The 42349-nt window shown below is 38.2% G+C and carries 44 protein-coding genes and 1 other annotated feature; of the genes, 14 read left to right on the top strand and 30 right to left on the bottom strand.

Going from position 1 to position 42349, the window contains the following annotated elements; translation table 11 throughout:
• Nucleotides 1-105: 105 nt before the first annotated feature.
• From C9J34_RS13820 to zapA, 9 genes are all read right to left on the bottom strand, one after another.
• Nucleotides 106-879 carry an enoyl-CoA hydratase gene (locus C9J34_RS13820; RefSeq protein ID WP_107840752.1) on the bottom strand — a complete coding sequence of 258 codons (774 nt, stop codon included), beginning with the start codon at nucleotides 877-879 and terminating at the stop codon, nucleotides 106-108.
• 16 nt (nucleotides 880-895) lie between these two features.
• Nucleotides 896-1477, bottom strand: a complete 582-nt coding sequence (locus tag C9J34_RS13815; RefSeq protein ID WP_107840751.1) for a TetR/AcrR family transcriptional regulator — start codon at nucleotides 1475-1477, stop codon at nucleotides 896-898.
• A 269-nt stretch (nucleotides 1478-1746) separates the two neighbouring features.
• Nucleotides 1747-3435, bottom strand: a complete 1689-nt coding sequence (locus tag C9J34_RS13810) for a long-chain-fatty-acid--CoA ligase (RefSeq protein WP_107840749.1) — start codon at nucleotides 3433-3435, stop codon at nucleotides 1747-1749.
• Nucleotides 3436-3743: 308 nt separating this feature from the next.
• Complete coding sequence (locus C9J34_RS13805; RefSeq protein WP_107840747.1) at nucleotides 3744-4604, bottom strand: alpha/beta fold hydrolase; 861 nt, start codon at nucleotides 4602-4604, stop codon at nucleotides 3744-3746.
• 164 nt (nucleotides 4605-4768) lie between these two features.
• On the bottom strand, nucleotides 4769-5182 hold the full coding sequence (locus tag C9J34_RS13800; RefSeq protein ID WP_107840745.1) for a DUF350 domain-containing protein: 414 nt from the start codon (nucleotides 5180-5182) through the stop codon (nucleotides 4769-4771).
• Nucleotides 5183-5194: 12 nt separating this feature from the next.
• Nucleotides 5195-7561: an endonuclease MutS2 gene (locus tag C9J34_RS13795; RefSeq protein WP_107840743.1), complete on the bottom strand. Its 2367-nt coding sequence runs from the start codon at nucleotides 7559-7561 to the stop codon at nucleotides 5195-5197.
• A gap of 18 nt (nucleotides 7562-7579) precedes the next feature.
• Nucleotides 7580-9289 carry a DNA polymerase/3'-5' exonuclease PolX gene (gene polX, locus C9J34_RS13790; protein WP_107840741.1) on the bottom strand — a complete coding sequence of 570 codons (1710 nt, stop codon included), beginning with the start codon at nucleotides 9287-9289 and terminating at the stop codon, nucleotides 7580-7582.
• A 67-nt stretch (nucleotides 9290-9356) separates the two neighbouring features.
• Nucleotides 9357-9896 (bottom strand): CvpA family protein, encoded by a 540-nt coding sequence (locus C9J34_RS13785; RefSeq protein ID WP_107840739.1) that lies wholly within the window; start codon nucleotides 9894-9896, stop codon nucleotides 9357-9359.
• A gap of 4 nt (nucleotides 9897-9900) precedes the next feature.
• Nucleotides 9901-10161, bottom strand: coding sequence for a cell division protein ZapA (gene zapA, locus C9J34_RS13780; protein WP_107840737.1), 261 nt, complete (start codon nucleotides 10159-10161; stop codon nucleotides 9901-9903).
• Between the two features lie 840 nt (nucleotides 10162-11001).
• On the opposite strand from zapA, the gene rnhC reads away from it, so the two are divergent.
• Entirely contained in the window at nucleotides 11002-11919 is a 918-nt protein-coding gene (rnhC, locus tag C9J34_RS13775) for a ribonuclease HIII (protein WP_107840735.1), read from the top strand.
• Between the two features lie 59 nt (nucleotides 11920-11978).
• On the opposite strand, the gene C9J34_RS13770 is transcribed toward rnhC, so the two are convergent.
• A complete protein-coding gene (locus tag C9J34_RS13770; RefSeq protein ID WP_107840733.1) occupies nucleotides 11979-12266 on the bottom strand; it encodes a hypothetical protein in 288 nt (95 codons plus the stop codon).
• 402 nt (nucleotides 12267-12668) lie between these two features.
• Here C9J34_RS13770 and C9J34_RS13765 point away from each other — a divergent pair, with 402 nt between their 5' ends.
• Nucleotides 12669-13526: a M23 family metallopeptidase gene (locus C9J34_RS13765; protein ID WP_107840731.1), complete on the top strand. Its 858-nt coding sequence runs from the start codon at nucleotides 12669-12671 to the stop codon at nucleotides 13524-13526.
• Nucleotides 13527-13675: 149 nt separating this feature from the next.
• Nucleotides 13676-15469, top strand: coding sequence for a M3 family oligoendopeptidase (locus C9J34_RS13760; protein ID WP_107840730.1), 1794 nt, complete (start codon nucleotides 13676-13678; stop codon nucleotides 15467-15469).
• 39 nt (nucleotides 15470-15508) lie between these two features.
• Here C9J34_RS13760 and C9J34_RS13755 read toward each other — a convergent pair whose 3' ends face one another.
• Complete coding sequence (locus C9J34_RS13755; protein ID WP_107840728.1) at nucleotides 15509-17008, bottom strand: DHA2 family efflux MFS transporter permease subunit; 1500 nt, start codon at nucleotides 17006-17008, stop codon at nucleotides 15509-15511.
• A gap of 199 nt (nucleotides 17009-17207) precedes the next feature.
• Between C9J34_RS13755 and C9J34_RS13750 the strand changes: the two genes are divergently transcribed.
• Entirely contained in the window at nucleotides 17208-18083 is an 876-nt protein-coding gene (locus tag C9J34_RS13750; protein ID WP_107840726.1) for a TetR/AcrR family transcriptional regulator, read from the top strand.
• A 96-nt stretch (nucleotides 18084-18179) separates the two neighbouring features.
• On the opposite strand, the gene C9J34_RS22640 is transcribed toward C9J34_RS13750, so the two are convergent.
• Genes C9J34_RS22640 through C9J34_RS13735 form a run of 4 tightly spaced genes read right to left on the bottom strand, consistent with a single transcriptional unit; the run spans nucleotide 18180 to nucleotide 21573 of the window.
• A complete protein-coding gene (locus C9J34_RS22640) occupies nucleotides 18180-18338 on the bottom strand; it encodes a hypothetical protein (RefSeq protein WP_476638798.1) in 159 nt (52 codons plus the stop codon).
• An 11-nt stretch (nucleotides 18339-18349) separates the two neighbouring features.
• The gene (locus tag C9J34_RS13745; protein WP_238600663.1) at nucleotides 18350-19141 is read right to left on the bottom strand and encodes a YqhG family protein; all 792 of its coding nucleotides are present in this window, start codon (nucleotides 19139-19141) and stop codon (nucleotides 18350-18352) included.
• Nucleotides 19141-20625, bottom strand: coding sequence for a DEAD/DEAH box helicase (locus C9J34_RS13740; RefSeq protein WP_107840724.1), 1485 nt, complete (start codon nucleotides 20623-20625; stop codon nucleotides 19141-19143). The genes C9J34_RS13745 and C9J34_RS13740 overlap by 1 nt, the downstream gene beginning before the upstream one ends.
• A gap of 51 nt (nucleotides 20626-20676) precedes the next feature.
• Nucleotides 20677-21573 carry a LysR family transcriptional regulator gene (locus C9J34_RS13735; protein WP_107840722.1) on the bottom strand — a complete coding sequence of 299 codons (897 nt, stop codon included), beginning with the start codon at nucleotides 21571-21573 and terminating at the stop codon, nucleotides 20677-20679.
• A gap of 130 nt (nucleotides 21574-21703) precedes the next feature.
• Between C9J34_RS13735 and C9J34_RS13730 the strand changes: the two genes are divergently transcribed.
• The gene (locus C9J34_RS13730; protein ID WP_107840720.1) at nucleotides 21704-22894 is read left to right on the top strand and encodes a coenzyme F420-0:L-glutamate ligase; all 1191 of its coding nucleotides are present in this window, start codon (nucleotides 21704-21706) and stop codon (nucleotides 22892-22894) included.
• A gap of 220 nt (nucleotides 22895-23114) precedes the next feature.
• Here the strand turns inward: C9J34_RS13730 and C9J34_RS13725 are convergent, their stop codons facing one another.
• On the bottom strand, nucleotides 23115-23528 hold the full coding sequence (locus tag C9J34_RS13725) for a VOC family protein (RefSeq protein ID WP_107840718.1): 414 nt from the start codon (nucleotides 23526-23528) through the stop codon (nucleotides 23115-23117).
• Nucleotides 23529-23624: 96 nt separating this feature from the next.
• Entirely contained in the window at nucleotides 23625-24161 is a 537-nt protein-coding gene (locus C9J34_RS13720) for a hydrolase (protein ID WP_107840716.1), read from the bottom strand.
• Nucleotides 24162-24287: 126 nt separating this feature from the next.
• Here C9J34_RS13720 and C9J34_RS13715 point away from each other — a divergent pair, with 126 nt between their 5' ends.
• Genes C9J34_RS13715 through C9J34_RS13705 form a run of 3 tightly spaced genes read left to right on the top strand, consistent with a single transcriptional unit; the run spans nucleotide 24288 to nucleotide 26105 of the window.
• Complete coding sequence (locus C9J34_RS13715) at nucleotides 24288-24779, top strand: nucleoside-diphosphate sugar epimerase (RefSeq protein WP_107840714.1); 492 nt, start codon at nucleotides 24288-24290, stop codon at nucleotides 24777-24779.
• A gap of 30 nt (nucleotides 24780-24809) precedes the next feature.
• The gene (locus tag C9J34_RS13710; RefSeq protein WP_107840712.1) at nucleotides 24810-25679 is read left to right on the top strand and encodes a helix-turn-helix domain-containing protein; all 870 of its coding nucleotides are present in this window, start codon (nucleotides 24810-24812) and stop codon (nucleotides 25677-25679) included.
• A 48-nt stretch (nucleotides 25680-25727) separates the two neighbouring features.
• Nucleotides 25728-26105 (top strand): VOC family protein, encoded by a 378-nt coding sequence (locus C9J34_RS13705; protein ID WP_107840710.1) that lies wholly within the window; start codon nucleotides 25728-25730, stop codon nucleotides 26103-26105.
• A gap of 56 nt (nucleotides 26106-26161) precedes the next feature.
• Here C9J34_RS13705 and pheT read toward each other — a convergent pair whose 3' ends face one another.
• Nucleotides 26162-28570, bottom strand: a complete 2409-nt coding sequence (gene pheT, locus C9J34_RS13700) for a phenylalanine--tRNA ligase subunit beta (RefSeq protein WP_107840708.1) — start codon at nucleotides 28568-28570, stop codon at nucleotides 26162-26164.
• A 12-nt stretch (nucleotides 28571-28582) separates the two neighbouring features.
• Nucleotides 28583-29620: a phenylalanine--tRNA ligase subunit alpha gene (gene pheS, locus C9J34_RS13695; RefSeq protein WP_107840706.1), complete on the bottom strand. Its 1038-nt coding sequence runs from the start codon at nucleotides 29618-29620 to the stop codon at nucleotides 28583-28585.
• A gap of 48 nt (nucleotides 29621-29668) precedes the next feature.
• Nucleotides 29669-29907 (bottom strand) — a binding site (T-box leader).
• Between the two features lie 141 nt (nucleotides 29908-30048).
• Here pheS and C9J34_RS13690 point away from each other — a divergent pair.
• Together C9J34_RS13690 and C9J34_RS13685 are read left to right on the top strand one after the other, a co-directional pair.
• On the top strand, nucleotides 30049-30255 hold the full coding sequence (locus C9J34_RS13690; protein WP_107840704.1) for a helix-turn-helix transcriptional regulator: 207 nt from the start codon (nucleotides 30049-30051) through the stop codon (nucleotides 30253-30255).
• Complete coding sequence (locus tag C9J34_RS13685; protein WP_107840702.1) at nucleotides 30252-30932, top strand: DUF3169 family protein; 681 nt, start codon at nucleotides 30252-30254, stop codon at nucleotides 30930-30932. Before C9J34_RS13690 ends, C9J34_RS13685 begins: the two co-directional genes overlap by 4 nt.
• Before the next feature lie 128 nt (nucleotides 30933-31060).
• Here C9J34_RS13685 and C9J34_RS13680 read toward each other — a convergent pair whose 3' ends face one another.
• On the bottom strand, nucleotides 31061-31816 hold the full coding sequence (locus C9J34_RS13680) for a TrmH family RNA methyltransferase (protein WP_107840700.1): 756 nt from the start codon (nucleotides 31814-31816) through the stop codon (nucleotides 31061-31063).
• 123 nt (nucleotides 31817-31939) lie between these two features.
• Here C9J34_RS13680 and sspI point away from each other — a divergent pair, with 123 nt between their 5' ends.
• Nucleotides 31940-32146 (top strand): small acid-soluble spore protein SspI, encoded by a 207-nt coding sequence (gene sspI / locus C9J34_RS13675; RefSeq protein ID WP_107840698.1) that lies wholly within the window; start codon nucleotides 31940-31942, stop codon nucleotides 32144-32146.
• 361 nt (nucleotides 32147-32507) lie between these two features.
• On the opposite strand, the gene argF is transcribed toward sspI, so the two are convergent.
• From argF to C9J34_RS13655, 4 genes are all read right to left on the bottom strand, one after another.
• Nucleotides 32508-33473, bottom strand: a complete 966-nt coding sequence (gene argF, locus C9J34_RS13670; protein ID WP_107840695.1) for an ornithine carbamoyltransferase — start codon at nucleotides 33471-33473, stop codon at nucleotides 32508-32510.
• A gap of 179 nt (nucleotides 33474-33652) precedes the next feature.
• Nucleotides 33653-34390, bottom strand: a complete 738-nt coding sequence (locus C9J34_RS13665; RefSeq protein WP_193769011.1) for a DUF3784 domain-containing protein — start codon at nucleotides 34388-34390, stop codon at nucleotides 33653-33655.
• A 112-nt stretch (nucleotides 34391-34502) separates the two neighbouring features.
• Nucleotides 34503-35591, bottom strand: a complete 1089-nt coding sequence (locus C9J34_RS13660) for a M42 family metallopeptidase (protein WP_107840692.1) — start codon at nucleotides 35589-35591, stop codon at nucleotides 34503-34505.
• 79 nt (nucleotides 35592-35670) lie between these two features.
• Nucleotides 35671-36429 carry a LamB/YcsF family protein gene (locus C9J34_RS13655; RefSeq protein ID WP_107840690.1) on the bottom strand — a complete coding sequence of 253 codons (759 nt, stop codon included), beginning with the start codon at nucleotides 36427-36429 and terminating at the stop codon, nucleotides 35671-35673.
• A 93-nt stretch (nucleotides 36430-36522) separates the two neighbouring features.
• Here C9J34_RS13655 and pxpB point away from each other — a divergent pair, with 93 nt between their 5' ends.
• The 3 genes from pxpB (at nucleotide 36523) to C9J34_RS13640 (ending at nucleotide 38617) form a co-directional block, all read left to right on the top strand.
• Nucleotides 36523-37221, top strand: coding sequence for a 5-oxoprolinase subunit PxpB (gene pxpB, locus C9J34_RS13650; protein ID WP_238600662.1), 699 nt, complete (start codon nucleotides 36523-36525; stop codon nucleotides 37219-37221).
• A complete protein-coding gene (locus C9J34_RS13645) occupies nucleotides 37218-38153 on the top strand; it encodes a 5-oxoprolinase subunit C family protein (RefSeq protein WP_107840688.1) in 936 nt (311 codons plus the stop codon). The genes pxpB and C9J34_RS13645 overlap by 4 nt, the downstream gene beginning before the upstream one ends.
• A 68-nt stretch (nucleotides 38154-38221) precedes the next feature.
• Entirely contained in the window at nucleotides 38222-38617 is a 396-nt protein-coding gene (locus C9J34_RS13640) for a sigma-w pathway protein ysdB (protein WP_107840686.1), read from the top strand.
• Between the two features lie 21 nt (nucleotides 38618-38638).
• Here C9J34_RS13640 and C9J34_RS13635 read toward each other — a convergent pair whose 3' ends face one another.
• The 6 genes from C9J34_RS13635 to C9J34_RS13610 form a co-directional block, all read right to left on the bottom strand.
• Nucleotides 38639-38908, bottom strand: a complete 270-nt coding sequence (locus tag C9J34_RS13635; RefSeq protein WP_107840684.1) for a DUF1294 domain-containing protein — start codon at nucleotides 38906-38908, stop codon at nucleotides 38639-38641.
• Between the two features lie 61 nt (nucleotides 38909-38969).
• Nucleotides 38970-39329 (bottom strand): 50S ribosomal protein L20, encoded by a 360-nt coding sequence (gene rplT / locus C9J34_RS13630; RefSeq protein WP_107840681.1) that lies wholly within the window; start codon nucleotides 39327-39329, stop codon nucleotides 38970-38972.
• A gap of 65 nt (nucleotides 39330-39394) precedes the next feature.
• Entirely contained in the window at nucleotides 39395-39595 is a 201-nt protein-coding gene (gene rpmI, locus C9J34_RS13625) for a 50S ribosomal protein L35 (protein ID WP_042474774.1), read from the bottom strand.
• 32 nt (nucleotides 39596-39627) lie between these two features.
• Nucleotides 39628-40134 (bottom strand): translation initiation factor IF-3, encoded by a 507-nt coding sequence (infC, locus tag C9J34_RS13620; protein ID WP_107840680.1) that lies wholly within the window; start codon nucleotides 40132-40134, stop codon nucleotides 39628-39630.
• A gap of 422 nt (nucleotides 40135-40556) precedes the next feature.
• Nucleotides 40557-41225 (bottom strand): helix-turn-helix transcriptional regulator, encoded by a 669-nt coding sequence (locus tag C9J34_RS13615; RefSeq protein ID WP_107840678.1) that lies wholly within the window; start codon nucleotides 41223-41225, stop codon nucleotides 40557-40559.
• Nucleotides 41226-41550: 325 nt separating this feature from the next.
• Nucleotides 41551-42276, bottom strand: a complete 726-nt coding sequence (locus C9J34_RS13610; RefSeq protein WP_193769010.1) for a Fic family protein — start codon at nucleotides 42274-42276, stop codon at nucleotides 41551-41553.
• Nucleotides 42277-42349: the final 73 nt, after the last annotated feature.

Raw genomic sequence — 42349 nt, 5'->3', positions numbered from 1 at the left:
TGCAGGTCAGTTAACCGTTGTCACAGGATGTGACGGTTTTAGGTTAACTTCTACTTCGAGCATGCTCGAAAAAATCCGGACGCAATTACGCTGGAGCGTAATTGATTATTTACCTTTAAAAACCGGTTGACGTTTTTCAATAAATGCTTGTATTCCTTCTTTTGCATCTTCTGATACAAAAACTGTACCAAAACTTTCAGCCTCAGCTACTACACCTTCATGGAAGGAAGCAGGCTTTGAATATTGCAACATCGCAATAGCTGTCTTAAGTGCAACAGGACTTTTCTTTGCGATTTTTTTCGCGATTTCAAGCGTTTTTGGTAATAGCTCCTCATCAGTAAATGCTTGATTTGCTAGCCCCCACTGGACAGCCTCTGCTCCTGTAATCGGGTCAGATGTGAACAGCATTTCCGCTGCCTTTGCGAACCCAACATAACGCGGTAAACGCTGTGTGCCTGCAAAGCCAGGAATTAGACCGAGCTGTAATTCCGGTAAACCGAGCTTTGCTCCTTCTGTCACATAGCGTAAATGACAGCCCATTGCAAGCTCTAGTCCCCCGCCTAACGCTGCACCATGAATAGCTGCAATCACAGGTTTTGGGAATGTTTCTAATCTCTCAAAAACATTTTGTCCATGCTGAGCTAACTTAGCAAATTCCGCACCTGATGATACTTCTGTAAACTCCTTAATATCTGCACCAGCAGAGAAAAAGCGCCCTTCACCATGTAGCATAATGACACGTACATCATCATTATGTTCAACTGCATCCAATATTTCATTGACTTCAGCAATCATCCCGCGCGATAACGCGTTGGCTGGTGGGCGCTGAATCGTTACAACCGCTACCCCTTCATCTATTGTCCAACTGAGAAATTCCATTCTCCCATACACCCCTTTAAGCTTTTAAGCCTTTCAGTAGTAATTGCTGCACTTTTGGCGCTTGTTCAAGTAAATCATAGCGATAGTCATTCATAACCCAAGTTGTTGTAATTTCATCTACTGTGCCAAATACCATTTGACGTGCTACACGAATATCCATTGCAGAATTAAATTCTCCAGATACCATACCTTCGATTAAAATTTCATCAAGTAATTGTAAATATTCCTTTAAAATCGCATTGATTTTTAAACGAATTTCTTTATTTGATTGACGCAATTCTAATTGTGTCACTGTAGCTAGATGATAATCGTTGGCTAATACTGCAAAGTGATTTTCAATCATTCGACATAATTTCTCTGAAGAAGTTTCACCACTTTTTAATATTTCCTGCAAATTTTCAACGAACACGACCATCTTTTCTTGAAAGACAGAAATTAAAATATCCTCTTTATTTTTAAAATAAAGATAAATTGTTCCGTCTGCTACACCAGCTTGTTTGGCAATTTTAGAAACTTGTGCCTGATGGTAGCCATTTTCAGCAATTGCAATCACAGCAGCATCAATAATTTGTTTATATTTTGGCTTATTGCGCTTCATGTTTTTCACCACCAGTACAAAAATCAATTACGCTTTGTTTTGAATTAGCCTATTGCTGACTCAAAACAAAAACATGAATGACCATTCATTCATGTTTTTATATTATTATTTGTTCTACTATATGTCAAGTAGTTCACAAAATATTTTATTATGATTTAGTAGGATACACACGTCTCTACAGATAATGCAATGAATGTGTATATTGCCTTTTATGCAGTGAGTGTTCAATACATTCACTTCTGGACGCAATTACGCTAAGGCGTCATTGCTTATGCTTCCTTCGCTGCAAGCTTTTGTTTTTCCTCATCGATTAACGTGCGTCGTAAAATTTTTCCTACTGCTGTTTTTGGAAGCTCTTTACGGAACTCATAGTGGCGTGGCACTTTAAACGAAGCCAAGTTTTTACGGCAAAATTCATTTAATTGTTCCTCTGTTACTGAATGACCTTCTTTCAATACAATATATGCCTTTACAGTTTCACCACGGTATGGGTCAGGAATACCTGCAACAACACATTCCTGTACTGCCTCATGCTCATACAGCACTTCTTCAACCTCACGTGGGTAAATGTTGAAGCCACCTGCAATAATCATATCTTTTTTACGATCAACAACATAGAAATAACCGTTTTCATCCATATAACCTAAATCTCCTGTTAAGAACCAACCATCGTAAAATGACATCGCTGTTTCTTCTGGGCGATTCCAATAGCCCTTCATTACTTGTGGACCTTTTACTGCAATTTCACCAATTTCACCTGGTGGTAAAGGCTCATAATCGCCTCCGCGTAAAACAATCGCATCTGTATTTGGCCAAGGTACACCAATTGAGCCAGTTATACGATCATGCCAAATAAAATTCGCATGCGTTACTGGAGATGTTTCTGTTAATCCATAGCCTTCAACTAATTTACCACCAGTAATTCTCTCAAATTTCTCCTGTATATCAACTGGTAATGGCGCTGAACCACTTAAACATGCCTTAATCGAAGAAAGGTCGTAATTACCGATACCTGGGTGGTTTAGTAAACCAATATACATCGTTGGCGCTCCTGGGAACAATGTTGGCTTCTGCTTATCGATTGTTTTTAGCGCTTGCTCCACATCAAATTTCGGTAATAATACCATTTTCCCCTTCATCATCACCGCTAAAATTAACACAGTTGTCATGCCATAGACATGGAAGAATGGCAATATGCCTAAAATTGATTCGTTGCCTTCTTCGCTTTTATACATCCATGCATCACACATTTTCGTATTAGCAATTAAGTTTTTATGCGTTAGCATAACCCCTTTTGGTGAACCTGTTGTTCCACCAGTATATTGCAATAATGCTAGGTCTTGCTCAAAATCAAAGTCGAGATCTATTGGTTGAGGTGAGCTAGACTGCATAATATGCGTAAATAGATGATTTGTTCCGCTATGCTCTACCTTTACACTAAAGCCATATTGCTTTTTTTGAATAAATGGATAAACTAAATTTTTCGGGAATGGTAAATAGTCTTTAATCCCGGTAACAATCACATTCTCTAAAGCGGTTTCCTTCATTATTTTCATTGCTCTCGGATACAAAATATCCATGACTAAAAGCACTTTGGCACCAGAATCAGCCATTTGATATTGTAGCTCTCGCTCTGTATAAAGCGGATTCGTTTGAACAACAATTCCCCCTGCATACATCGTACCATAATAAGCGATAACAGCTTGCGGACAGTTTGGCAGCATGACTGCCACACGATCACCTTTCTCCACCCCTAAAGAGCGTAAATAGTTAGCAAACTTCAAAGCTGACTCATAGAGCTCCTTATATGTTAGTTCCTTCCCCATAAAATGTACTGCTACTTTGTCAGGGTATACATTGTAAGCCTCCGTTAAAAATTGCTGTACCGGCATTGTCGGTAGCTCAATTTCATGCGGAATTTCCTCGGGATACTTCTTTAACCACACCTTCTCTGTCATAACATTCTCCCCTTCGCCTAGTATATTTTTCATATGCTATTAACAATCATTATAGTGAAAAATGAATGCGTTTACAATCGGTTTCTTGTTATTAATTAGAAAATTCGCTCGAATATGCAATTTATTACTTGCTATAGTTTATGGAGAACATGACTGTTTTTAGTACTAGAGAAAGGATTTATTTTTTGAATTAACTGAGCTTTTCTCTCACCTAAATGTTACGAAGAGCCTTGCCTGTTATTGTTACTGCTGATACTTCGCTTTCGCGCACAAAACAGTGCTCCTACAGTTACTCGTTGTGGAAAATATCACTGCCTGCTAATACGGGATAAAAACTCGTTAATATACTTTTTTAAAATAGCTGCGTTATCTAGCCAAGGGTAATGTCCAGCATGCGGAATCAATACAAATTTGCAGTTTTGCAAATTAGTTGCAAGCTCTGCCACATAACGATATGGTCGGGGATCTACCTCGCCATGAACAAAAAGGGAGGGAAATTTATTGAAGGCAACAGCTTGCTTAAACTCCTCGCTGCCAAAATACACATCGCACTCCGCACCAAGTTTTTGATTCACTTCATTGTTTACAAACTGTCCATCCATACGAGGAAGTTTATGAAAGTTATTTTGATTAAACAAATCCGTTCTTAAGCTAAGCTCACGTAATCGATGCTGTGTATGCGCTCTTTTCTCCCCCTCCATTGTTGCGATAGCTGAACGTAAATACATATACTCTGCTCTGTCAGATGGTGTCATGCTGTTCAGTCTATTTTCACGATAGTCCAGATGCCAAGCAGCATCAATACCTGTTCCCGATATATAAATTAACGCTTTAACATTTCTAGGGTATTTAATTGCATACGCTAATGCCAAAGATGCCCCCCAAGAATGTCCACATACAACCCAATTTTTCAGACCTAAATGAATGCGTAACTGCTCTAAGTCTTCTATAAATGTTTCAATATTATAAGGGCCTGTTTTCTCAGATCGCCAGCTTCCTCGTTGCTCATATCGAATCATTTGAAAGCAATTATCATCCAACAACGCGGATAGAGGTTCTAAATAATCATACGCTCCTGGTCCTCCATGTAAAAATACAATTGGCGTACCCTGACCTTGGACAAGATGCCAGAGTGACACACCGTTTACTTTCGCTATAATTCCTTGCATTTGCTCCTCCTTTGCTCAACAAACATAAAGCTTTTGGACGTACAAACAAATGCCTGCACGTCCAAAAGCCTCTATCTTGTCAACATATAATAAATCCCTACTACGATAAATGCGACACAAACAATCATTAACACTTTTGCTAGCTTTTCCATCTTCCGACACTCCTACGAAATACTTGCTCCAATAACAAATGATAAGCCGACCGAAATCGTACAAGAAATAAAGCCAACTGAACGATTATCATTGGCGATTTCCTCGTCTACTTTAATAAGCGGTGTTAAAAATTCAAATAAAAAATAAGCAAAAATAAGTAATGAAAAACCATATAACCCCCAGCCAAGCATCTCAATTAGCGATGTATGGCGCTCAATCGAATAGCGGAAAATATTACAAACACCTAAAATTTTTCCGCCTGTTGCCAAGGCTACAGCTACATTACCTTTTTTGATTTCCTCCCAGTTTTTATACTTCGTTACTACTTCGAACAATACCATCGACACGACTAAACAAAGTACAACAACGCTAAAATAACCGGCTGTCTCCACTAAAGGATGTTGCCAAAATGCAGATGCTAACATAAGCTCCCCCCTCTATTTTAATTCTACAACTGTTACGCCAAATCCACCTTCTCCAGCCTCACCGTAACGGAATGATTTCACACGCTTATGCCCTTTTAAATAACTTTGAATTCCTTGGCGCAGTGCCCCTGTCCCTTTGCCATGAATAATTGAAACACGTGGATAATTCGCCAACAATGCATCATCTAAATATTTTTCTGTACGCAACAGTGCGTCCTCATAACGCTCACCACGCAAATCTAATTCGAGCTTCACAAGGCTTCCTCGATTTTTAACATTTGCCATTGCGCGCGTTTGCTGTTCTTTCTCCGGCTTCACATATTGTAAATCAGATTCTGGTAGCTTCATTTTTAAAATCCCAATTTGGACAACCCACTCGTCATTCGATGCTTTTTCTAATACAACACCCTTTTGACCATAGCTAATTACTTTTACTTCGTCACCTATAGCTAAATTTTGCGCACGATTGCGTTCTGCTGCTACTTTTTGTAGTACCTTATTGTCCTGTGGAGCTGTTTCTTCTAAACGCTTTTTCGCATCGATTAATTCATGCTCTTTGACAGCACTCGCTGCATTTTTTTTCATTGCGCGCAGCTCTTCAATAATAGCTTCCGCATCACGTTTCGCATCATCAACAATTTTGCGCGCCTTTTCTTTCGCCTTTTTCTCTAAGCTCTCTTTTTTATCATCATATGTGCGAATACGCTCTGTTAACTGCTCATGTAAATATTTTGCTTCCTCTAATAAGCCATGTGCTTCCTCCGCTTCACGCTCTGAACGTACACGACTTTCTTCTAAAGAGGCGATCATAGATTCAACTTCATGACGATCCGTTCCTGTAAATGATTTCGCACGGTCGATAATATTTGTTTTCAAACCAAGTCTTGTGGAAATTTCAAATGCATTGGAGCGCCCTGGCACACCGATTAATAAGCGATATGTTGGGCTTAATGTTTCAATATCAAACTCCACACTCGCATTGACTACGCTCGGGCGATTATAGCCGTATGCCTTTAATTCAGGATAATGCGTCGTTGCCATAACACGTGCACCATAATCTACGACTTCATCTAAAATCGCAATCGCAAGTGCTGCACCCTCTTGTGGGTCCGTACCTGCCCCAAGCTCATCAAATAACACAAGCGATTTATCATCAAACTTGCTTAAAATATCGACAATATTAACCATATGAGAAGAGAATGTTGACAGCGATTGCTCAATCGACTGCTCATCTCCAATATCAGCGAAAATTTGCTCAAACACCGTTAGCTCTGAACCATCTAACGCTGGCACAGGTAAACCTGATTGTGCCATTAATGTACAAAGACCGACCGTTTTTAACGTTACCGTTTTACCACCTGTATTTGGTCCTGTAATAACAATCGCTGTCACATCGCGACCAAATTCAATCGTGTTCGCTACCGCTTCTTCAATTGGTAACAGTGGATGTCTTGCACGTACTAAGCGAATATAGCCGTCTGCATTCATTTTCGGCATCGTACATTTATTCGCTTGACCATATTTACCTTTTGCTAAAATCACATCGATTTCGCCAAGCAGTTGAACGAGGACAAATAAGTCATGTCCCACTTCCTCCACTTTTACTGTCAAAGCGAGTAAGATGCGCTCGATTTCGGCTTGTTCCTTCACCTTTAAACGTTGCACTTCATTATTTGCTTGCACAACCGCATCTGGCTCAATAAATAATGTTTGACCTGATGATGATTGGTCGTGCACAATCCCACCATAATGTCCGCGGTATTCCTGCTTTACCGGAATAACAAAGCGGTCATTACGAATCGTAATAATCGAATCTGACAGCATTTTCGCTGCATTTGCACCGCGCGTCAAGCTTTCTAACTTTTGGCGTACTTTTGCTTCCTCTGCACGACGTGACTGACGAATTGTTCGCAATGTCACACTTGCAGAATCCAAGACACCGCCATTCTCATCGATGCAATCATTAATTTCATGTTGTAGCGCTGTTAAAACTGGTATTTGCTCTTTACGCTCAATAAAATGCGGAATCGTGATTGTTTCATCCGCCTCTAAATCCTCTATAAAATTACGTAAAATACGACTCGCTCGTATTGTACTCGCAATTTCCATTAATTCCATCGGTGAAAGCATCCCACCGATTTGGGCACGCTTTGCATGTGGACGCACATCAAAAATGCCCCCCATCGGCACATTGCCCTTTACGCGTAAAATGGATAACCCCTCATCCATTTCCTCTAATAGTGCTACAACTGTTTCATAATCTGTTTCAGGCACTAGCTCTTCAATCGCAGATTTCCCAATTGAAGATGTACAAAACTGTGCAACCTGTTGTCGTATTTTATCAAACTCTAGTGTTTTCAATGCTCGTTTTTCGATCATGAAAAACACCCCCTATGTCTATTTATTTCGGCGAATCCATGCCTCAAATTGGGCCAACGTCCATGTATTGACAATCAATTCCTTTTTTAGCCATGCCTTTTGTGCATATTGAACCCCTATGTCCATAAAGCGCAAATGCTCGATTGCATGAGCATCTGTATTAATGGCAATTGGTACATTTTTCTCCATCGCTAGCTGTAAATGCTCTGTGCATAAATCAAGGCGATATGGATTCGCATTTAATTCAAGTATTTTACCATGCTCCGCTGCCCATTCAATCAACTGCGGAATATCTGGATTATAGCCACCACGCTGCCCAACGATTCGCCCTGTTGGATGCGCAATCATGTGCACATATGGATTTGTTATGGCCGTATAAAGTCGCTCCATAATCTTCTCTTGCGACTGTGTAAAGCTTGAATGAATCGAAGCGATAACAAAATCAAGCTCATGCAACACTTGATCTGAAAAATCCAAGGTTGCATCTGGTAATATATCCATTTCCGTCCCTCTAAATAAACGGATGCTGGACTGCTGTGCATTAAATTGTTCAATTTCTACCTTTTGTTTCGCTAAACGTTCTGGCGTTAAGCCGTTTGCTACTTTCAAATATTGTGAATGGTCGGTAACGACTGCATATTGATAACCTTTTTCAATTAAAGCCTGTCCCATTTCTGCAACGGAATGTGCCCCGTCAGACCATGTTGTATGCAGATGCAAATCGGATATAATATCGTCTAGTTGAACGAGCTGCTGTAATTCCTCTATACGCTCCAATTCTTTGCCACTTTCACGTACAGCAGGTGGAATAAATGGCAAATCAAAATGGGCGAAAAACTCTTGCTCAGAGGCAAATGTCATCATTGTCCCGTCTGGCTGTTCTACTCCATATTCACTAATTTTTTTGCCTTGTGCCTTTGCAAGCTGGCGCATGCGCACATTATGATCCTTTGAGCCTGTAAAATGATGCAAGGCAGTCGCATATTCGCTCAGTGTAACTAATCGGAAATCGACGCTAACAGGCTCGTCTTGATCTAAAACAACCGATATCTTTGTATCGCCAGCCGCAACAATTTCTAAAATAACAAGCTGTGATAAAATCGCCTCTCTTACGGCTTCAGGCGCAGTTGTTGCCACGATAAAATCGACATCCTTGCTCGTTTCATTTGTACGACGGAAGCTACCTGCAACTGAAAAGCGCTCTACTTCCGCAATTTTGGCAAGCACCTCATTGATTTCTAACACAACAGATTCTAGCTGCCAAATTGGTAGTCTTTCTGCACGTGAGCCTAAATTCATTAATTCCTTTTTTATTTTCTCTTCCGTTTTTGCACCAAAGCCTGCTAGTGCCTGTACTTGCCCTGCTTCACATGCTTGTAATAGTGAATCGACATCCGTCACACCTAGTTCTTGATAGAGCTTCGCTAGCTTTTTACCGCCTAGGCCAGGTACTTTCATTAAAGGAATCAAGCCTTTTGGCACAGCTTGCTCTAGCTCCTGTAAAACAGCTGATTGCCCGTTTTGCAGTAAATCTTCAATGACAGCAGCCGTCCCTTTTCCAATGCCTTTAATTGCTGTAATATCCTCTATTTCACTTAAGCTACGCTCATCTGTTTCGAGTGCAGCCGCCGCTTTACGAAACGCGGATACTTTAAATGAGTTTTCTCCTTGTAACTCTAAATATAAAGCTATTTTTTCAAGCGTACGAATAATCACCTTTTTGTTCATGTTTCTCTCCCCTTAAGAAAAGCCTCCCTCATTTATCGAGAGAGGCTCCACTCATAACAAGTGTTATTTATTTTACGTAAATGTACCACCAGTTTTGAAACATTTTCGTAATCACTGGCGTATGCTCCAATATTAAGCTTGTTAAAATCGATTTGTTCAACACACTTTGGATAAATTCCAATGGTAATAATGCCAACACATATAACGCAATAAAAATGATGAAATAAAATTCAATAAAGCCTAATACAGCGCCTAATAAGCGATTTAACGAACCAAGTAGCGGTAAATACGTTAAAAAATCAAACATGGAGCCAATAATTTGCAAAACCAGCTTCGTGACAAAGAAAATAAGCGCAAAAGCAATGACGCGATAAAATGTACGATCGACATCTAAAGAATCCAATACTAACGTCATCGTCGCATTTTCTGTAAAACCAGGATATGGAATCCATAGCACGAATTTTTGCGCCAATGGTTTATAATAAATATAGGCTACAAGCAAGGCAATAAGAAAGCTTCCTAAATGAATCAATTGAACAATAAAACCACGTTTTGCTCCAATAACACAACTTATAAATAAGATTACTAATAAAATAATATCTAGCATTTACTCAACCCTTTAACCTTTTCACTTCTTCTTCGAGCGCCTCGACTTGCGCTTTCAGTTGTAATAATTCATGTACAGAATTAACCGCTGTAAGTACTGCTAGTCTCGTGCTATCTAATGATGGATTATGTGCACTTATTTGACGCATTTTATCGTCGACAATGGAAGCAACTAATCGCATATGCCCTGTCGATTCCGTACCAACCATTTTATATGTACGTCCATAAATTTCAACTGAAATTCGATTTTTTTCTTGTTCAGCCAAAGTAATTCCTCCCAAAAGCATAGGCAACGACAGCAACTCAAGCAGGTAGCCAGTGCACTTCACATACAGTATTTGAAGTAACAATATATGGCTTTATGCAATTCCTGTTCGATTTTCTGCAATTTTCATACTACCTATCATACCATTTTTACCATATAGAATACAACATTAGACTAATTGCAATGCGGTAGTATCGGCATTTTAGATGTTTTCGACTGCGTAAGACACTGTATATGGTGAGGTAAGGCGAAGCTTAGCAATTAAGGGAAATGAGTATATTATGTAAGAATTTATTTTCAGCTATATTTTCTAAATTACTATCATCAAAATTAATATAAAAAAAGCAGCAGTCACAGTATAGGACTTCTGCTTCTTTATATCATTTAAGAATTCTTTTCAAATACCACAATTCTCAAATATTTAATATACGAATCGCTTAATTTCAGATAATTTTCTTTGTAACATGACATTCTCTTTTTTCATTTGGGACAATTGATGCTCCACTATTTTTCCCCGTAACCTTTAGGTGCTGAGGCAATTAAAACAACTTTTTCTTTTTGCTCTTTTTTCATTGTTCATCCTCCCAACAGCTTTTTAGGAAATAACAATACTAATATCCCTTTGATTTTATGATAGCATCCAGCACATAATTTTGATACTTCAAGGCATAATCACTCGTCATCTCTCCATTTGCCGGGATTGGTCAATTGCTGATTTTAAACTTAAATTAAGTAGCATTTAATCCTATTAACACTTCATTTTTAACATATAAATCCAAGCAGTTGACTTCTCCTCTAATCACTCGCACAATAAAGGAAGTTCATAGAAAGGACGAAAGCAATGACCAATATCGTTTTACTCTTAACAAATGACCAAGTGCAAGAAGTGAAAAATGCTTATGCCAAAAATCAGGTGAGCCGCAATGCACCAGGCGTCGTCTTTGCTGCAAAATTAACAGATACATCAATTACTGCATATAAATCTGGCAAAGTGATGTTTCAAGGCGGCGGTGCAGAGCGTGAGGCGGCTCGCTGGGGAACTGCTACTACAAATGCCAAAAGTAGCGCAGCAAAGGGCGACAAGCTACCTGAAAACTTTGCTGATCTGTCTGTTGCCGGCTCAGATGAAACAGGTACAGGTGATTACTTCGGTCCAGTTACTGTCGCAGCTGTTTATGTACCAGCAGACAAAATTCCACTTGTGCAGGAGCTTGGTGTAAAAGATTCGAAAATGCTGACGGATGACTATATGCGAAAAATCGCTCCTGATTTAATGAAAGCTTGCACATACAGCATTTTGACATTGCGCAATGACAAGTACAATGCCTTACAAGCAAAGGGCTACTCGCAAGGAAAGATAAAAGCATTGCTCCACAATCAAGCGCTCAAGCATGTGTTAAACAAAATTGCTCCAGAAGAACCACAATATATTTTAATTGATCAATTTGCGGTGCGCGACACGTATTATCGCCATCTACAAAAGGAAAAAGAAATCGTCCGCGACAATGTCTTATTTTCGACAAAGGCAGAAAGTTTACATGCTGCAGTCGCAACTGCCTCCATTTTAGCTCGCTATGCATTTTTGAAGGAGATGGATCGTTTAAGTGAGCTCGTTGGTTACACTTTACAAAAAGGGGCAGGTAGCAAAGTAGACGTAATGGCCGCAAAAATTTGGAAAACAAAAGGTGAAGAAACATTGCGCTCCATTTCCAAATGGCATTTTGCCAATACGGAAAAGGCACGAAAGTTACTAAAATAGTAAAAAAGGGGTGTCCTAGTATCATTTCCCGGGCACTCCTCTTCCTAATCTATCCATTGCTACAGACCATGCAAAAGCGTATAAATCATGGCATAGCCTATGCTATATTCAGTCAAACGCCCTTCTAACCCGCCCTCTTCATCCAGTAATTCCTCATCTACCATATTCATGTCTGGAAATTGTTTCACCATGTCCTGATACCATTTTTGTAATGCTAGTGTTGTAATTGCTAGTGTTGTATAATCATGAGGTTCCACCCATTTTGTTTGTTCATCATACCATTGCAAAAAAGCTTCTTTATTGCTTGGAGCTTGCTCTTTATCAAAAACCATTAAATCATAGCTCATAGTTTCACCTCCAAAAGAATGTACGTTCTCATTTATCTATTATAATAGATAAATAATTTTTTGAAAACTCTATTTTTTATCAATTACGTCAGTAACTTAGACCAACATGATAATCACACACTTGTCATGACGTTCTTAGACGGATTTCTTCTGTATCAGCAAGGTTTTTGGAACTTCTTCTGATAGATTTCTTACATTCATCCCCACACTTATGAACACGAGAGACTTCTTTATTCATATCAGACATCTCACTTTCACACAGTAAACATTGCTAAATTAAGTAAAATTTGTGCTGAAAAGATCGCTATAGTGCTAGGTATATTTCAAAACAAGGGAATTTATATGCAATCGCTATGAAATTTCTATAATATGAAAGAAGAACTAATATTAGGAGGTAAATATATGCAACCTGAACAACTTGATCAATTAATTTTAAGTGGCGATTGTGAAATGATTTATAATCAAACGAGCGAGCTTTTTCAAAATCAAATTGCTTTATCTGAATTACAGGACGTTATTTGTTCTTTCAGCGAAGGTACGCAGCAATGCTTCCTTCAAGCTATTACGCCTATTGGAGATAGCAAGGAGTACACATGGATAGACGATACAGGAACGAAAGGAATAATCGCCCTGTTTGACAGTGAAAATATCATTACGGCTCTGCAGTTGCTTCCGCTTCAGCCTTTTCCTGAAACGGATCAACAATGGACAAAAAATGAATTTATTTTGCCTATGCGAGACGAATGGTTTACTTTTTGGGGAGGCAATAATGAGTTAATTAATTATCATTACCCTTACGCAAGCCAGCGCTATGCCTTCGACTTCGTTATTATGGAAGAAAACCGTACATATGCTGGGCATCCAAATGACAATGAACATTATTTTGCCTTTGGAAAAGAGGTTGTTGCCCCTGCTGCAGGTACGATCGTGAAAATTGAAAATAATATTATAGACAACAAACCAGGGGAAATGAATGAAGAAAACCCATCTGGTAACTACATTGTCATTGACCATGGTCATAATGAATATAGCATCATTGTTCATTTCAAGCAGCATTCTCTCACCGTAACAGAAGGTGATTACGTGAAACAGGGAGAGGTAGTAGGTTTGTGTGGCAATTCAGGTCATTCAAGCGAAGCACATATCCATTTCCAAGTGAGTGATTCACCTATTTTAGATGATGGTCGCTCTATTCGTATTCGATTTAAAGATGGTAGAGAGCCGAGACGAGGAGATTTCGTGCAACAAAGCCCATCATGATTGCACTAATAAATCGTGTTTTTAGTCAGCGTGTACCTCTTCTCTCACCATCCTATTGAAATAAATATTTCGAAAATCGAATAAAATACGTGAAAGTTGTTCGGAATTTTTGTAAAATAGAAAAGAATTTGTTTATAGGGGGAATTTTCATGACAACGAATTATCCAGAAGTGTGGGATTTAGATGTATTTTTCGCAGGTGGCAGTAGCTCACCTCAATTTGCAGCACATTTAGAAAAAACAGCGGCTTTAGTGCAAGACTTACAGCAATTTGTGAGCGAACTTTCCGTGCCACAGGCTGCCACGGAAACAGCAGGCTTATTACAGGTGATTGATAAGGTGAAGGATGTCCGTCAGCATATGGGACAAGCAGGCGCGTTTTTATCTTGTTTAAATGCGCAAAATATTAAAGACCGTGAAGCGATGTTATTGCTAGGTAAAATTTCTTCACTTCATGCAGAAGTAGCACCATCATATGAAAAGCTCCGTCAATTAGTAGGTCAAATTGAAGAAACAATATTCCAGCAATTAATTGCAACAGATGAGCTTGCTCCATTTGCCTTCATCTTAACGGAGTGGCGTGATGCATCAAAAGAATCGCTTTCTGAAGAGGAAGAGGCCTTGATTTCTTCGTTAACAGTTGATGGCTACCGTTCTTGGGGCGAAATGTATGATTTATTAATTAGCGATATTCGTGTAGAGGTTGAAGTAGATGGCGAAGTGAAATCGCTTTCTGTCGGTCAAGTGAATAACTTAAGCTCACATAAAGACCCAAAAGTGCGTAAAGCAGCTTTTGAGGCAATTGAAAAAGTATTTACAGAGCGCGAGGAATTTTTCGCGAAAACATTAAACCATTTAGCAGGCTTCCGCTTAAACGTTTACAAAAAGCGCGGTTGGGACAATGTGTTAAAAGAGCCGTTAACAATTAACCGTATGAAGGAAGAAACACTTGATGCGATGTGGGGTGCAATTACAGAGCGCAAGGAAACATTTGCACGTTATTTAACACATAAAGCACAAATGCTTGGCGATGAAAAATTAAACTGGTACGACTTTGACGCACCTGTAACAGAAGCGACAGCAAAAATGGATTATCAAGAAGGTGCTGCCTTTATTTTGAAACATTTCGGTCGTTTTGGCGCAGAGTTAGAAGCATTCTCACGCACTGCATTTGAGGATGGCTGGATTGAAGCGGAAGACCGTGACAATAAAAAACCAGGTGGCTTCTGCACAGGCTTCCCATTAGCACAACAATCACGTATTTTCATGACATATTCAGGCTCTATGTCTAATGTAGCGACATTAGCACACGAGCTTGGTCATGCATTCCATAGCTATGCACTACGCCCTGTTCACCCATTAAATACAGGCTATGCAATGAACGTGGCAGAAACTGCGTCTACATTCGCAGAGATGATTGTAGCAGATGCAGCAGTGGAAGAAGCTAGCACAAAAGAAGAAAAAATCGCTTTATTAGAAGATAAAGTACAACGTTCTGTTGCCTTCTTTATGAATATTCATGCACGTTTCTTGTTCGAAACACGCTTTTATGAAGAACGTAAAAATGGTGTTGTTTCTTCAAAACGCTTGAATGAATTAATGGAAGAAGCGCAGCGTGAGGCGCATGCAGGCGCTCTTGGCGAAACGCACCCTCACTTCTGGGCTACAAAGCTACACTTCTTTATTACGGGTGTACCGTTCTACAACTTCCCTTACACATTCGGTTACTTATTCTCGCTCAGCATTTATGCGAAGGCAAAAGAGGAAGGCACTGGGTTTGAAGAGAAATATATCGCATTACTACGTGATACAGCGGTAATGACGGTGGAAGATTTAGCAATGAAGCACCTAGGCGAAGATATTACAAAACGTGATTTCTGGCTAAAAGGTATCGCACTTTGTGAAAAAGATGTTGAGGAATTTATTGCGTTAACATCGAATTAATTAAAGCAGGCAAAGTCGTATATGACTTTGCCCGTTTTTTTATTGTGCTTGATAATCTTCTCTTTTTGTTACATCTACACGTTTCACAAAGAATGTTAAAATAAGCGCGACGAATGAAACAACTGTTGCTACAAAGAATGTGAAGTTAATGCCATCGAGCATTGCTGCTTGCCCAATTTGTGCAGTCATTTCTGCAATTTGCGCCTCTGTTGGCTGAATGCCGCTAGCCGCAGCTTGTTCTTGTGCTTCAGCTGCTAACGTGGCCGCACGTGACTTTGTATGTGCATTCATAATTGTAACGAAAATAGCTGTACCAATTGCACCTGTTACTTGCTGTGCTGTATTGTTAATCGCTGTACCATGCGGATTCATCTTCATTGGTATTTGATTTAAACCGTTTGTCATAATCGGCATCATGACAAGCGCCATACCAAATGCACGCACCGTATAAACTGTAATAATATAAGCGTATGAAGAATCCATCGATAATTTAGATAAATAATATGTTGATATGGTCATAATAATTAGCCCAATAACCGCAATAAGACGAGGGCCATATTTATCAAAAAGTTTACCTGTGATTGGCGACATTAAGCCCATCACGAGTGCCCCAGGAAGCATCATTAAGCCTGCATCAAACGGTGAAATACCGCGCACTGTTTGTACATAGGCAGGTGTTAAAATCATCCCTGAAAACATTGCCACAGACATTACCATCGAAATAACAGATGATAGAGCAAACATTGGATATTTATAAATACGTAAATTCAATAATGGCTCATCTAATTTTAATTGACGTACAATAAATGTAGCTAAAGCAATCGCCCCTATAATAATCGTACCGTATACTTCTAGCTCTCCCCAACCTTTTGAGCCTGCCATACTGAAGCCATATAGTAAGCCGCCAAATCCAACTGTTGATAAAACTAATGATAGATAATCAATCGTTACTTCACGTGTTGGCATAATATTGCGTAGCTTCCACATACCAAGAAGCAAGCTAATTGCCGCAAATGGAATAATCATTTCGAAAAGCACACGCCAATCGTAATGCTCGACAATCCAGCCCGATAATGTTGGGCCAATAGCTGGCGCCGCAAACATCACTAAACCGAATAACCCCATCGCTGTCCCTCGTTTTTCAATTGGGAAGCTAATTAACATAATATTCATTAATAACGGTGACATCGTCGCTGCTCCCGCTGCCTGTACCATACGTCCTGCAATTAAAATACCGAAACTTGGCGCAAATGCCGCCATCACTGTCCCAAGTAAAAATAATCCCATCGATACAGTAAAGATTGTGCGGTTTTTAAATTTTGTAATTAAAAAAGCCGATGCTGGAACTAAAATTCCACTCACTAGCATATAGCCTGTTGAAAGCCATTGAACGGTTGAGTAATTTTCAATATTTAAGTCAACCATAATGGAAGGTAATGCGATATTTAACAATGTATTATTTAAAAAAGCGACAAATGTGCCAATAAATAAAATGGCAATCATTAAATACGGCGGTTTTTTTAATGTTTCTGTTGTCATATTTAAAATCCTCTCTTCTTTATTATTTCATGTTTCGAAGTTTCACTCGATTTATTTTATACTCACAGTCTAAAATTATCAACTATTTTTTACTACCAGTTTAAAAACATTGAAATATAAGCGTTTTAAAGATAGAATGATAGTATAAAATAAAAACAAGTAACACCTAATAAAAGTAAATTCAAGGGAATGAACTAAAATGAATACAAGAAAAAGGAAAATTATTGAGGCATCGTTACAGCTTTTTATAGAAAAAGGCTTTCATCATACATCAGTGCAAGATATTATTGAGCATTCAAATATTTCAAAAGGTACGTTTTATAATTATTTCGCTTCTAAAAACGAATGTTTTTTAGCTATTTTAGAACAGCTACGTTATACAGCACAGCTACAGCGTTATGAATTGCTTACTAATCGTGATGAGCAAGATATACATGTACTCATTGAACAAATCATTATTCCAATGAAGCTTCATGAGGAGCAAAATTTAATGACATTATTTGAAGGTATTTTTCAATCAAGTGATTTGGAATTGAAGAAAGGATTACGTCAACATCGCTTTCATGAAATAAAATGGCTGACAGAGCGTTTTATCAATGTTTTTGGTGAGGAAATTCGACCATATGCCTTCGAATGTGCGCTGATTTTTTTTGGTATTACACACTATTTAGGGATGGCATGGCGCGGAGCGTATCATGTACCAGCTGACTTACATCAGCTAGTACAAAAAGGATTAGAATATGTTGAAGCATTGTTACCAACGATGCAGCAAAACAATGATGTATTAATTACTATTGATGCTTTGCAGCGTATACAAAAGAAAAGCGAGCAGCCTGTTATTACAAAGGAATGTGTCATCGAACAGTTGACAGGCTTCGTTAAGCAATTAGAAACGAAAACAAATGCATCAGGTCATGAGCTCGTCACTTTTCTTATCGAGGAATTAACACAACCCTCATGGCGAAAGCATGTGATTAAAGCAACACTCCAAAGCTTCCGCACTGCATTTAAAAACACAACACACGAAGCAGAGGCAATTGAATTATCTTATAAAATTGCGTTCCTATTAAAATAATTAGCAAAATCTGAATGCACCCATTCAACACAAAAGGGATGCTTGAAAAATTGTTACCTTTTCAAGTATCCCTTTTTTATGTCTATTTAATAAAATTCACAAAAACATAACGAACGGTCCGATAATAAGTATTTGTAGTGGCAATGCTACCACGGAATTTTTACCGAACATCGTTACATATTCGGCTACAAAATGAGCAGACATATGCCCTCTATGTCTGCTCATCATAATCACACCATATAAAAACATCACCAAAAATAAACATTTCAATGTTTTTTGCCGCTATCCACCGAATCAAGATAAAATAGTCCACCATTCACAACATCCATTTTAATTTTTGCTTGATAGCGCTCCTGCAATGCCTGTTGCTCAATAGTATAAGTTTCAGGCTTTTCTTCAATATTATCGTAAAAATAATTTAATACGCGCTGTTCTCGCTGCCATTTGATTGCAGCTTCATCCGCCCAAGCATGGTTATCCTGTAAAATAATTTCTTCCATTGTCATTTGTAAACGTTGCAAACCCCTTGCTGGCGTAATAATATGTTGCACACAAAAACTGTTTTGTGGTTTGGTCGCTTGCAAATTCTTTTGTACGAGTAGCCCATGAAAATCTCGCATCACATAGCCTGTCATTAAATTTAGGCCAAATGAATAGAGCATTTCTTTTGTGCAATCACAGCAGTATGCTACTTTATAATTTACTGCAAGCCATGGTGTTAAGAAATTTTGCGCAACGGCTTCTGTATGCTCATACAATTGCACATATGCCCCTAACTCCTCAGTTACTTGATGTAACTGCTGTAATCTTGGTGAACCAAAGTGAATGATCTCTCCCTGCCCTTGCATGCTCGTTGTCAAATTTAATCGAGCTGGATTTGGTACGCTATTTGTCGCTTCGATATATTGCCAATAAAATGGGCGATTCATTATTTTTTTATCCATTTCAACGGTTAATTGCACGTGTAAGGCGTCATGTTGTCGTACAACCTCACAGCCTGTTTCACTAAAAAAATTCATTAAAAATTGATTGATTTGTTGCGAATCCATAGCCTCCATCATCCGCTCCTATTCGTTAAAATCGCATCTAATTCCCCAACTACTTGCTCAAACACATCAATTTTTTGATGAAGTAGCGCCAAAATATGTTGCTCAATAGTTTGTTCAACTGCAAAATTATAAATTTGTACATCTTCCGTCTGTCCTAAACGATGAACACGTCCAATGCGTTGTTCCAGCTTCATCGGATTCCATGGCAAATCATAGTTAATGACATGGCTACAAAACTGCAAATTAATGCCCTCGCCACCAGCCTCTGTTGCAATTAATACTTGTGCATACTCTTTAAATAAATGCTTCATATAATCACGCTTACTTTTTTTATATTTGCCATTAAATAAAACAGAGGTAATGCCCATTTCGTATAAATACGCTTGCAAATAGTGCTGTGTTGCACGATATTCTGTAAAAATAATGACTTTACTATTAATTTGCTTAATTAATTCTACTGTTTTTTGCGCCTTTGAATTGATTGTTAATTGTTGCAAGTTTTCGATGAGTTCCTCGGATTGCTCTGACATTTTGGATAATGTTTCATAAACAGCTTCTTTACTGCTACATAGCTCCTTTTGCAGTGTTAAGCGCGTAATTGGATTCGGTACGTTTAAGTTGCTTATTTGCTCATATAGCGTCTGTTCCTCTGGTGAAAAATGAATCGGTACAATTTGTACATGACGCTTCGTCCATTCAATATTTGTGTCCTCTCGCCGATTTCGCACCATCACTTGATGCACAAGCTCCTGTAAAAATTCTTGATGTGCAATTGTTTGTTTTTTAGCTGAAAATGCAGCTTGAAATGCCTCATAGCTCCCTAATTGCCCAGGCTTTAATAAGGAAATTAAATAGAACAATTCAAAAATATTGTTTTGAATTGGTGTTGCTGTTAGCAATAAACAAAACTTCTTTTTCAGGCTTTGCACAAACTCATAAATTTGCGTTTTATGATTTTTTAATTTATGCGCCTCATCAATAATTATCATGTCGAAATTTTGCGCATAAATTCGTTCTTTATGCGGGCTTTTCTTGGCGGTATCCATACTCATCACAACGATATTACATTGATCGAGCCCATATTTTTTATGATAAGCAACTGCCGGAATGTGGAATTTCAATGTCAGTTCCTCAATCCATTGTGTAATGAGCGAGGCTGGTGCTAAAATAAGCACCTTTTGTACAAGTCCTCGCACCATATACTCCTTCAAAATTAAGCCTGCTTCAATCGTTTTTCCTAAGCCTACTTCATCCGCTAAAATCGCCTTCCCATGCATTTGCTCAATAACTGTCGTTGCGGCATCAATTTGATGCTGTAACGGCGAGAGCATGGGCAAATATTTCACACATTGCAAACCCGAAAAATCTAAGATTAACTGAGCCTTCGTCTTCTCATAGTTCATTTGATAGAGTGCCCAACTTTGCCAAGGCTGCTCACCGTTTAGTCGCTGCATAAAACCTTCTTGCCATTCCGTTGATTGTTCAATTTCCATATGGACCACCTCAACATTCAATTGCTTGTAGGGTGTCCCAAAAAACAAACTTTATTCGTAGGCAATTGTTGGATGAATAAGCTCACTAAATTTCTTTGCCGCTCTTGAAAGTGGAACTGACTTTAAATGACAAATGCCAATACTTCGTTCAGGCAATGGTTGCTGTAATGGCAATTCATATAATAGTCCCTTTTCTAAATATTCCATTGCAAACTCCTTCGTCACACAGGCAATCCCTAAATTGATTTGCGCAAACTGTAGCAATAAATCATGTGAGCCTAGCTCAAACTCTGGCGTTAACTGGTAGCCTTGCTCCTTTAAATATTCTTCTACATAATTACGTGAATTCGCCTTATTACCAAGAAAAATTAACGGCATTTTCATTAACAACGACAAAGGAACTGGCTTTTTCGTTAAGTTTTTATATTTTTCCCCACACACAAAAATATCATGAATTTGCTTGCATGGATGCACTTGCAATTGCTCGTCTTGAATCGGTAAATTACAAACGCCCACATCCGCTTCTCCCGCTCTTATAAAATCTCGGATTTCAGATGTTGTTCCATTTAATACAGTAAGTCGAATACCTGGGTACTTCAAATGGAACATTTCTAAATAAGGTAGCAAAAAATAACGTGAAATTGTATCTCCTACGCCGATACGTAGCTGACCTGTCGTCAAATGCTTAAATTCCAACAGCTTCTCTTCACCAGCATGCAAAATGCCGAGCGCTGATTGTACATATTCATATAACACTTGTCCTTCATCAGTTAAAACTGCTCCTTTTGGCGTACGATGGAAAAGGGGTATTGTTAGCTCCTTTTCTAATTTCATTATTGCTTGGCTAACAGCAGATTGCGTCATAAATAGCTCTTCTGCAGCTTTGGAAAAGCTTTTATTTTTGCTGACTACATTAAAAATACGATAATAATCTAATTTTCCAATCATATTAATATTACTTATACTCCTCATAATTATTATTAATTTTACTTATAACATATCAATGATGTATAGTAAACAATGTAGTTTTTATCTTTAGGCACAAAGATAAATGGATGAAAACGTTAGGAGAGATACTATGGAACGTGTAGTTGGAACAGTTGTACGAGGACTTCGTGGTCCTATTATTAATGAAGGTGACGATATTGAACAAATCGTTGTTGATACAGTATTAAATGCAGCCAAAGTAGAAGGTTATTCGATTGAAGATCGTGATATTATCACTGTTACAGAATCAGTTGTAGCGCGTGCACAAGGAAATTATGCAGGTGTTGAACATATCGCAAAAGATATTACTGCCAAATTTGGTGATGATACAATCGGTGTCATTTTCCCTATCCTTTCACGTAATCGCTTCGCAAACTGCTTGCGTGGTATTGCCAAAGGAGCGAAAAAAATCGTTCTTATGTTAAGCTATCCATCTGATGAAGTAGGTAACCACTTAGTTGATATTGATGAATTGGATGTTAAAGGTGTCAACCCTTGGACAGATACATTATCAGAGGCTGAATTCCGTGCACATTTCGGCTATAAAAAACATACATTTACAGGTGTAGACTATATCGAGTATTACAAAGAGCTAATCGAAGCTGAAGGGGCAGCATGTGAAGTCATCTTCTCAAACAACCCAAAAACAATTTTAGATTATACGAAAAGCGTTTTAGCATGTGATATTCATACGCGCTTCCGCACAAAACGCACATTAGTTAATAATGGTGCTGAAAAAGTATTTACTTTAGATAATATTTTATCTGAATCCATTGATGGCTCTGGCTTTAACCCTGAATATGGCTTACTTGGCTCAAATAAAGCGACAGAAGATACGGTAAAGTTATTCCCTCATAATTGCCAACCGATTGTTGATAATATTCAAGCAAAAATCAAAGAAGCAACTGGCAGGACAATCGAGGTAATGGTTTACGGTGATGGTGCATTTAAAGATCCTGTAGGGAAGATTTGGGAGCTTGCTGACCCTGTTGTCTCACCTGCTTATACAAAAGGTCTTGAAGGCACACCAAATGAAGTCAAATTAAAATATTTAGCAGATAATGACTTCGCTGATTTACGCGGCGAAGAATTAAAAGCTGCCATTTCTGAATATATTACAAATAAAGAGGAAGACTTAACAGGTCAAATGGCTGCACAAGGGACAACACCTCGTAAGCTAACAGACTTAATCGGCTCTCTTTCAGATTTAACATCTGGCTCTGGTGACAAAGGAACACCAATGATTTATATTCAAGGATACTTCGATAACTATACAAAATAATTTAAAGAAGAGGTGTCTGAAAAGTGGTCTAACGTACCACTTTTCAGACACTTTTTGTTGCTGTTTTATTGAAATAATCGCTTATTTATAAAAAATTATTTTTCTTTTAAAAGGTTGAAAACACTAGGTTTAGCAACTTTTTTTAATTTAAAAAAGAGAAGCAGAATCAAATTTTTTGATATTCAGAAGTGATTTCCACTTTCCAGATAGTCCCTTTTGTTTACGCCTCGTAATTAAACTGCCATTCCACACTATATTTATCCGTTAAGCTACCATAACATTTGCTCCAAAAAGTTTCTTGCAACTCCATTTGCACTTTACCCTCGCGCTTTAGTACATCAAAGGCATGACGCAATTTTGCTTCATCATTTGTTACAACCGCTAATGTCACATTATTCCCTACTTTGTATGGGTGACCTGGGAATGTGTCTGAGAACATTAAATCTGCCCCCATTGCTGACATACGAGCATGCATAATTAAATCCTTTGCTTCCTCTGGAATTGGGTAGTCATCATTTTGATGCCCTTCTCCAAATGTCATCATTTGTGTTTCTTCCGTTTGGAAAGCTTCTTTGTAAAGCTCAATTGCCTCGCGTGTTTGCCCATCAAAAATTAAGTATACGTTAATTGCCACTGTGCCCACTCCTCAATTCAATTTAGTATTAGCTTGTACAGTATTACAATAATTATTATATACCAACAAGAACAAATGTTCTATAATAATTTAAAATTATTTTACAATTGTACTAATCGCTTTAAAAGCATCTCCTTTGGCAATTTGCTGTATTTCAAATAAAGCCATTTCTACGCTTGTTTGTTTAGCACCTAGCTGCACCATTTTATCAATACCAAGCTGACGATTTTCCGCTGTACGAGAGGATACACAATCTACTAAAACCTCGACTTCATAGCCGTTAGCAAGTAAATGTGCTGCCGTTTGGTAAACACAAATATGTGATTCAATACCTGCAAGCAATATCTTTTTGCGACCTGTTGCTTCAAGCTTTGTACGAAATTCCTCTGTATCGTATGCACTAAATGTTATTTTTTCAATTGGTTGTCCATCGATTTCATTGGCAATTGCCTCCACCGTTAATCCTAAGCCCTTTGGATATTGCTCAAGCCATAAAATCGGTAGTTCTAACACATTTGCTCCCTTTACTACTTTTACAATATTCTGAATAACATTTTCGCTATTTTCTATAATTTGTGCTAGTTTGCCCTGTATATCGATTAATACAAGGACTGTTTCTTCTTTTTTTAACATTGCTCATTTCCTCCCTTGGCTTTCTTACATAAATTATAAAGCTTCTGATACTATTTAACAATTTCTAGCATTGAACGTCTATGCTATTCCATGTATAGTTGTAATGATGAAGGGGGTATTTTCTATATGCTAAAACGAAGCTGGCTTATTAGCATGGCCATTTCCTTATTTGGTGTGATGATGATTGAATATTTTTTTACATTCAAACCTGAAAATACAGTTAAGCATGGGAATTTAGGCATTATCGGCCTTGCACTGGTTGTGCCGTTTATTTTATTAAGTTTATTTATTACATTCCGTTTTTCTACCGAATTATCACGTCAAACGCATGATAAAATGCTGCGCACTATTTTACTAATTGCTGGCGTTGGACTTGTTATCGCAACAGCTTACTATGCTCTACAGTATAAAGACGAAGTATATACATCGCTAGGCGGTACAACGCGTGATGCAGACTCTAAAATTTATGGGCTGCCTTTATTAAATGAGTATACAAATCGAATATTTATCAACTACTACACGTTTCTCTTCATTCATACGCTAAGCGCAATTGGTGGTACACTTTATGGCATAGCAAAGCCGAAGAAAATAGATGATGAACATACAGAATTAGAGTAGTTATTAACTTACAAAAAGGGAGAGGTCCAATTGTATTATGAAAAAAATACTTCTTCCAATTTTGTTTTACATGCCAAAAGTGACCTCTTTTATTGGGAAGGAATAGGTCAACTGTCTGTAAAAACATTTTCAAATGGAAAAGCCCATTATAAGACGGATAAAGGCTATTATACTGTAGAAGAAAGTAGATACCTACTTCTCAATAAAGGGCCTTACACAATCTCCATTGAGGAAACAGACGAAGTGGAATCTTTTTGTATTTTCTTTAAAGATGGATTTGCTGAGGAAGTCTTTCATTCATTAAAAGAAAAAAACGACATGCTTTTAAGTGACCCTTATAAGGATAGAGATTCCATTCATTTTTTTGATAAAACCTTTCATAAAAATAATGCGCTCTCTGCTCAATTAGAATCTTTTAAACAAGTATTACCTAGTCTCGAAATTGATACTGTTGGTTATGAGGAACAATTTCATATGATTATGCAATCCATGTTAAATGAACATTTTCATACATACAAAGAAATCGAATCATTAAATGCAGTACGGTATTCTACACGTGAAGAATTATATAGAAGAATAAGTATTGCGCATGATTATATCAGATCATATTTTGACACACCTTTAAAATTAAATGAAGTTGCACAAATTGCTTGTTTATCACCTAACCATTTATTAAGAACTTATTTCCAAATATATAGTAAAACACCACATCAGCATATATCAGAATTTAGAATACAGAAAGCAAAACAGCTATTAACAGAAGAGGATAAAAATATGACAGATATTACCTTTAAACTTGGCTTTCAAAACCCTGTGTCCTTTAGCAAAATGTTTAAACAGCATGTTGGTATCTCTCCTAAAGAGTATCGAAAAAAGGTGATATTGGATAAGAAATATTAGCAGAAATCATTTATTCTTAGGAAAGATATTTGAAAGGAGAAATGAATGATGGAAACAACAATGATTCAAAAAATAGGACAAATCGGAGTAGCTGTTAAAGATTTAAACCGAGCGCTAGCTTTTTATAAGGAGAAATTAGAACTCACGCTTTTATTTAACACGGATACGATGGCTTTCTTTGAATGCAATGGGTTGCGGCTTATGTTATCACTTCCCGAAAAAGACGAATTCGCTTATTCTAGTTCCGTTATTTATTTTCAAGTCAATCATATTAAAGATATTTATGAGCGCTTAGTAAGTAAAGAAGTTATCTTTATAGACGAGCCACATGTGGTAGCAAAAATGGGACAAACAGAAACATGGATGGTATTCTTTCAAGATACAGAAGGTAATACCCATGCATTAATGAGTGAAGTACAGGTATAAAAAAATAAAGGCGCATGAAATCAAATTAAAAAATCTGATTTCATGCGCCTTTCATTTTAACGTACTTCTGCGCCTGCTTCTGCAAGTGCTTTTAATACTTTATTATGTGCTGCCACAACTTCTTCGTCTGTTAATGTGCGTTCTGCATCAAAATATGTTAACGAGAATGCTACAGATTTTTTGTCTGCTGCTACTTTTTCACCTTCGTAAACATCAAACACTTTAACATTTTTCAACAGCTTCGTGCCTGCCGCGCGAATAATTGCCTCGATTTCACCCGCTGCTGTTGCACGCCCCAGCTCTAATGCGATGTCACGTGTAATACTTGGGAAACGTGGAACAGGGCTATACACAAGCTCCTCTACTTCCGCATTTAAAATAGCAGCTAGCTTCATTTCCACTACATACGTTTCTTTTAAATCGCTCTTTTTCTGTTCAGCAGGGTGTAATTGACCGATGACACCAATCACTTCGCCATTCAATAAAATATATGCTGTACGTCCCGGATGTAAACCTTCCACCGCTGCTTTTTCATAGCTGACTGCCGCAGTTAAACCTAGCTTTGCAAACAATGCTTCAACAATTCCTTTTGCCACGAAGAAATCTACCGCTTTTTTCTCACCTTGCCATGCATTGTCTGTCCAACGACCTGTTAATGCAACTGCAAGATGCTCTTCTTCATGCGGTAAACCTTCTGCTGTTTTGCCAAGGAATACTGAGCCAATTTCATACAATGCCACATCATTTACTTGACGTGCTACGTTATGACTTACTGCATCAATTAAATGCGGTAATAAACTTTGGCGCAATGTTGAGTGCTCTTCACTCATTGGCATTAATAACTTCGTTGTTTCTTCTTTTTGTAATGCGAATTTCTGTGCATCTTCAGCAGATGTCAGTGAGTAAGTAACAGCTTGATACAAGCCTGCACCTTCCATTACATTGCGCACAATACGGCGCTTCGCCTGATATGGTGTTAAGCCACCTACTTGCTCACCTGATGCTGGCAATGTCATTGGAATTTCGTCATAGCCGTAAAGGCGTGCGATTTCTTCCACAATGTCCTCTTCAATTGTAATATCGCCACGACGTGTTGGCACATCAATGATTAATACACCATTCGCTGCATCGACACCGAATTGTAGGCGATTTAAAATTGAAATCATGTCCTCTAATGAAATTTTCATACCAAGACGTGCATTAATAAAATCTGGTGATACAACAACTCGTGCTGGTGTTTTATCTAATTCATCAACTGAAACTGTACCTTCTAATACTTCACCACCAGCTAGCTCCGCTAATAGCTGTGCCGCACGCTCTGCTGCAAGTAATACGCGATTGGGGTCTACTCCTTTTTCAAAACGTGCTGAAGAATCTGAACGTAAGCCTAAATCTTTCGATGTACGACGCACCGATGAGCCTGTGAAATAAGCTGATTCAATAACAACCGTTGTCGTCGTCTCAGAAACCTCTGATTTTGCGCCACCCATTACACCAGCAACCGCCTCTGCCACTTCACCATTTGTAATTAAATAGTTATGTGGTTGTAATGTGCGTTCAATCTCATCTAATGTCGTCATTTTTTCGCCTGCTTGCGCTGGACGTGTCACGATTTTCCCTGTCCCTAGTTGATCGTAGTCAAAGGCATGTAACGGTTGACCGTATTCTAATAAAATATAGTTCGTAATATCAACAACATTATTGTGTGGACGAATGCCGCCAGCCATTAAATAATGCTGTAACCATAATGGTGATTCTGCTACTTGAATATTTTTTACGACTTTTGCTGCATATAGCGGGTTTACCGTTGTATCTTGCACTTCTAGCTGCAAGACATCTGCCGCTTTTTCATTTGATACTGCATATGTGATTTCAGGTAATTTTACGTCCGTATCTAAAATCGCTGCAACTTCATAAGCAACGCCTAGCATAGACATAGCATCTGAGCGATTCGCTGTTAAGCCTAACTCTAACACTGTGTCACGTAAACCTAATAGCTCAAGTGCATCTGTGCCTGGCACACTGCCCTCTGGCAAAACGTAAATTCCTTCTGCATATGCTTTTGGTACAAGGCGACCTTCAATGCCTAGCTCCTGTAATGAGCAAATCATGCCGTTTGATTCTTGACCACGTAGCTTTGCTTTTTTAATTTTAATACCGCCTGGTAAATGTGCGCCAGGACGAGCAACAATAACCTTTTGTCCTGCATCCACATTCGGTGCACCGCAAATAATTTGCTGTAAACTTTCTTCGCCAACATCCACTTGGCAAATATTTAATTTATCCGCTTCAGGATGCTTTTCTTTCGAGACAACATGCCCAACAACAACATTTGTCATACCTTGTGAACGGTCGATAACAGCGTCCACTTCAATCCCTGAACGTGTAATTTTTTCTGCTAATTCAGCAGGTGCTAAATTTGAAAAGTCAACATATTGACTAAGCCATTTTAATGATACTAACATCGTTATTCCACCTTACCCTTCTGCACGCTCAAATTGTGATAAGAAGCGCACATCATTTGTATAAAAATGACGAATATCGTCAACCCCGTATTTCAGCATGGCAATACGCTCTACACCAATACCAAATGCAAAGCCTGATACCTTTTTCGGGTCATAGCCAGCCATTTCAAGTACATTTGGATGCACCATGCCTGAGCCTAAAATTTCAATCCAGCCTGTTTGTTTACATACGTTACAGCCTGAGCCACCACATTTAAAGCATGATACGTCAACCTCTACAGAAGGCTCTGTGAATGGGAAGAAAGATGGACGTAAACGAATTTCGCGGTCAGCACCGAACATTTTCTTCGTTAAGACATCTAATGTCCCCTTTAAATCACTCATGCAAATGTTTTCACCTACAACAAGCCCTTCAATTTGCATGAATTGATGTGAATGCGTTGCATCGTCTGAATCGCGACGGAATACTTTCCCTGGACAAATAATACGCACGGCTGCGCCTTGTTTCTCTTCCATTGTACGTGCTTGTACTGGTGATGTTTGTGTACGCAATAATATTTCCTCGGAAATATAAAATGTATCTTGCATATCACGTGCTGGGTGATCTTTCGGTAAGTTTAATGCTTCGAAGTTGTAGTAATCTTTTTCTACTTCTGGTCCTTCCGCAATTTCATAGCCCATTGAAATGAATAAATCTTCAATTTCTTCAATAACGCGTGTTAATGGGTGGCGGTTTCCTGATTTCACCGCTGCACCTGGCAATGTCACATCAATTGATTCTTGCGCTAATTGCGCTTGAATTGCCTGCTCCTCTAAAATCGCTGCCTTTGTCTCTAATTCAGCAGTTACTTGCTCACGTACTGTATTGACTAAGGCCCCCATTTTGGGACGTTCTTCTGCAGATAGTTTCCCCATTCCTTTTAATAAATCAGTAATCGGCCCTTTTTTCCCTAAGTAGGCAACACGTACTTCGTTTAATGCTTTTAAATTAGTTGCTTCTTCAATTTTTTGCAGCATTTCTGCTTTCAATTGATTCAATTGTTGTTCCATTATTTTTCCTCCTCTAAATGATGTACAAACAAAAAAACCCCGCCCTAAAAAAGGGACGAGGTTGAATGTTCGCGGTACCACCCTAGTTATTGCTATTGCAATCACTTCATTTATATAACGACGCGTTAAACGCCGGCTATTCTTTCTTCGATACTTCCCTCGAATTCCCGAATAGCTGCTCACGGGGTGAACTGTAGTATTCGATACCATTATGCAAGCTCTCAGTCACGGCTCACACTCCCTAAAATGAATCAGTTGAATCTACTCTTCCCGGTCAGTGCATTTATTTATACAATGTGGTTTTTATTCTACGCTATTTTTGCAGGAGGTTCAAGTGGATAAAAGAAAATGACTATGATAATTTTATTTTTGACTATTATCGTTGTCAAAACGAAATACATCGTTTACAATACAATTGGGGTGAGGCTATGAAAAATCGACTTAAAGAATTACGTGCACGTGATGGTTTAAATCAAACAGAGCTTGCGAAAAGGGCAAATATTTCACGGCAAACCGTTAGCTTGATTGAACGTAATGAGTATATGCCTTCATTGCTGATTGCAGTGAAAATTGCACGTGTCTTTCAAGAACCTATTGAAAATATTTTTACATTTAGTAAGGAGGAATTATTATGATAAGATTAGTGATTTACGTATTGATTATGCTTTATAGCCTATCAAAGTGGGTGGGGCAGTTTACCCAACAATCAACTGAAGCAAATGTATTGATGTTAGTTAATATAATTGGCGTACTCGCTTTAATTATCGCGGAGCTTTATTATCGAAAGGTAGGGCATGGTTTACAATTAACAGTTGATGTGGAACAGGAAGATAATCATTTAACAAAATTAGAAAGTATTGCCTATTCCGCAATGTGCTATCAACAAGTCGCACTATGTTTGGGATTCAGTGTTCTTGTCATTGGATTTATTTTGCTTCGAGAGAGCAATCCTCAAATTGTCTTGATGGGCTTCATTATCATATTGCTCTCTCTATTTTTAATGCCAAATAAAAAAATAATGAATTTAACAAATCCCAATTTTACTTTACCTAATCCACATTCCAAAAATTATTATAAAGAGCTAGTAAATCAATATGACGATGGTCAAAAACATACGATGTTACACGGGCTCTATCTATTGCACTTCCTATGCTCTTTAGGTTTAGTATTATTAGCACTTGGTTTAATGTATTATTCCGTGTTTTCGGGTAATTCACAAGTGATTAGTATAGTAGGAATTGGCGTATTATTATTATGTAATCAAGTAGGCTTTGCGGTGATTTTAAAACCAAAGCAAGGGGAAATTTTATAGTTCCAAAGTAACGATTCGCTCAACCAAACTAAATTTAAGAAGTTACGCCAAAATCAAATGACTTCCAATTAAAAGAAAGGACTGTTCCAAAGCGGCACATTAGCCTACTTTGGAACAGTCCCTATCCTCTATTTCACAAATGCATACAATAAAATCCCCGTAGCAACAGCGACATTCAATGATTCTGCCTGTCCTAAAATTGGGATAATAATATTTTGGTCTGTTTTCGCTAAAAGCTGTGGGCTAATACCACTTCCTTCATTTCCAACGATTAAGGCAAAGGCATCTGTTGCTTGAATTTCTTTGTAAGATACTGCATTTTCCAGCGCTGTGCCATAGACAGCTACGCCTTCATCTTGCAAATTTTCTACCCATTCAGCTAAATCGCCGCGCACAACTGGAATATGGAAATGTGAGCCTTGTGCTGAGCGCAATGTTTTCGGGTTAAATGCATCTGCACTGCCCTTTCCTAATATAACGGCATCTAATCCAGCAGCATCCGCTGTGCGAATCATTGTACCGATATTACCTGGGTCTTGTACTGCATCCACAAGCAACACTTTGCGCCATTTATTCATTCCCTCAATTTTGAGTTGCTTACAATGGGCAAACACCCCTTGCGACTGCTCGGTTTCTGCCAGCTCTTTAGCAACTGCATCATTGACTTGCACAATCTCGATATCATCAATCGGCCAAAGCAATGGTAAATCAACATTGTCTTTGACGATAATTTGTACGATTTGCTCTTTATTTTTTAAAGCTTCCTCAATAAGATGAAAGCCTTCTACGATAAATTCTTGTGATTTCTCACGCTCCTTGCGCGTTGTCACAAGCTTTTTCCAATGCTTCACTAAAGCATTTTGTGTTGATTCAATTCGTTTCATACATACCGTCCTTTTTTCTTTTTCGATGCTTCATTTTATCATAACTTTCCTTTGAAAAGTATAATTCCACTTATTTTGTCCATAGTAACAGTATAATGACATTTTTTTAAAGGAGATTGGAGAATGAATTTTCAAATACGACAAGCGATTGCTGCCAATGTGGCAGGACAAAATGCACAGGAATTAAGCGGTATTGTGGAAGATGCAATTGAGCGTGGTGAAGAGCATTTATTACCAGGGCTCGGCGTATTTTTAGAGAAATGGTGGAATGTAGCGGATGAACAAGAGCGCCAACACTTTACTCAGAAGTTAGCAACACAGTTTAACTAAATGATTTGACTCAACAATATTTCGCACGTAAAAAATTGAAATTCGCACATTAAACAGTCTATTTCGCACGCAAGACAACTAAATTCGCACATAACTAACAGCAAAAAGCAATCCAGCGTCTCCCGGATTGCTTTTTGCTTGCAGAGGGGGTGCCTCAAAATGAATTTTCAGGCACATTCTTTGCTTTTACTATGTAATGATGGTGTATTCCATCTTGATTACAGCCATCATCATGTAGTTGTTTAATCGTGGACAGCGTCTCCCATACAGCGATTAAAGGGAACTACGAAAGCATTTGGTTGCGCTACCTGCTTGCAAATGCTTCATCTATTAGATACAGTTGCAACCCGCAACTTGTGATCTACGCTAATAATGAAATTAATACTGCCTTCTGTGCATGCATACGATTTTCTGCTTGCTCGAAAATATAAGAGTTTGGTCCATCAATTACTGATGTTGCCACTTCTTCTTCACGATGTGCTGGTAAACAGTGTAAAAACATATAATCCGGCTTCGCATGGGCAACAAGTTCATCGTTGATTTGATAGCCTTTGAAATCTTTTAAGCGTTGCTCGGTTTCTTCTTCCTGCCCCATCGAAGTCCATACGTCCGCATAAATAGCATCTGCATTTTTTACCGCTTCTATTGGGTCATGTGTGGCAAATACAGAGCCACCATTTGCTAGTGCAATTTGCTGTGCTTGTTCAAGAATGGTCGCATCACATTCATAACCAATTGGTGTTGCCACTGCTACATGCATTCCTACATGTGCCGCTGCAATAATAAGTGCATGGGCAACATTATTCCCATCACCTACGTAGGCGATTTTTAAACCTTTTAATTCGCCTTTATTTTCAGCGATTGTTTCTAGGTCTGCTAATGCTTGGCAAGGATGATCTAAATCCGTTAAGCCATTAATAACAGGCACCGTTGCATATTGCGCCAACTCTTCAACCATTGCATGAGAATTCGCACGAATCATAATACCATCTAAATAACCTGATAATACACGACCTGTATCTGGCACTGGCTCACCTCGACCAATTTGCATATCACGTGCGTTCATATACATGCCATAGCCACCTAGCTGTTGCATGCCCACTTCAAATGACACGCGTGTACGAGTAGAGCTTTTTTCAAAAATCATGCCTAATGTTTTACCTTCAAGTAAACGAGGGCACTTCCCTTGCTTTGTCACGATTTTTAACTGTGTCGCTAGCTTAACTAGCGCTTGCACTTCCTCACTTGTGTAATCAAGCAATGTTAGCAAATCTTTCCCTTTCAAACTTTCAACAGGTTTTAATTGCACCTCTTCTAATAATTTCATATTTATACGCACCTCTGTATCTTTATGTTGTCTTCATTATACATATGCATAAATATAAAATCAAGCGTATTTTTATGTTTTTTAAATAAATATTTATTCAAATCAATAAATATACAACATCTCCCTACAAAAGAGCCGGCTCAAATTAATTTTTCAGACGGCTCCTTGATAATAGTTATTCATTCTTTTACATATCGCTGCATCGTTTCATACATCGCCTTTGTTTCCTCACTGGAAGCTAAATTGAAAATCACAATTTGATCATCGGTAACAAAGCGAATGAAAGGCGGCTCACTTTTATCAACAAATAGCTTTACCTTATCACCATTTTCCAGCTTAAAATTCCCTTTAAGCTTTGTCCCCACTGCAGAGCCATTTGTGCGCACCGAAATTGCTGGCAACTCTTCAATCAATTCTAGTTGTTGTATATTTTTCCACCCATATTCACCACCATATACTCCCTTCACTTCAAGTTGTTGCTCCGTTGCAATAACGGACGTTTGCTGTAATGAAAAATACATTAAAATCGATACACCAATTAACGTGACAACTATAATAATGGCAGGCTTTTTCATTTGTTTACCTGCACCTTTTTTCAACTTGCCATGCTCATCCACAATATTGTGATTGTATTTTTGTGATTTAATAACAAGGACAATTGCTGAAACAATCAATAGAATGACAAGTGGTGTCATGAGTCGATAATAGCCGAGCGAATCAGCAGCTCCTAGCGCTAACAGTAAGAGCGCTACTATATACATATAGCGTGCGATAAAGCGGCTAAGACCTTCTACATCAACATGTTTCTTTTGCTCCTTAGACATCGTATTGTAGCCTGAAATAAGAAAATACCATTTTAACTTATGCGTCGCAATTCCTAAAAATACTAAAATAACAGCAATAATAATCCAAATCATCATTTTCTCCTTTCTATGAAAAAGATATGTTCCTTCATTCTATTTCAATAAAAAATGGTTGCCCAAAAATATTGGCGTTAGCCTATTTTTTTCGGGCAACCTTCATACAATTTTATTCAAAAATAATTTGGTTTACTTTATCACGATCTAATTTTTTAATCACTTCAACAATTAACTTTACTGCATTTTCATAGTCATCACGATGTAAAATGCCTGCATGTGAGTGAATATAGCGTGTTGCAACACCGATTGCTAATGATGGAACTCCGTTAGCCGTAATGTGGATTGCTCCCGCATCTGTACCACCGCCAGGGATTGTTTCGAATTGGTAAGGTATGTTGTTTTCCTCTGCCACATCAATGACAAAATCGCGTAAACCGCTATGTGCTACCATTGAGGCATCGTAAATAACGATTTGTGGACCTGCGCCCATTTTAGAAGTTGATTCCTTCGGTGTAACACCTGGTGTATCGCCTGCAATACCTACATCCACTGCAAAGCCGATATCCGGTTGAATTTGATGTGTTGCTGTTTTTGCACCACGTAAGCCAATTTCCTCTTGTGCACTCCCTACACCGTATACGATATTTGGGTGCTTTTCATCTTTTAATGCACGCAATACATCGATGGCAATCGCACAGCCAATACGATTATCCCATGCTTTTGCTAATAAATGCTTTTCGTTTTTCATGACATGGAATTCGAAATACGGTGTAATCATATCGCCAGGGCGAATTCCCCACTCCATCGCCTCTTCTTTTGAAGTAGCACCAACATCGATAAACATATCTTTGATGTCGACTGGTTTATTGCGCACTTCCGCAGGTAAAATATGTGGTGGCTTAGAACCGATCACACCAATAATTTCCTCACCATTGCGTGTCGTAATTGTCATGCGCTGTGCAAGCATAACCTGCCCCCACCAGCCGCCAACTGTTTGAAAGCTAATAAAGCCTTTATCATCAATTTTTGTTACCATTAAGCCGATTTCATCTAAATGCCCTGAAACCATAATTTTTGGACCATTTTCATCGCCAACTTTTTTGGCGATTAAACTGCCTAGATTGTCTGTTTCCATTTCATCAGCGAAAGGTGCTATGTATTTTTTCATTACTTCGCGTGGCGCACGCTCATTCCCTGGAATACCATTGGCATCCGTTAAATCCTTTAACATTTGTAATGTTGCATCTAATTGTGTCATTATTTCGACCTCCCAAATATATTCACTCTTACATTATAGCTTGAAAACGCTTGCGAGAAAAGAAATCTATTTTCTGATTTTAGTGAAATGCCTTTATAGCAATTTGCTCAGCTAGCAACTTCTGCTTTGCTAATTGCGCAAATTGTAGCGCATGCTCCCCATCACCATGGAGACAAATTGTATCAGCACGTAACGCAACCTCTGTTCCTTGCTGTGATAGCACTTTTCCTCTCTTCACCATTTGTATAATTTGCTGTATCGCCTGTTCACTATTTGTAATCAGCGCATTCGGCTGACTACGTGGTGTCAATGAGCCATCTGCTTGATACGTGCGATCAGCAAAAACTTCGTGTGCTACTTGCAAGCCAATTTTTTCACCAACTTCAGTCAATGCACTTGCAGCTAAGCCAAATAAAATGAACTTGGGTGAGACATCATAAACAGCCTGTGCAATCGCCTCGGCTAAAGCATGGTTTTTCGCTGCCATATTATATAAAGCTCCGTGCGGTTTGACATGCTGCATTTCTGCATTCATCGTCGTTAAAAATGCTTGTAGCGCTCCAATTTGATAAACGACCATATCATATGCCTCTTGAGGTGAAATGGCCATTTCACGACGACCGAAGCCTACTAAATCGGGCAAACCAGGATGCGCACCAATTTTCACATCGTACTTTAACGCTAATTTTATCGTCTCCCGCATTACTGTCGGATCACCCGCATGGAAGCCACAGGCAATATTGACAGAAGTAATGTATCGGAGTATTTCTTCCGTTTCCCCTAATCGATAATTGCCGAAACTTTCTCCTAAATCACAGTTTATGTCTACTTTGTACATTTATTATCATCTCCTCGTTTCTATTGTATAATAAAGTGTCAGGCACACACACAATTTTCACACAATTCAATGATGATAGTGGGGGTTCTTATATTGAAACATATTACATTCAAGCCTTTAAATGATTGTGCATTGCTCGTTGTTTTTGGCGACAGCATCTCTCTCTCAACACATAAAGAAATTCAACAATTTCATCAACTAATAGAAGAACAACCTTTTCAAGGTATGATTGAAGCAGTGCCTAGCTATACATCAATTTGTATCTACTATGATGTAATGAAAGTGCAACGTAAACTATCGGAAACGATTTATGGTAGCATTATTAGTTATTTACAAAACTTACTCCCTAAAAATGAACAACAATTCTCACAGCCTAGTAGAATGATTGAAATCCCTGTTCTTTATGGCAGGGAGTATGGACCCGATTTATCCTTTGTTGCAGATTTTCATGGATTATCTAAAGAGGAAATTATCGAACGTCATAGCGCACAGGAATATATTGTTTATATGCTTGGTTTTGCTCCTGGATTTGCTTTTTTAGGAGGACTAGATGAAACGATTGCCACACCACGTAAAGACATACCCCGCCTAACGATTCCCGCAGGTTCTGTCGGTATTGGCGGTCAGCAAACTGGGGTCTACCCTTTCGAAACACCTGGTGGATGGCAAATTATTGGACGCACACCTCAATCACTTTTTTTACCTGAACAATATCCTCCAACTTATTTACAAGCTGGGGATCGCGTGCGCTTTAAGGCGATTTCTGAGCAAGAATGGAGGAATTTTAAATGACGATAACAGTAATCAAGCCTGGGCTTTTTTCAACCATTCAAGATAGCGGTCGCTATGCTAACCAACAATATGGCGTAGTCGTTAGTGGTGCAATGGATATGCTATCTTATCGCATTGGACAGTTATTGTTACAGCAAGAAAATAAGGCCTCTATAGAAATAACGATGCTTGGACCTACATTGCGCTTTGATGTCGATACGGTCATTGTAATCACTGGCGCAAACTTCTCTCCTCTTTTAAACGAGATGCCTTGCCCTATGTGGCGTCCTATTGTAATTAAAGCAGGGAGCATTTTAAAATGCGCTGCTGCTACGGTAGGTGCTAGAGGCTATATCGCCGTGAAACATGGCATTCAAGTGCCTGCCGTTTTAGGCAGTCGTAGCACTTATTTACGTGCAAAAATAGGAGGTTTTCATGGTCGTGCTTTGCAAAAGGGAGATGTCCTTCCAATTGCACCTAGTAGCATCACTCATTGTAATTATTTTGTGAAGCCTGAAGATTTTATATCTTTTTCTAATGCGGTGACGATTCGTGTAACGACCGGGACAGAATGGGAGGTCTTTACAAAGAAAAGTCAGCAATCGTTTTTATCAACCGCTTTCCAATTATCGAAAGATGCTGATCGCATGGGCTATAGGTTACAAAGCGATAGTCATTTAACACATACTTTACAAAAGGATTTAATTTCTGAGGCAGTCACATTTGGCACAATTCAAATACCACCGAGTGGACAGCCCATTATTTTAATGGCTGACCGCCAAACGACAGGCGGCTATCCAAAAATTGCACAAGTTATTCAAGCAGATTTACCAAAGCTCGCACAGCTTCAATCGATGACTACGATTCGTTTTATAATTGTTTCTTTAGAGGAAGCGCAGGAAATTTATATGAAACAACAGCAACAATTAGCTCTTTTAAAAAACTTTTTATAAAAAAATGAAACCTTTTACGTCCTTCATCCGTATAGGAGGAAATATGGACTAACAAGGGGGAACTTTTCATGGCTCTTCTACTTCGAGTGCTAATTTTAGTTGTTATTATTTACATATTTTATAAAGGAGTTCGGTATCTTATTGATCCAAAGCGAAAACTAGATGAGGCTTATGAGAATGGGCAATATTATTTTTATGATGATGTGAAAAATGTACGAAAAAACTTCTTTATTTCTTATAAAGGCGCTCTTTTTGAAGGCGAAAAATATTTAGGGGCGACCGAGGATGCATTTGAAGTTATCTCTATTTTCGTCTTTGTGCATGACACGATGAAGCTACAAGGGCTAACGAAAAGCGATTTCTTATATTTGGAAAAAGAAATTAAGATGAGCTATCCGAACGCTAAAATTAGCTGGAAAAATCCAATCGAAAAACTAATGAAAGAAGAAAGTAGCGAGCTATAAGCCTCACTACTTTCTTCATTTTCATTTAAATAATGTGACAAGTAAATAAACTTGTATAGCAGCAAGTAGTGGGAAGCCAAATGCAAAGGAATTATGACGCGTTTTATGGCGGAATAAATACATGCCAAGCACGCCACCAATGGCTCCTCCTAAAATAGCAACAAGAAATAATGTTTTTTCTGCAATACGCCACTCTTTTTTGACCGCCTTTGCTTTGTCACGATACATTAATGTGCAAAGGATAAGCGACATCACCGCTACGTATGCTAGTGCAGCAACTTCTAGTTTCATTTTTCACCTCATATAGAAAAAAAGACTGATGGACATCCACCAGCCTTTATTTTATCGATTTTTATTTAGCTTGTGCATTTTTTGCAGCGTCTGCTAATTGAGCGAATGCTGCTGCATCGTTTACAGCTAAGTCAGCTAACATTTTACGGTTAACTTCGATACCTGCAACTTTTAAACCGTGCATTAAACGGCTGTAAGAAAGACCGTTGATGCGTGCTGCCGCATTGATACGAGTGATCCATAATTTACGGAAATCACGTTTCTTTTGACGACGGTCACGGTATGCATATTGACCTGATTTCATTACTGCTTGGTTAGCTACTTTATATAGAGTGTGTTTTGAACCGTAGTAACCTTTAGCTAATTTTAATACTTTTTTGCGACGTGCGCGTGTTACTGTTCCGCCTTTTACGCGTGGCATAGTAATTACCTCCTGCTAATTCTCTCGAATAGATTATTTTAAGTTTGAACCTGAATGTTCAAGTGTTATTTCATGTAAGTTAATAATGAACGAATACGTTTGAAATCGCCTGAAGAAGCAACTTTTGCTTTACGTAAATGACGTTTTTGCTTAGTTGATTTGTTAGCGAATAAGTGGCTACCATAAGCACGGTCAAATTTTAATTTTCCAGTACCCGTTTTTTTGAAACGCTTAGCAGCGCCACGGTGAGTTTTCATTTTTGGCATGTCGAATTTCCTCCTAAACTAAATACTAAATGTTATTGTTTTTCGTTCTTTGGTTGAAGAACTAAAAACATGCTGCGGCCATCCATCTTCGGTTTTTGTTCAACCGTTGCAACTTCGGCACAAGCTTCAGCAAAGCGATCTAACACACGTTGACCAATTTCTTTATGTGTAATCGCACGACCTTTAAAGCGAATGCTTGCTTTTACTTTGTCTCCTTTTTCAAGGAACTTAATTGCTGCACGTAGCTTTGTTTGGTAATCATGCTCATCGATTGTTGGGCTCAGACGAACCTCTTTCATCACGATGACCTTTTGATTTTTACGAATTTCGCGATCTTTCTTTTGCTGTTCGAACTTAAATTTACCATAGTCCATGATACGTGCGACTGGCGGCTTGGCTTGAGGAGCCACAAGGACAAGATCCAAGTTTACACGAGCGGCAATTTCAAGCGCCTCATTGCGTGTTTTCACACCAAGTTGGTCACCATTATGGTCGATTAGACGAAGTTCACGCGCGCGAATGCCTTCGTTTACATACATGTCTTTGCTAATAATAATCCACCTCCAAGTAGTGTCGCGAACAAATACATGGTTTGAGCAAGTGTACTCTTACCCGGTTGAACGGTACATCTTTTACGATTATCCACAAAAAAAGGACGGACATTGTAGAAGATGTCCGCCCGCTATATGTGCATACGTACTTAATACGTAAAACAATTCAACGTGTCAAACCTGTCAACTACTAAAATGCGTCGAACATCAGGTGAGAAGCGGGCAGCCTCTACTTCAACCACAAACTTTGTATTTATTAACCTTACTTATGATAGCATGGGTGAATTTGAATGTCAACACAAAATATCATCTTATTATAAACACCACCTCTTCCTTTGTAACACTACTCGCCATTCATAATTTTTAGACAAGTTAATCATTATTATGACTTATTAGTATTCAATAATATTTTAGTTATTGATATCAGATAGATGAAAAGGAATTAATCTGTCCGATTTGTCTCCGTGCAATTTCAACGTAATATCCTCATTTGATACATCGTCACTAATTAAAACAGACTGGTTAGCTTGAAAAGTTCGCTGTGTATCGAATATGTTAAAAATGCTAAATGACCAATTTGTTTGTATGGTTAAATTCCCTTTATCATTGAAAACTAATAAATCATTCACTACAGGTTTAAAAAACACATTTTTAGATTTCATATCTAAATTAATTGTTGTATTCCAATCTCTATTTGGACTTTCTCCATTGTAGCTTATATCCCGAATTATATTAACATTACTTATTTCCAAACTCTTTAAATTAGCTTGAAATGATGTAGTGCTTAGTAATGTATTGATTAACAATACTGCTAAAATAAATACTAACCCTATTAATATTCTTTTTTGTTTGATTCCAAAATTCAATTTTCGCACCATTTTCTCATCCTCTCTTAGTAAAAAATCTAAAGAAACATGAAAACAGTCACAAATTACAATGACCATTTCTAAGTCAGGGTAACTCCTTCCCGTTTCCCAACTTGATATAGTAGATCTTGACACTTGCAATTTTTCAGCTAATTGCTCTTGAGTTAGCTTATTTTCTACCCTCATTTTTTTTATTTTTCCAGATAGATTCATAACTCATCTCCTTTCTAAAATCAGGTTATTTCAAATCCAGTTAAATGACTAGATAAGCTTTTTCACATCCTGATTTTTCAATGACAAGATTCTTGTCATTATTGATATATCAACGTTTTCTCCCCTTTTTGTTAAACACAGTACTTACATATAATCATTGCTTGTTATGAATTTTCTCACCCCACAAAGCCCAAATTAAAGTTCATTTATCGTTGTCTATATAAGTTTCTGAAACATGGTTAAAGAGCACTGTCCTTAAATTAGGAACAGTGCTCTTCTAATTTATTTATGATAGGATTCTCTGTGACATAGTGAACCACGTTCTTTATATAGCACCTAAATATAAATCCAACGAAGCCACTACTTCCTTCGCAACAAGCTCAACGAAATCCCTATAATCCTCTATCGTATGCGCTTTGTCTAATGCATTATAATACGCCAATCGATTTTCTACTCGGATAATAATTGGGGGATAGCCCGATTTCAGTAATTCTAAATTTAATAACAATCTTGCTGTACGACCATTCCCATCAATGAATGGATGAATTCCAACAAAAATTGCATGCAACATCGCACTACGAACGATTGGATGTAATGCTTGTGCTTCCCCATCATACCAACTCATTAAAGCATCCATTTGCTCCTTAATTTTGAAAGGGGGAGGTGGTGTATGAACAGCACCTGAAATAAATACTTGCTGATCGCGATACACACCTGCATAACCATCATCAATACCTTTTAACACTAAGCGATGTAGATTTTTTATTTGCCACTCCGAAAATAATTCTTCTTTTTGGACAATACCTTCGACATAAGAAATTGCATCCCTGTGGTTAATAACCTCTAAATGCTCACGCATCGTTTTACCACCAACTGTAATGCCTTCAAGAACTACTTTTGTTTCGTTAATCGTTAACGTATTGCCTTCGATTGCGTTTGAATTATATGTCCATTCTAAAAATAATTTCTCTCGTAGGCTTTGGACTGTATATTTAGGCAGTGGCCTTTTGGCATCCAACTGCTGCTTTTTTAAATCAATTTGTTCGAACATTATCTTCACTCCTCTCAAAACCTCTAATTTTTACTGTTTTACTATATTATATACCTGTCTCTTATACACATCT

It is taken from the genome of Metasolibacillus meyeri, assembly GCF_003049505.1.
GTDB classification, from domain to species: Bacteria; Bacillota; Bacilli; order Bacillales_A; family Planococcaceae; genus Metasolibacillus; species Metasolibacillus meyeri.
The sequence above is the reverse complement of the archived record's forward strand: the minus strand, read 5'-3'. Positions and strand labels throughout refer to the sequence as shown.

Coding starts and splice junctions, on each gene's coding strand:
- C9J34_RS13635 (WP_107840684.1), bottom strand. CDS start 38,908: ATGAAACTAGAAGTTGCTGCACTAGCATACGTAGCGGTGATGTCGCTT.
- C9J34_RS13720 (WP_107840716.1), bottom strand. CDS start 24,161: ATGTTAAAAAAAGAAGAAACAGTCCTTGTATTAATCGATATACAGGGC.
- C9J34_RS13815 (WP_107840751.1), bottom strand. CDS start 1,477: ATGAAGCGCAATAAGCCAAAATATAAACAAATTATTGATGCTGCTGTG.
- C9J34_RS13640 (WP_107840686.1), top strand. CDS start 38,222: ATGGCTCTTCTACTTCGAGTGCTAATTTTAGTTGTTATTATTTACATA.
- C9J34_RS13715 (WP_107840714.1), top strand. CDS start 24,288: ATGCTAAAACGAAGCTGGCTTATTAGCATGGCCATTTCCTTATTTGGT.
- C9J34_RS13680 (WP_107840700.1), bottom strand. CDS start 31,816: ATGAAACGAATTGAATCAACACAAAATGCTTTAGTGAAGCATTGGAAA.
- C9J34_RS13795 (WP_107840743.1), bottom strand. CDS start 7,561: ATGATCGAAAAACGAGCATTGAAAACACTAGAGTTTGATAAAATACGA.
- rpmI (WP_042474774.1), bottom strand. CDS start 39,595: ATGCCAAAAATGAAAACTCACCGTGGCGCTGCTAAGCGTTTCAAAAAA.
- C9J34_RS13800 (WP_107840745.1), bottom strand. CDS start 5,182: ATGTTAGCATCTGCATTTTGGCAACATCCTTTAGTGGAGACAGCCGGT.
- C9J34_RS13785 (WP_107840739.1), bottom strand. CDS start 9,896: ATGCTAGATATTATTTTATTAGTAATCTTATTTATAAGTTGTGTTATT.
- argF (WP_107840695.1), bottom strand. CDS start 33,473: ATGAAATTATTAGAAGAGGTGCAATTAAAACCTGTTGAAAGTTTGAAA.
- C9J34_RS13820 (WP_107840752.1), bottom strand. CDS start 879: ATGGAATTTCTCAGTTGGACAATAGATGAAGGGGTAGCGGTTGTAACG.
- C9J34_RS13760 (WP_107840730.1), top strand. CDS start 13,676: ATGACAACGAATTATCCAGAAGTGTGGGATTTAGATGTATTTTTCGCA.
- C9J34_RS13690 (WP_107840704.1), top strand. CDS start 30,049: ATGAAAAATCGACTTAAAGAATTACGTGCACGTGATGGTTTAAATCAA.
- C9J34_RS13755 (WP_107840728.1), bottom strand. CDS start 17,008: ATGACAACAGAAACATTAAAAAAACCGCCGTATTTAATGATTGCCATT.
- C9J34_RS13730 (WP_107840720.1), top strand. CDS start 21,704: ATGGAACGTGTAGTTGGAACAGTTGTACGAGGACTTCGTGGTCCTATT.
- C9J34_RS13705 (WP_107840710.1), top strand. CDS start 25,728: ATGGAAACAACAATGATTCAAAAAATAGGACAAATCGGAGTAGCTGTT.
- polX (WP_107840741.1), bottom strand. CDS start 9,289: ATGAACAAAAAGGTGATTATTCGTACGCTTGAAAAAATAGCTTTATAT.
- C9J34_RS13750 (WP_107840726.1), top strand. CDS start 17,208: ATGAATACAAGAAAAAGGAAAATTATTGAGGCATCGTTACAGCTTTTT.
- C9J34_RS13765 (WP_107840731.1), top strand. CDS start 12,669: ATGCAACCTGAACAACTTGATCAATTAATTTTAAGTGGCGATTGTGAA.
- C9J34_RS13655 (WP_107840690.1), bottom strand. CDS start 36,429: ATGTACAAAGTAGACATAAACTGTGATTTAGGAGAAAGTTTCGGCAAT.
- C9J34_RS13735 (WP_107840722.1), bottom strand. CDS start 21,573: ATGATTGGAAAATTAGATTATTATCGTATTTTTAATGTAGTCAGCAAA.
- rplT (WP_107840681.1), bottom strand. CDS start 39,329: ATGCCACGCGTAAAAGGCGGAACAGTAACACGCGCACGTCGCAAAAAA.
- C9J34_RS13660 (WP_107840692.1), bottom strand. CDS start 35,591: ATGACACAATTAGATGCAACATTACAAATGTTAAAGGATTTAACGGAT.
- C9J34_RS13740 (WP_107840724.1), bottom strand. CDS start 20,625: ATGGAAATTGAACAATCAACGGAATGGCAAGAAGGTTTTATGCAGCGA.
- C9J34_RS13610 (WP_193769010.1), bottom strand. CDS start 42,276: ATGTTCGAACAAATTGATTTAAAAAAGCAGCAGTTGGATGCCAAAAGG.
- C9J34_RS13810 (WP_107840749.1), bottom strand. CDS start 3,435: ATGACAGAGAAGGTGTGGTTAAAGAAGTATCCCGAGGAAATTCCGCAT.
- C9J34_RS13615 (WP_107840678.1), bottom strand. CDS start 41,225: ATGAATCTATCTGGAAAAATAAAAAAAATGAGGGTAGAAAATAAGCTA.
- rnhC (WP_107840735.1), top strand. CDS start 11,002: ATGACCAATATCGTTTTACTCTTAACAAATGACCAAGTGCAAGAAGTG.
- sspI (WP_107840698.1), top strand. CDS start 31,940: ATGAATTTTCAAATACGACAAGCGATTGCTGCCAATGTGGCAGGACAA.
- infC (WP_107840680.1), bottom strand. CDS start 40,134: ATGTATGTAAACGAAGGCATTCGCGCGCGTGAACTTCGTCTAATCGAC.
- C9J34_RS13745 (WP_238600663.1), bottom strand. CDS start 19,141: ATGGAGGCTATGGATTCGCAACAAATCAATCAATTTTTAATGAATTTT.
- C9J34_RS13770 (WP_107840733.1), bottom strand. CDS start 12,266: ATGAGCTATGATTTAATGGTTTTTGATAAAGAGCAAGCTCCAAGCAAT.
- C9J34_RS13685 (WP_107840702.1), top strand. CDS start 30,252: ATGATAAGATTAGTGATTTACGTATTGATTATGCTTTATAGCCTATCA.
- pheT (WP_107840708.1), bottom strand. CDS start 28,570: ATGTTAGTATCATTAAAATGGCTTAGTCAATATGTTGACTTTTCAAAT.
- C9J34_RS13645 (WP_107840688.1), top strand. CDS start 37,218: ATGACGATAACAGTAATCAAGCCTGGGCTTTTTTCAACCATTCAAGAT.
- C9J34_RS13665 (WP_193769011.1), bottom strand. CDS start 34,390: ATGATTTGGATTATTATTGCTGTTATTTTAGTATTTTTAGGAATTGCG.
- pheS (WP_107840706.1), bottom strand. CDS start 29,620: ATGGAACAACAATTGAATCAATTGAAAGCAGAAATGCTGCAAAAAATT.
- C9J34_RS13805 (WP_107840747.1), bottom strand. CDS start 4,604: ATGCAAGGAATTATAGCGAAAGTAAACGGTGTGTCACTCTGGCATCTT.